This is a genomic window from Mesorhizobium salmacidum (SeqCode) (genome assembly GCF_037179605.1).
GTDB classification, from domain to species: Bacteria; Pseudomonadota; Alphaproteobacteria; order Rhizobiales; family Rhizobiaceae; genus Mesorhizobium; species Mesorhizobium salmacidum.
Map to the genome: position 1 here is coordinate 227,464 of NZ_JAPYKS010000007.1, position 55,793 is coordinate 283,256.

A 55,793-nucleotide genomic window follows, 5' to 3' on the forward strand; every position below is an offset into this window, starting at 1 on the left:
TCGGACAGCGACCCCACCCCGCACTGCTCCGGCAGGCGAGGTTCAGCCTTGCCGCCAGTTGCCAGCAGCCTTTCGGCTCGACAAATCCGGCATTGGTGCGGTCGAGAAGACTCGAACTTCCACGGGTTGCCCCACAGCGACCTCAACGCTGCGCGTCTACCAATTCCGCCACGACCGCACGTGGTAGGAGCCGGAACCGACCGGCTCGCGGCGTGTAGCAAATCGTTTCCGGCGAAACAAGTGCGCGATGAGCAATAATGTCCGGCAATTGGCATAACGTTGCACAGGATTGCATTGAGCATCCGGAACTGGACGTTTGCGCCTGATGTCGCCATATGGAGGCCAAAGGCATGTCGCCCAAAAGTGCAAGGCGGTTTTGGGGCCACGACATGTATAAGTAAAAGCGACACACCATGACAGAACGCAGCCAGATCGCCACGTCGTTCCTCCCCTTGCCCGGTTCGGCGCCGGTAGAATGGCTGGTCGAACCTGGCCTTACCGCCTATCCCGATGCGCTGGCCTTCATGGAGGCGCGCGCCGAGGCGATCCGCAGCGGAGCCGCCGGCGAGATGGTCTGGCTGGTCGAGCATCCGCCGCTCTACACCGCCGGCACCAGCGCCCGCATCGAGGACCTGATCGAGCCTGACCGCTTTCCGGTCTTCGCGGCCGGTCGCGGCGGCGAATACACCTATCACGGGCCCGGCCAGCGGGTTGCCTATGTCATGCTCGACCTGAAGCGCCGGCGCGAGGACGTGCGCGCCTTCGTCGCCGCGCTCGAACAGTGGATCATCGGTACGCTCGCCGCCTTCAACGTGCGCGGCGAGCGCCGCGAGGACCGGGTCGGTGTCTGGGTGGTGCGGCCCGATCGCCCTGCCTTGCCGGATGGCTCACTGGGCGAGGACAAGATCGCGGCAATCGGCATCAGGCTTCGGCGCTGGGTCAGTTTTCACGGCATAGCCATCAATGTCGAGCCGGACCTTTCCCATTTCGGCGGCATCGTGCCCTGCGGCGTGCAGGACCATGGCATCACCAGCCTCGTCGACCTTGGCCTTCCCCTGACGATGGCCGATCTCGACCTGGCGCTGAAATCCGCGTTCGAGGATGTGTTCGGTCCTGCCGAGGCCTTGCCCGCCCAAGTGGCCCGCAAGACCGGCTGACCGCGCTTCAGATCAGTTGCGCCGACGCCCACAGCACGCCGCAGCCATGGATGGCGAACACCGCCAGCAAGGCCCCTGCGATGACGAGACGGTCGACGGTGCCGATCGGCTCAAGTTCGTGACGTGGCTTCACGCCGCTGCCGACGGTGAGCAGGCTGAGGATCGAAAACACCGCACCGGCCGCCAGCAGGAAGCCCGACGAAAAACCAGCCCGCCAGCCGAGCGCCAGAAAGGCCGAAAGCAGCGAGAAGGACGCCAGCGCCAGGACGACCGGCCCCGGGCAGATCTGGCGCAGCACCTGGCCGCCGTCGAATTTCCACACCGGCACCAGATTGGCGATGTTGAACAGGGCCACGCAGCCTGCAAGCGCGGCCAGCAGCGCGGCCGCGGCCTTGTGGCCCTCGCCACCGGCAAGCACGCTGGCGGCAATGACGATCGGCACCAGGAAGGCGGAGAACCCCGCCCCCATCAACGCCACGAAGGCCACTTCGAAACGGCTGTTATAAGGCCGGCCGCCAATGGCGATACCGCCAAGCAGCGGGATGAAGATCATCCGCGCCCTGCGATGGCCCGTCAGCCGAAACGCCGCCATGTGGCCGAGTTCGTGCAGTGCCACCACCGACGTCAGGATCGCGGCCAGCGCCAGCCCGCCAAGATGAAGGCCGAAGAACGGCCACAGCATCAACGCCGACAGCACGGCAAAGCCGACCTGGCTCAGCGGATGCTCGAACCAGCCGCCCTTGCGGTACTGCCCGGTCTTTGCCCAACGCTGCAGCTTGGAGAGCTCGCGGCGCATGGCGAAGTACCGGAACACCAGGAAAGCGACGCCGCGATACCGGTCTGTCCGGCTGAGCGTCACGCGTGTGCCGCCGCCCTCCGAAACCAGTTCGGCGGTCTCGCCATAATCCTTCCAGAACGGGCCATCGAGCGCGGTGTCCTCGATCACCCGCATCGAGAAGCGGCTGCCCTCGACGACATCTTCAAACCGCGCCCTGCGCTCGATCGGCTTGCCGTCGCGGCCTTCCCACGACAGCATGATGCGGGCCACGCCCTCTTCGTCCAGTGGCTGCGCCGACAGGATCTCGCCGGACCAGCCGGCGTCGCTGCCAAGCGGCCACAGCGCCTGCCACAGGCGCTCCCGGTCCATTGCCACGACGCGGCTCGACCGGACCGTGCGCAAACCGAGCGGCACGGTCATCAAGAGAAAGATCAGCCCGAGATTGCTGGCCACGAGAATGGCCGTGACGATGGGCGACACCTGGACGTTGCTCCTGCTTGGAGGCGCACCCTAACGTCGCGGCGGCAAGAAAAGCTTAACGGCGGAGCGGCTTACGGCCATCGGGAAACAACGATGGCGGATGCCGCCAACTCACATGGCTCCGATCCAGATCGCCATGGAAACAAGAAACGCACTCATGCAAACCAGCGAGATGACATCCTGAACCAGATCGGTCATAACTCTCTCCTGTTGTGGATATGTTTCTAAGTTGTTCTAATTTTGTTCCATTGTCAACGAACAGAATCCGACCGCATCCAAAATCTCCGGGCGATCAGATCGACAGGGTTAAGAATAGGTTGACAGCCCGCCGCCTATCAACAGGCAGGGGAAATGGCGGGCGTGGGGCACTCGCGAAACGCGCAGGTGTTGAGTTTCAGGTCAGGCCGGCAACACCTGACGCACAGACTAAAGCGGCACCACCTTGCCGTCGGAGAGCGTGACCCGCCGGTCCATGCGCGATGCCAGTTCGTGATTGTGGGTGGCGATCAGCGCGGCGAGACCCGATTGCCGCACCAGCGCCTCCAGCGCCTCGAAGACGTAGGAGGCGGTGACCGGGTCCAGGTTGCCGGTCGGCTCGTCGGCGAGCAGCACCAGCGGCGCATTGGCGACAGCTCGCGCAATGGCGACACGCTGCTGCTCGCCGCCAGACAGCTCGGATGGCCGGTGCGACGCCCGCTTGCCGATCTGCATGTAGTCGAGCAGTTGTGCGGCGCGCTCGCCCGCTTCCTTGCGCGGCAGCCCCTTGATGAGCTGCGGCATCATGATGTTTTCCAGCGCCGAAAACTCCGGCAGCAAATGATGGAACTGGTAGACGAAGCCGACATCGTTGCGGCGAATCGAGGTACGCTCGTCGTCGGACAACCGGCCGCAGGCGCGGCCGGACAAGATCACGTCGCCGGCGTCGGGACGCTCCAGCAGGCCCGCCGTATGCAGCAGCGTCGACTTGCCGGTGCCCGACGGCGCCACCAGCGCCACCATTTCGCCGCGCCGCAGCGAGAAGTCGGCGCCGTTCAGGATGGTGAGCTTGCGCGGCCCCTGGACGTAGTGCCGCTCGACGCTCTTCAACTCGATAATGACCTCGGCCACTACTCGTACCTCAAGGCTTCGACCGGATCGAGGCGGGCCGCTCGCCATGCTGGAAACAGCGTTGCCAGGAAGGACAGTGCCAGCGCCATGATGATGACATAGGTCGTCTCGCGCGGATCCATCTTGGCCGGCAACTGGCTGAGGAAATACAGCTCCGGATTGAACAGCACCTTGCCGGTCATCCAGGAGAAGAACTGGCGGATCGATTCGATGTTGGTGCAGATCAGGACGCCGAGCAGCACGCCGGCGAGCGTGCCCGTCACGCCGATCGCCGCTCCGGTCATCAGGAAGATTCGCAGGATGGCATTACGCGAGGCGCCCATGGTGCGCAGGATGGCGATGTCATGCCCCTTGTCCTTCACCAGCATGATCAGTCCGGAAATGATGTTGAGCGCCGCCACCAGCACGATCAGCGTCAGGATCATGAACATCACGTTGCGCTCGACCTGAAGGGCGGAAAAGAAGGTCTCATTGCGCTGGCGCCAGTCGACGAGGTCGATGGGGCGTTGCGCCGCCTCTTCCACCTTGGGTTTCAGCGCATCGACATCATCGGGATTGTCGACGTAGATCTCGATCGTCTGCGCCCGGCCGTCCATGTTGAAATAGAGCTGCGCTTCGGAGAACGGCATGTAGACGATGGAGCTGTCATACTCCGACATGCCGACTTCGAAGATCGCGGCGATCTTGTAGCCCTTCATGCGCGGTGTGGTGCCGAGCGGCGTCACATCCCCTTCCGGCGAGATCAAGGTGATGGTATCGCCGAGCGCCAAGCCGAGATTCTCGGCCATGCGCTTGCCGATGGCGACGCCCTCGCCGGTATCGAAATCGGCGAGTGTGCCTTGCTTGATGTTGCTGGCCACGATGGCGATCTTGCCGAGGTCTTCACCCCTGATACCGCGCACCAGCGCGCCAGAGCCGCCGCCGACATTGCCTTGCGCCAGCACCTGGCCATCGATCAGCGGAATAGCGTATTTGACGCCGGACACGCCGTTGATGCGGCTGGCGACCTGGGCATAGTCCTCGAGTGGCGAATCGAGCGGCTGCACGATCAGATGGCCGTTGACGCCGAGTATGCGCGTCAAAAGCTCGGCGCGGAATCCGTTCATCACGGCCATGACCACGATCAGCGTGGCGACGCCCAGCATGATGCCGAGAAAGGAGATCGAGGCAATCACCGAGATCACCGTCTCCTTGCGCCGCGAGCGCAAATAGCGCCACGCAACCGTGCGTTCGAAGATTGAGAACGGGCCGGCGCCCGCCGATCTCGCTGCCGCCGCCTCGCTCATGCGGTGGCACCGAAGCGTTTTGCCGCGTCGGCGATCGGCAGCGTCACGCGCTCGCCGCTCTTGCGATTCTTGATCTCGACCTCGCCGGCAGCCACGCCGCGCGGTCCGACAATCACTTGCCAGGGCAGGCCGATCAGGTCGGCGGTGGCGAATTTGCCGCCCGGCCGCTGGTCGGTATCGTCGTAGAGCACGTCCTTGCCGGCGGCCGTGAAGGCAGCGTTGAGTTCGTCGCAGACGCGGTCGCAGTCGGCGTCGCCCGCCTTCATGTTGATCAGGCCGATATCGAACGGCGCCACCGCTTCCGGCCAGATAATGCCGTTCTCGTCGTGGCTGGCCTCGATGATCGCCGCGACCAGCCGCGACGGGCCGATGCCGTAGGAGCCGCCGGAGGCGAAATGATCCTTGCCGTCGGGCCCGGTCACCTTGGCGCCCATCGGCTTGGAGTATTTCTCGCCGAAGTGGAAGATATGGCCGACCTCGATGCCGCGCGCCGATACGCGGTCACCTGTCGGGACCTTCTCCCAGGCCGCCTCGTCATGCATCTCGTCGGTGGCGGCGTAAGGCGTCGTCCACGTCTTGACGATATCCGATATCTCGCCGTCATTGGCGAAATCGGTGTTCGCGCCGGGCACGGCAAGCGACAGATAATCGCGGTGGCAGAAAACCTGGCTCTCGCCGGTATCGGCCAGGATAATGAACTCATGGCTGAGATCGCCGCCGATCGGCCCGGTGTCGGCCCGCATCGGGATTGCCTGCAGGCCCATGCGTGTGAAGGTCCGGAGATAGGACACGAACATCCTGTTATAGGCGGCCCGCGCGCCCTCGAAGTCGAGATCGAAGGAATAGGCGTCCTTCATCAGGAATTCGCGCGAACGCATCACGCCGAAGCGCGGCCGCACCTCGTCACGGAACTTCCACTGGATGTGGTAGAGGTTGAGCGGCAGGTCCTTGTAGGACTTGACGTAGGCGCGAAAAATCTCGGTGACCATTTCCTCGTTGGTCGGTCCGTAGAGCATGTCGCGGTCCTGACGGTCCTTGATGCGCAGCATCTCCTTGCCGTAGTCGTTGTAACGGCCGCTCTCGCGCCACAGATCGGCCGACTGGATGGTCGGCATCAGGATCTCCAGCGCACCGGCGCGGTTTTGCTCCTCGCGGATGATCTTGCAGACCTTGTCCAGCACCCGCTTGCCCAGCGGCAGCCAGGAAAAACTGCCCTGCCCCTGCTGGCGGATCATGCCGGCGCGCAGCATCAGCCGATGCGAGACGATTTCGGCCTCGCGCGGATTTTCTTTAAGGATAGGCAGGAAATAGCGCGACAAACGCATGGACTGGTCCGTGAATGAGAATGGCCACGCCAGAATCGGCGGGGCGCAGGCTTGCTTGCCCCGGCTTCATAGCGATTTCATGACCGAATGGAAACCCGGCCATCCCACCACATCAGCCCCTTCCGTCCCGGAATCCCGCGCTTCGGATCAGTCCGCGCCGACAATGGAACGCACCGAACCTCTTCGGATTTGCCCACCAATTCTTTGCGCGCGTCAATCGCGAACATGCCGCAAAGGCTCTATCGACCCTGGCTGTCCGTTTCAAAAGCAAAGCCTGCCGCACTATTGTGCAGTGCAGCACGAGAATGCCCGTTTCAAGGCAAAATTCTTCGTGACATTTTCATTTCCGTTAGGCTAATGTGCCCCGATAACCGAGAGGGCAGAAACAAATCTGCCTTCCTACGCGGTCAAAGTCTTGGGAGGATGCGATCTAGGCGCGGTTATTCGCTGCCGCCGGACACCGGAAACAGATCGGACGCGTTTAATTGCAAGGCCTTGTGCCTTGCATTTTTTTTGTGCAATCATCTGGTTAGCGCCGCGAATTGCCAGGCTACATGACCTTGCGTCAGCAGCCCATGGCCGGCAGGCGGGGCGGCATCTCAATATCATCCGCAGCGCTCCGATCTCGTTCGAGCAGCCTTGGTGAGCAGCCTTGCCGGGCTCTTTATTTCGCTGGGGTCTGGCCGAAATCCGGCACGATGTGCGGGATGTCGTTGAGGCTATATCCCAGCCCGTGCGTCAAACCGTAGAAAGTGCCCATCAGGATCGCCGTCGCGACGGTGGTGCGGATCACGGCACGCAACATATGCGGCCCACGCGGCGCGCTCGCAACCGTGCCCAGCGTCACGTCGTGATCGTCATCCTGCGTCTTGACGCTGAACGGCAGAACGGCAAACAGCACCACCCACCAGGTCGCGAAAAACAGGGCGGTGAACGAGACCCAGCTCATGATTGCTCCAGTTCGATCAGCGTGCCGAAGAAATCCTTCGGATGCAGGAACAACACCGGCTTGCCATGCGCACCCAGCTTGGGATTGCCGTCGCCAAGCACGCGGGCGCCGGCAGCCTTGAGCTGGTCGCGCGCGGCCAGGATGTCGTCGACCTCGTAGCAGAGATGATGCATGCCGCCCGATGGGTTCTTCGCCAGGAATGCCACGATCGGCGAGTTCTCGCCGAGCGGCTCCAGCAATTCGATCTTGGTGTTGCCGACATTGACGAACACCACGGTGACGCCATGTTCCGGCAAAGCCTGCGGCTCGGTCACTTCGGCGCCGAGTGTGTTGCGGTAAGCGGCAAGGGCGGCAGTCAAATCCGGCACCGCAAGCGCGACATGGTTCAGCCGTCCGAGCATGGCGAGCTTTTTTCTCCCAGGTCCAAGGTTGGCGTCATACGTCAAATCAACCGAGACCGACAGCCTTTCACGAGGCGCGCACTGTCGCACCTGTTGCAAACGACATCAGCGAAGTACAAACGGCAATGTCCGGAATCAGCCCTGCCCGCGCCCGCGTGTTCACCTTCGATCTCGGATCGTTCAAAGTTGCCGCTTTGCTCGACGCCGTCGATATCAGAGACAAGCTTGCATCGGCTTTCGCGGCCGGACAGCCGCCGGCGGCCGTGCACGAACTCGCGGTCTCGAACTTCATCGACCAGGATCGCTACGAGCATTGCTTCATCCCGACGCTGATCGACACCGGTTCCGAAAAGATCCTGTTCGACACTGGCTGCGGAGATGAAGACAGTTCACTCCTGGACTGTCTGCAAGCCCTTGGGCTCGGCCCCGATGACATCGATGTGGTGGTCATCACGCACGGGCATCCGGACCACATTGGCGGGCTTGTCCGGAACGGCGAACCGGTTTTCAGCAGGGCGCGCTATGTATTCGGCGCGGCGGAATTCGCCTTCTGGATCGAAGGAAATGCGGTGCGCGCGGCCAGGTTGGCCAACCGTGATCTCTTCAGGCGGATTTGCACCGGACTGGCCGATCGCGCGACATTCATTGAACCTGGAGACGAAGTGGTGCCGGGCATCACCGCCATCGACGCGGCCGGTCACTCACCCGGGCTTTTGGCCTTCCTTGTCGAAAGCGGCGGGCAGCAATTGCTGATCTGGTCGGACGCTTTCCTGCACTATGTCGTGTCCATCCAGCGTCCGGAGTGGCATGCCGATTTCGACGACGACAAGGAAAGGGCAATCGAGACCCGCGAGCGGCTGCTGAGGATGGCTTCGGAACGGCGCCTGCTCGTCGCAGGTCATCACATGCCGTTTCCGGGTCTGGGCTATGTCGGGCAGACAGGCGGGTCCTTTCGCTGGATTCCGGTCAGCTATCAGTTGAACGTCTGACCAGCCCCTGCCCCTCTCAACGGGTTACGAAAACAGTCACCAGCGGTTTCTTGCCCCAGGCTTCGTTGGCCGCGCCGCGCACCGCGCGCCGCACCGCCTCCTGCACAAGGTCGAGGTCCTTGCGGCGCTGACGCGGGATCGAATCGACCGCGCCGACGGCCGCATCGATCATCAGGTCCTCGAGCGTCTCGCCACGGGCATCGGCCTCGGCGACGCCGATTGCGACCAGATCGGGATCGCCGGCCAGTTCATACTTATCGTCGAGAACCACATTGACCGCGACATGACCGGCAAAGGACAATTTGCGCCGGTCGCGAATACCCATCGCCTGGTCGGTGCCGATCAGATTGCCGTCCTTGTAGACGCGGCCGAACGGCACCTGGTCGATGATGGTGGCGGGACCTGGCGCCAGCCGCAGCATGTCGCCATCGCGCACCTGCGCCACCTGGCCGATGCCCGACATCGACATCAGCGAACCCTGCGCCACCAGATGCGCGGCCTCGCCGTGTACGGGAACGCCTATCTGCGGGCGCACCCATTCATACATCTTGCGCAGTTCGCTGCGCCGGGGATGGCCGGAGACATGCACCAGCGCATCGCCGTCCTCGATGATCTTGATGCCGAGATCGATCAGGCGGTTCTTGATTTCGAGGATCGCCTTTTCGTTACCGGGAATGGTGCGCGAAGAAAACACCACCGTGTCGCCCGCCGTCAGAGACACCGATTTCATCTCATCGCGCGACAGTTTCGCCAGCGCCGCCAGCGGCTCGCCCTGGCTGCCGGTGCAGATGATGACCAGGTTCTCGCGCGGAATGAAACCGAAATCCTCCTCGGCGATGAACTCCGGCAGACCGTCCATGTAGCCAAGCTCGTCAGCGACATCGATGACGCGCTTCAGCGAGCGGCCGAGCACCAGGCACTGGCGGCCGGCATCGCGCGCCGCCCGGGCGATCGAGACGATACGTCCGACATTGGAGGAAAAAGTGGTGACGGCGACGCGGCCCTTGGCGGCCTGGATGACACCTTTCAGGCCCTCGCCCACGGCCACTTCCGAGGGTGAATCGCCTTCGCGCAGCGCGTTGGTCGAATCGCAGATCAGCGCCAGCACGCCCTTGTCGCCATAGGCGCGGAAGCGCGCCTCATCGGTCTTGGGTCCGATCGTCGGTTCCGGATCGATCTTCCAGTCGCCGGTATGGATGACGGTGCCGGCCGGCGAGGTGATCGCCAGCGACATCGGCTCGGGGATGGAATGCGCCACCGGAATGGCTTCGATCTCGAAGGGACCGACGGTGAACTTTTCGCCGGCCCGGTAGATCGACAGCGGGATCTTCGGTGCGCCCTGCTCGCCCTGCCGCTTGGCTTCCAGCAGCCCGGCGCTGAATGGCGTCATCCAGACCGGCGCCTTCAGCTTCGGCCAGGTGTCGAGCAGCGCACCATAATGGTCCTCATGCGCGTGGGTGATGATGATGCCGCGCAAATTGGCGAGGTTCTCCTCGATAAAGCGCGTGTCGGGCAGTATCAGGTCGACGCCCGGATGCGCCGCATCGGGAAAGGTGACGCCGACATCGATGACGATCCACTCGCGCGCGCTCGGCGGGCCGTAGCCGTAGAGGGCGAAGTTCATGCCGATCTCGCCGACGCCGCCAAGCGGCACGAAGACGAGTTCGGCGTTGTCCGCTTTCGCCATGGTTTTTCCCTTCCTGGCCCTCAGGCCAAGCCGTTAAAGCAATTCCAGCAAAAGTGTCTAACCGTTTTCAGCCCGGAATTGCTCAAAAACAAAACTATACCCGCGCGGACGCGACCGCGCCGAAATGCACATCTCCGGCGGCGACCGTCAAAACGGCTCCCTCATCGTCGCGGATCACGAAACGGCAGTCCTCGTCAATGGTCTCGAACACGCCACGCACCACATTACCGTCAATTCTGACAGCAACCTCGGCGCCAAGGCCCGCGGCGCGGGCCAGCCAACGCTTCCTGATGGCGGCAAGGCCACGCCCTTCATCCCAAAGGCGGGCATTCTCGCTCCAGGCATCCGACAGCGCCAGAAACAGCGTTTCGGCATCGCAAGCCGCGCCCAACGCGTGAAGCGATGTCGCGGGATACGGCAAATCCTGCGGGTGCGCCACCACGTTGACACCGATGCCTACCGCCACCGCGAAACGGCCACCATCAAGCATCGCCGACTCCAAGAGGATGCCGGCGAGCTTGGCCCCGGAGGCGAGCACGTCGTTCGGCCATTTTAGCTCGAAGCGGTTCCGTCCCTGGCTCGCACCGTCGAGGCCTATCGCGATGCGGCTCTTCGGCACCACCGCGTCAAGCGCGTCGGCCAGCGCCAGCCCGGCGACAAAGCCGAGCGTCGCGGCAAGGCGAAGCTCGCCGGCGGTGATGACAAGCAGCGTCGCCGCCAGATTGCCTTCCGGCGTTGCCCAGGCGCGGCCTCGCCGGCCACGCCCGCTCTCCTGCTTCTTGGAAACGACCCAGAGCTTGCCCGGGTCGCCCGCCCGGGCATGGTCCAGCGCCAGCGCGTTGGTGGAGCCGACACTGTCATGCGCTTCGAGCCGGAACCCTTCCGACGCCGAGGTTGGAGCCAGCCGAAATGCCATCCCGTCAGAAAAATGTCTTGGCGGCGGCTTCGGCATAGGTGCCGATCGGCCCGCCGATCAGCACATAGAACAGCACGAACGCGCCACTGACGCCGAGCACGACACGCAATTCGCTGGCCATCGGCACGAAGCCGCCGACCGGCTCATCGAACCACATGATCTTGATGATGCGCAGATAATAGTAGGCGCCCACCACCGAGGCCAGCACGCCGATGATCGCCAGCGCGTAGAGATTGGCGTTGATGGCGGCGAGGAAGACGTACCATTTTCCCCAGAAGCCGGCGAGCGGCGGAATGCCGGCCAGCGAGAACATCAGGATGGTCAGGATCGTCGCCATCGCCGGGTTGGTCGACGACAGGCCGGCGAGATCGCTGATCTGCTCGACATTGCCTTCCTTGCGCCGCATGGCGAGGATGAAGGCGAAGGTGCCGAGCGTCATCACCAGGTAGATCAGCATATAGATGGCGACGCCGCGCACACCGGCCTGGCTGTTGGCGGCGAGGCCGACCAGCGCGTAGCCCATATGGCCGATCGAGGAATAGGCCATCAGCCGCTTGATGTTGGTCTGGCCGATGGCGGCGAAAGCGCCAAGCGCCATCGAGGCGATCGAGATGAAGACGATGATCTGCTGCCAGTCGGAAGCGATCGGCTTGAACGCCCCCATGGTGACGCGCACGATCAGCGCCATCGCCGCCATTTTCGGCGCTGCCGCCAGGAAGGCCGTCACCGGCGTCGGCGCACCTTCATAGACGTCTGGCGTCCACATGTGAAACGGCACCGCCGAGATCTTGAAGGCAAGCCCGGCCAGCACGAAGACGAGGCCGACGACGAGGCCAAGCTGGCGCTCGCCGCCGCCAAGCGCGGTGGCGATCTCCTGGAAACCGGTGTTGCCGGTGTAACCGTAGACCAGGCTGATACCGTAGAGCAGCATGCCCGAGGACAGCGCGCCGAGGACGAAATATTTCAGGCCCGCCTCGGTCGAACGCAGATTGTCGCGGTTGATCGCCGCCAGCACATAGATCGCCAGCGACTGCAGTTCGAGGCCGAGATAGAGCCCGATCATGCCGTTGGCCGAGATCATCAGCATCATGCCGAGCGTGCAAAGCAGGATCAGCACCGGATATTCGAACTTGTCGAAACGCTCCGCCTTGGCAAAGCGCATCGACATGATGAGCGTCACCGCCGAACCGACCAGCGCCAGCACCTTCATGAAGCGGGCGAAGGAATCCTGGATGAAGGCATTGCCATAGGCGGTGCCCTGCCCTGCGTGGAAGATCAGCCAGGCGCCTGCGACCACCAGCACGGCGACGGCAAGGCCGGTCACCGTATTGGCGGTGTTGGAACGCGAATAGGCCCCGACCATCAGCAGCGCGAGCGCGCCGATGGCAAGGATCAGCTCGGGCGTCGAGAGCGACAGGCTGGAGAGAAGGTCCGGCGTCATGGTTCGCAAAACCCCTGGGTCAGTTCGCCGCCGCGGTCTGCGCGGCGCCGATGGATGCGGTGACATTGGTGACGAGCGACTTGACCGACTGGGCCGTCGCGTCGAAGACGGGTGCTGGATAGACGCCGAAGAAGATGACCAGCACGACCAGTGGATAGATGATCGCCTTCTCGCGGGTCGACAGATCGAGCAGTCCTTTCAGGCTGTCCTTGGTCAGTGCGCCGAAGATCACCCGGCGATAGAGCCAAAGCGCGTAGGCGGCCGACAGGATGACGCCGGTGGCGGCGAAGAACGCCACCCAGGTGTTGACGCGGAACACGCCGAGCATGGTCAGGAACTCGCCGACGAAGCCTGACGTGCCAGGCAGGCCGACATTGGCCATGGTGAAGATCATGAACACGGTGGCGTATTTCGGCATGTTGTTGACGAGGCCGCCATAGGCAGCGATCTCGCGGGTATGCATGCGGTCATAGATGACGCCGACGCACAGGAACAGCGCGCCCGAGACCAGGCCGTGGCTGAGCATCTGGAAGATCGCGCCCTGCACGCCTTCCTGGTTCATGGCGAAGATGCCCATGGTGACGAAGCCCATATGGGCGACCGAGGAATAGGCGATCAGCTTCTTCATGTCCTCCTGCATCAGCGCCACCAGCGAGGTGTAGATGATGGCGACGACCGACAGCGTGAACACCAGCGGCGCGAACATCTCGGACGCCAGCGGGAACATCGGCAGGGAGAAGCGCAGGAAGCCGTACCCGCCCATTTTCAGCAGGATGGCGGCCAGGATGACCGAGCCTGCCGTCGGCGCCTCGACATGCGCGTCGGGCAGCCAGGTATGTACCGGCCACATCGGCATCTTCACCGCGAAGGAGGCGAAGAAGGCGAGCCACAACCAGGTCTGCATGTTGGCCGGGAAGCTGTGCGTCAAAAGCGTCGGGATGTCGGTGGTGCCGGACTGGAAGAACATCGCCATGATGGCGAGCAGCATCAGCACCGAGCCGGCCAGCGTATAGAGGAAGAATTTGAACGAGGCGTAGACGCGCCGCTTGCCGCCCCACACGCCGATGATGATGAACATCGGGATCAGGCCGGCTTCGAAGAAGACGTAGAACAGCACGATATCCAACGCGCAGAACACGCCGATCATCAGCGTTTCCAAAAGCAGGAAGGCGATCATGTAGGCCTTGACGCGCTTCTCGATCGCTTCCCACGACGCCAGGATGCAAAGCGGCATCAGGAAGGTCGTCAGGATGACGAACAGCATGGAAATGCCGTCGACGCCTATATGGTAGGAAATGCCGGAGTCCAGCCAGGCGACCTTTTCGACGAACTGGAAGCCGGCCTGCGAATTGTCGAAGCCGGTCCAGATCAACAGCGACACCAGGAAGGTGAATGCCGTGGTTATCAACGCAATGGCGCGGATGTTGCGTCGCGCGTTTTCGCTGTCATCGTTGATGAACAGGATCAGCAGCACACCAACCAGCGGCAGGAAGGTGACCAGCGAGAGGATTGGCCAGGCGGTCATCAGAGCATCATCCAGGTGACGAGTGCGGCAACGCCGATCAGCATGGCGAAGGCATAGTGGTAGAGATAGCCGGTCTGCAGCTTGACGACGCGGTTGGTGACATCGACGACGCGCGCCGAAATGCCGTCCGGCCCGAGCCCATCGATGATGGTCCCGTCACCGGTCTTCCACAGGAAGGAACCGAGGCGCTTGGCCGGCCGCACGAACAGGAAGTCGTAAAGCTCGTCGAAATACCACTTGTTGAGCAGGAAGGCGTAGAGTCCGCGATGCTGGGCAGCGAGATTCCTCGGCATTTCCGGCGACCGGATGTAGAACTGCCAGGCCACCGCGAGCCCTATAAGCATGGCGATGAAGGGCGAGAGCTCGACCCACAGCGGCAATTCGTGGATCTCGTGCAGGATGTGGTTGTCCGCCAGCGTGAACAGCGACGCCTTCCAGAATTCGGCGTAGCCCTCGCCGATGAAGGCGCTGTGGAAGATGATGCCGGCAAACAAAGCGCCGGCCGCCAGGATGAACAGCGGCACCAGCATCACCGGCGGTGATTCATGGACGTGATGCATCACCTCGTGGCTCGCCCGCGGCTCGCCATGGAAGGTCATGAAGATCAGCCGCCAGGAGTAGAAGGAGGTGAAGCCGGCGGCGATGACCAGGGCCACGAAGGCCAGCCCCGCGACCGAATTGTGCCCGGCAAAGGCCGTCTCGATGATGGCGTCCTTGGAGAAGAAGCCGGCGGTGCCGATGACGGTCACCGGAATGCCGACGCCCGTCAGCGCCAGCGTGCCGATCACCATCATCCAGTAGGTGGTCGGGATCAGCGTCCTCAAGCCGCCCATCTTGCGCATGTCCTGCTCGTCGGAGACGGCATGGATGACCGAGCCCGAGCCAAGGAACAGCAGCGCCTTGAAGAAGGCGTGCGTGAACAGATGGAAGATCGCCGCGCCATAGGCGCCGACGCCGAGCGCCACGAACATGTAGCCGAGCTGCGAGCAGGTCGAATAGGCGATGACGCGCTTGATGTCGTTCTGGACCAGGCCGACGGTCGCCGCGAAGAAGGCGGTGAAGGCACCGATGAAGGTCACCACCGTCAGCGCCGAATGCGACAATTCGAACAGCGGCGAAAGCCGCGCCAGCATGAACACGCCGGCGGTTACCATGGTTGCGGCATGGATGAGCGCCGACACCGGGGTCGGGCCTTCCATGGCGTCCGGCAGCCAGGTGTGCAGCGGCACCTGCGCCGACTTGCCCATGGCGCCCATGAACAGCAGCAGGCAGACGACGGTCATCGCCGCCTGCTTGTCCAGCGCATGGCCGAAGAAAGTGAGCACGGCGGCACCCTGCGGCGCGCCTTCAGCAGGAATGAACGTCGCCGCATTGGCGAAGATCGTGCCAAGATTGACCGAGCCGAACAGCACGAACAGGCCGAAAATGCCGAGCGCGAAGCCGAAATCGCCGACGCGGTTGACGACGAAGGCCTTGATGGCGGCGGCATTGGCCGACGGCTTCTTGTACCAGAAACCGATCAGCAGGTAGGACGCGAGGCCCACCCCTTCCCAGCCGAAGAACATCTGCACGAGGTTGTCGGCCGTCACCAGCATCAGCATGGCGAAGGTGAACAGCGACAGATAGGCGAAGAATCGCGGCCGGTTCGGATCGTGGTGCATGTAGCCGATCGAATAGATGTGAACCAGCGCCGACACGGTGTTGACCACCACCAGCATCACCACTGTCAGCGTGTCGATCCGCAGCGCCCAGGAGACGTCAAGGCCGCCGGACTGGATCCAGTGCAGCACCGGCACGGTGAACACCTCGCCATGGCCGAAACCGACGCTGAAGAAGGCGACCCATGACAGCACGGCCGCGATCACCAGGAAGCCGGAGGTGATGTATTCGGATGCCTTGGCACCGAGCGACGTGCCGAACAGGCCGACGATCAGGAAGCCGAGCAGTGGAAGGAAGACGATGGCCTGATACATGGTGGTTCCGTCAACCCTTCATGGCGTTCACGTCTTCGACCGCGATCGAGCCACGGTTGCGGAAGAAGACGACGAGAATGGCAAGTCCGATTGCGGCTTCAGCCGCCGCGACCGTCAACACGAACAGCGCGAACACCTGGCCGACCAGATCGCCGAGCGCTGCCGAAAAGGCGACGAAGTTGATATTGACGGCGAGCAGGATCAATTCGATCGACATCAGGATGACGATGATGTTGCGGCGGTTGAGGAAGATGCCGAACACGCCGAGCGTGAACAGGATCGCCGATACGGCCAGATAATGTGCGATGCCGACGACCATCTCAGACTCCTTCGCCCGACTTGACCTTGCGGATTTCCATGCCGGTCGCCGGCGTGCGGCCGACCTGGGCTGCGATCGACTGCCGCTTGACCCCTTCCTTGTGGCGTAGCGTCAGGACGATGGCGCCGATCATGGCGACCAGCAGGATGAGGCCCGAAATCTGGAAGTAATAGAGGTAGTCGGTATAGAGGATGTCGCCGAGCGCTGCCGTGTTCGAGCGCGCGGCGAGATCCGGAATGGGCTTTGCGACCGTCGAGGCGAGCTTCGGCGCGAAGGTGTAGCCTCCCAGCACGACGATCAGCTCCGCCGCCAGGATCAGCCCGACCATCGCACCGATCGGCGCGTATTGCAGGGCTCCTTCCTTCATCTCGGCGAAGTCGACGTCGAGCATCATGACGACGAACAGGAACAGCACCATGACGGCGCCGACATAGACGACGAGCAGGATCATCGCCAGGAACTCGGCGCCGGTCAGCATGAACAGGCCGGCCGCGTTGAAGAAGGTCAGGATCAGGAACAGCACCGAATGCACGGGGTTGCGCGACGAAATGACCAAGAACGCCGACGCCACCGCGACAAAGGCGAAGAGGTAGAAAAAGGCCGCCTCTAGTCCACTCAGCATTGGGGATCCCCCGGGTTCCTGTCCGGACACGACGCTTGCGCCTATCCGATTTTCTGCCGCCGCCTCCGGCTGGCAAGTTGCTTGTCCTTAGACGAGGCCCCTCGCCCCGTCCATGCGTCAAATGTCAGCGATACGGCGCATCCAGCGAGATGTTGCGCGCCAGCTCGCGCTCCCACCGGTCGCCATTCGCCAGCAGCCTGTCCTTGTCGTAGTAGAGTTCCTCGCGCGTCTCCGTCGCGAATTCGAAATTCGGCCCCTCGACGATGGCGTCGACCGGGCAGGCTTCCTGGCAGAAGCCGCAATAAATGCACTTCACCATGTCGATGTCGTAACGCACCGTGCGGCGCGTGCCGTCATTGCGGCGCGGGCCGGCCTCGATGGTGATCGCCTGCGCCGGGCAGATCGCCTCGCACAGCTTGCAGGCGATGCAGCGTTCCTCGCCATTGGGATAGCGGCGCAGCGCATGCTCGCCGCGGAAGCGCGGGCTGATCGGCCCCTTCTCATGCGGATAGTTGATCGTCTCCTTCGGCGCGAAGAACTGGCGCATCGACAGAAAGAAGGCGCTGACGAAATCCTGCAGCAGCAGCGATTTTGCGGCTTGAGACAAAGCGGACATCACGCAAACCCCGTGATCTTGAGGAAGGCCGCCGTGGCGACGACCATGAACAGCGAGATCGGCAGGAACACTTTCCAGCCCAGCCGCATCAGCTGGTCGTAGCGGTAGCGCGGCACGAAGGCCTTCACCATCGAGATGCCGAAGAAGACGAAGCAGACCTTCAGCACGAACCAGATCACGCCGGGCACCCAGGTGAAAGGCGCGAAGTCGAAGGGCGGCAGCCAGCCGCCGAGGAACAGGATGGTGGCCAGCGCGCACATCAGCACGATGGCGACATATTCACCGAGGAAGAACAGCAGGAACGGCGTCGACGAATATTCGACCATGTGGCCGGCGACCAGCTCCGATTCGGCTTCGACCAGATCGAAGGGCGGACGGTTCGTCTCGGCCAGCGCCGAGATGAAGAAGATGATGAACATCGGGAACAGCGCCAGCCAGTTCCAGTCGAGGAACGTGTTGGGCAGGCCAAGCCGCGTACCGAGCCCACCCTGCTGCGACAGCACGATGTCGCTGAGGTTGAGCGAACCGGCGGTGAGCAGCACGGTGACGATGACGAAGCCGATCGAGACTTCATAGGACACCATCTGCGCGGCCGAGCGCAGCGCACCGAGGAACGGATATTTCGAGTTGGACGCCCAGCCGCCCATGATCACGCCATAGACCTCCAGCGAGGAGATGGCGAAGACATAAAGGATGCCGACATTGACGTTGGCGATCGCCCAACCCTGGCTGACCGGAATGACCGCCCAGGCCGAGATCGCCAGCACGGCGGAGACCAGCGGCGCCAGCAGGAAGACGCCCTTATTGGCGCCGGACGGGATGACCGGTTCCTTGAAGACGAACTTCAACAAATCGGCGAAGGCCTGCAGCGTGCCCCAGGGGCCGACGACGTTCGGGCCACGGCGAAGCTGCACGGCCGCCCAGATCTTGCGGTCGGCGTAGAGGATGTAGGCGACGAAGATCAGCAGCACGACGATCAGCACGACTGACTTCAGAAGGATCAGCAGCGCCGGCAGCACGTAGAAGGAGAAGAAGGTGTCCATGCTTATTCCGCCGCCTGCTTGAAGCCGCTCTTGGCCAGTGCCGAGCATTCCGCCATCACGGCCGATGCCCGCGCGATCGGATTGGTCAGATAGAAGTCCTTGACCGGCGAGGTGAAGGTGCCCTTGTTCAGCCGTCCGCCTAGCTTCGCGAGCCTGGCGATGTCTTCGGCATTACCAGCCGCGACCTGGTCGATGCGGGCGAGATGCGGGTATTCGCCATAAAGCTTGGCACGCAGTTGCGGCAGCGAATCGAACGGCAGTTTCTTGCCCAACACATCGGACAGTGCCCTGAGGATCGCCCAATCCTCGCGCGCATCGCCCGGCGCGAAGCCGGCGCGGTTGGTCTGCTGCACGCGCCCTTCCGTGTTGACATAGGTGGCCGACTTTTCGGTATAGGCCGCCGCCGGCAGGATGACATTGGCGCGGTGCGCGCCGGCGTCGCCATGCGTGCCGACATAGACGACGAAGGCGCCGCCGGTCTTGCTCATGTCGATCTCGTCGGCACCGAGCAGGAACAGCACGTCCGTCTCACCCAGCATGCCGGCAACGGCCTTGCCGCCCTCGCCCGGCACGAAACCGAGGTCGAGGCCGCCGACGCGCGCGGCTGCAGTGTGCAGCACGGCGAAGCCGTTCCAGTCGGCGCGGGCAGCATTCACGGCAGCGGCGAGCCTGGCCGCCTGGCCGAGCACGGCCGCGCCATCGGCGCGCGCCAGGGCGCCCTGACCGACGATGATCAGCGGGTGTGTCGCCTTCTTCAGCGTCTGGAAGAACTTGCCGTTGCCATCCGCCAGATCCTTCAGCGAATCCGGCCCGGCACCCAGCTGTTCGTAGTCATAGCGCGTGTCGCCGACTTCGCCGATGACGCCGACCGGCAGATTGCCGAGACGCCAGCGCTTGCGGATGCGGGCATTGAGCACCGAAGCCTCGAAGCGCGGATTGGCGCCGATGATCAGCACCGCGTCCGCCTGCTCGATGCCTTCGATGGTCGGGTTGAAGATATAGCTGGCGCGTCCGAGCGCCGGATCGAGCGCGGCGCCATCCTGGCGGCAATCGATGTTCTTCGAACCGAGCGAAGCCATCAAAAGCTTCAGCGCAAAGATTTCCTCGACCGCCGCGAGATCGCCCGCGATCGCGCCGAGCTTCTCAGGCGTCGTCTTCGACACCGCGTCCTTGATCGATGCGAACGCTTCGGCCCAGCTCGCCGGAACCAGCTTGCCGTCCTTGCGCACATAGGGGCGGTCGAGGCGCTGCGTGCGCAGGCCGTCCCAAATGAAGCGGGTCTTGTCGGAAATCCATTCCTCGTTCACGGCCTCGTTGACGCGCGGCAGGATGCGCATCACTTCGCGCCCACGGCTATCGACGCGGATCGCCGAGCCGACGGCATCCATGACGTCGATGGATTCGGTCTTGGTCAGCTCCCACGGCCGCGCCTGGAAGGCGAAAGGCTTCGAGGTCAGCGCGCCGACCGGGCAGAGATCGATGACATTGCCCTGCAGTTCCGAGGTCATTGCCTGCTCGAGATAGGTAGTGATCTCGGCATCCTCGCCACGGCCGATCAGGCCAAGTTCGGAAATGCCGGCTACCTCGGTGGTGAAGCGGACGCAACGCGTGCAATGGATGCAGCGGTTCATCACCGTCTTGACCAGCGGGCCGATATACTTGTCTTCCACCGCGCGCTTGTTCTCGTGGTAGCGCGAGGAATCGACGCCGAAGGCCATCGCCTGGTCCTGCAGGTCGCACTCGCCGCCCTGGTCGCAGATCGGGCAATCCAGCGGGTGGTTGATCAGCAGGAATTCCATCACGCCTTCCCGGGCCTTCTTGACCATGGGCGTGTTGGTGAAGATTTCCGGCGGCTCGCCGTTCGGACCGGGGCGCAGGTCGCGCACGCCCATGGCGCAGGAGGCCTGCGGCTTGGGCGGCCCGCCCTTCACCTCGATCAGGCACATGCGGCAATTGCCGGCGATCGACAGCCGCTCGTGGAAGCAGAAGCGCGGCACTTCCGCGCCCGCGTCCTCGGCCGCCTGCAGCAGCGTGTAATGGTCGGGTACAGTGATTTCTTTCCCGTCGACCTTGAGCTTTGCCATTTGTCTCAAACCCCTGCGGATTTCCCGCAATCTCATTTCCCGGGCGCGACAGAAGCAGCGCCCGATATTCCGTTTACTTCTTGGCGGCCAGCGCCGCGGCCTGGGCAGTCCAGCCGTCGCGGCCGATACGGCCGTTGAACGACAGATAATCGTCGACCCAGGCGATCTCTTGCGGCGACCATGCCGCGATCTGGGCGAACGTCCAGATACCGAGACCGTTCAGCACTTTTTCCAGCTTCGGACCGATGCCGGATATCGCCTTGAGGTCGGACGGCTTCGCCGGCTTCGCCATGGCCTTGGGCTGACGGAAATCCTCGGGCAGCAGCACATCGGCGGCCTCGCTTGTTGCCGGAGCGGCGCTTGCGGTCGGCGCGATGATGGCGGTTTCCCTGGCTGCGATATCGGTGACTTCCTGGGCGAACGACTGCGCCTCGGCAATCATGGTCTTCGCCGTCGCCCGCGCCCTGGTGGACGACGAGTTCGCGTCCTCGAATTGCTCGACGCGTGCTTCGAAATCCTCGATCAGCGGCTGCATGAGGCGCTGTGACGCCTCGGCGGCTCCCGAAAGCGCGCCCATCCAGACGCCGAACGCATGATTGGCGAGCCCCATGCCAAGCGCCGACATCGCCACCGCACCCGCCACAGGGTGCGCGAAAAGGTTGACGGCGCTGGCCATCTCCTTCGGCAGCATCCTGGTCAGGTCTTGGTTCATCTTCTCGATCTGGTCCAAATTGGGCATCAATGGGTAGGGTGTCGAATACGGCGCCATAGAGTTCTCCTGGTCGATTCTTCGTTCGTCCCGCCCCGTTTTCTTCCCGAGTTCAAAAGTTTCTTTTTATTCCGCCGCCACCATCACCGGTTCGGCCCGGTGCGCGTTGCGCGAAAATTCGTCGATGCGCCGCTCCACCTCGCCGCGGAAATGCCGCATCAGGCCCTGGATCGGCCATGCCGCCGCATCGCCCAGCGCGCAGATCGTGTGGCCCTCGACCTGCTTGGTGACGTCGAGCAGCATGTCGATCTCGCGCTTCTGCGCCTCGCCGCGCACCAGCCGCTCCATCACCCGCCACATCCAGCCGGTACCCTCGCGGCACGGCGTGCACTGGCCGCAGCTTTCGTGCTTGTAGAAGTAGGAAAGCCGCGCGATCGCCTTCACGACATCGGTCGACTTGTCCATGACGATGACGGCCGCCGTGCCGAGGCCGGATTTGAGGTCGCGCAACGCGTCGAAATCCATCGGCGTGTCGATGATCTGCTCCGCCGGCACCAGCGGCACCGAGGCGCCGCCCGGAATGACCGCGAGCAGATTGTCCCAGCCGCCGCGGATGCCGCCGCAATGCGTCTCGATCAGTTCGCGGAACGGGATCGACATCGCTTCTTCGACGGTGCACGGATTGTTGACATGGCCGGAGACGCAGAACAGCTTGGTGCCGACATTGTTGGGCCGGCCGAAGGACGAGAACCACGCAGCCCCGCGGCGCAGGATGGTCGGCGCCACCGCGATCGATTCGACATTGTTGACCGTCGTCGGGCAGCCATAAAGGCCGACATTGGCCGGGAATGGCGGCTTCAGCCGGGGCTGGCCCTTCTTGCCTTCGAGGCTTTCCAGCAGCGCCGTTTCCTCGCCGCAGATATAGGCGCCGGCGCCGTGATGCATATAGATTTCGAAATCATAGCCCGACGTATTGTTCTTGCCGATCAGCTTGGCCTCGTAGGCCTCCTCGATCGCCCGCTGCAGCGCCTCGCGCTCGCGGATGAATTCGCCGCGTACATAGATGTAGGCGGCAATCGCGCCCATGGCGAAGCCAGCCAGGAACGCGCCTTCGACCAGCGTGTGCGGGTCGTTGCGCAGGATATCGCGGTCCTTGCAGGTGCCGGGCTCGGATTCGTCGGCATTGATGACGAGATAGCTCGGCCGGCCGTCGCTCTGCTTGGGCATGAACGACCATTTCAGCCCGGTCGGAAAGCCGGCCCCGCCGCGTCCGCGCAGGCCCGACGCCTTCATCTCGTTGACGATCCACTCACGCCCCTTGGCGACGATGCCGGGCGTGTTGTCCCAGGCGCCGCGCGCCATGGCACCGGCCAGCGACTTGTCGAAGAGGCCGTAGATATTGGTGAAGATGCGGTCTTTGTCCTGAAGCATTTTTGTCCCTCAGACCGGCTTCTTGCCGAAGACGCGGATGTATTCGGCGACGCCGCCCTTGGCGAGCGCCTTGGCTTGGCGGACCCAGTCGTCGCGGTCGATGCGGCCCTGGAAGGAGAGATAGCCGTCGACCCACTCTCGTTCGGCCTTCTTCCACGACGCGACCTGCGCGAAGGTGAAGATGCCCAGCGTGTGCAGGATACCCTCGATCTTCGGACCGACCCCGGAGATCAGCTTGAGATCGTCGACCGCGGCCGGCCTGTCGATACCGGCCGGACGGTTCTTGTCCTCCAGCGATGGTTTTGCCGGCTTTGCGGCTGGCACCTTGGCTTCCGGCGCCTTGAAGGCCGATGCCGGTTCGGCCCTGACCGTCGGTCCACTGCGCTGCTTGGAGACCTTCTCCACTTCCGGCGCCGCTTTGTTGGCATTGGCGGCCGAATGCAGCGGCGCAGAAACGCTCGCCGCCTTCTCCGTCGCCGGCGCCACCTTGGCCTTTGAAGGCGTCTTCAACGCCGGGCTGGTCTCAGGCGCGTCGGTCTTCGGCTTGCTGGCATTGGACGGCGCGACAGGGGCGGCAGGAGCACCAGCCGCCGGTGGCGGTACCGGCGCCGCGATGATCGCGCCGGGTGCTGCCTTGGCGGCCTTGGCTGCTTCCCGGGCCTCCCGGTCGCGGGTCGACTTGAGGATCGCCTTTTCACTCTTCAGCGTCGTCAAACCGGAGGCCGGCTCCGAGCCTGTACGGCCATTCTGCGGTCCGGGCACCACCGAGGCCCCCTTGCCGGCATCATAGAGATCGATGATTTCGGCCAGGCGCTCGGGTGTCAGATCCTCGAACGTGTCCTTGAACACCATGACCATCGGCGCGTTGACGCAGGCGCCGAGGCACTCCACCTCCTCCCACGACAAGGTGCCCTTGTCATTGGTGTGGAACTGGTCGTGGTGGATTTTCGAGCGGCACACATCCATCAGCGCTTCCGAGCCGCGCAGCATGCACGGCGTGGTGCCGCAAACCTGGATGTGCGCGCGGGTACCAACGGGATTCAATTGATACTGCGTGTAGAAGGTCGCGACCTCGAGCCCGCGGATGCGGGGCATGTCGAGCATGTCGGAGATGGTCTCGATCGCCGCTTTGGTGACCCAGCCTTCCTGCTCCTGCGCAAGCATCAAAAGCGGAATGATCGCCGACTGCTCGCGGCCCTTGGGATACTTCTTGATCCATTGCTTGGCAGCCGCCGCGTTCGCCCGGTTGAAGGCGAAGGAGGCTGGCTGGACGCTGGCTTCTGCGAGACGGCGGACTGACATTTAGCGATCGACCTCACCAAACACGATGTCGAGGGAGCCAAGAACGGCGGTGACGTCGGCCAGCAGGTGGCCGCGGCAGAGGAAATCCATGGCTTGCAGATGCGCGAAACCAGGTGCGCGCAGCTTGCAGCGGTAGGGCTTGTTGGTGCCGTCGGAGACCAGATAGACGCCGAACTCGCCCTTCGGCGCCTCGACCGCCGCATAGACCTCGCCGGCCGGCACGCGATAGCCTTCGGTGTAGAGTTTGAAGTGATGGATCAGCGCTTCCATCGAGCGCTTCATCGCGGCGCGCTTGGGCGGCACCACCTTGCCGTCGAGGTTCGACACCGGACCGGTGCTCTCCTTGCCGAGCAGCAGGTCGACGCATTGGCGCATGATCCGCGCCGACTGGCGCATTTCTTCCATGCGCAAGAGATAACGGTCGAAGCAGTCGCCGTTCTTGCCGATCGGGATGTCGAAATCCATTTCCGAATAGCATTCATAGGGCTGCGACTTGCGCAGGTCCCAAGGCGAACCCGAGCCGCGCACCATGACGCCCGAAAAGCCCCAGGCCCAGGCGTCGGCCAGCGAAACGATGCCGATATCGACATTGCGCTGCTTGAAGATGCGGTTGCCGGTGAGCAGCTTGTCGAGGTCATCGAGCGATTTCAGGAACGGGTCGATCCATTTGCCGATGTCCTCGACCAGCTGGCACGGCAGGTCCTGGTGGACGCCGCCGGGACGGAAATAAGCCGCATGCATGCGCGAGCCGGACGCACGCTCATAAAACACCATCAGCTTTTCGCGCTCGACGAAACCCCACAGCGGCGGTGTCAGCGCGCCGACGTCCATCGCCTGCGTCGTCACATTGAGGATGTGCGACATGATGCGGCCGATTTCGCAATAGAGCACGCGGATTAGCTGGCCGCGCCTCGGCACGTCGATGCCGAGCAGGCGCTCGGCGGCGAGCGCGAAGGCATGCTCCTGGTTCATCGGGGCGCAATAGTCGAGCCGGTCGAGATAAGGCACCGCCTGCAGATAGGTCTTGGCCTCGATCAGCTTTTCCGTACCACGATGCAGCAGGCCGATATGCGGATCGACGCGGTCGACGACTTCGCCGTCGAGCTCCAACACGAGGCGCAAAACGCCATGCGCGGCAGGATGCTGCGGACCGAAATTGATATTGAAGTTGCGGACGGAGGTTTCAGCCATTTACTGCTTTGCCTTCTCATCCCCGGGCAGCACGTAATCCGTGCCTTCCCAAGGGGAAAGAAAATCGAAATTGCGGAATTCCTGCTTCAATTCCACAGGCTCGTAGATGACGCGCTTGGCCTCGTCGTCGTAGCGCACTTCGACGAAACCGGTCAGCGGGAAATCCTTGCGCAGCGGATGGCCTTCGAACCCGTAATCGGTCAGCAGGCGGCGCAGGTCGGGATGGCCCGAGAACAGCACGCCATAGAGATCGTAGGTCTCGCGCTCGAACCAGTCGGCGCCGGGATAAACGCCGGTGATCGACGGCACCATCGTCTCTTCGTCGGCCTGCACCTTGACCCGGATGCGGACATTCTGTTTCGGCGACAGCAGATGGTAGACGACGTCGAAGCGCTTGGCCCGCGACGGATAGTCGGCGCCGCAGACATCGATGATCGAGATGAACTGGCAGCGCGCATCGTCGCGCAGGAAAGTCATCACTTCGACCAGGTCGCGCGGCTCGACATTGATGGAGAGCTCGCCATAGGCGAGCACCGCGTCATTGACGCGGCCGATCAGCTTCTCGCCGAGATAGGTCGACAGTTCGCTAAGGGATGCGGCCATGGATTTACCGTTCGATCGTGCCGGTGCGGCGGATCTTCTTCTGCAGCAGAAGGATGCCGTAGAGCAGGGCTTCGGCGCTCGGCGGGCAGCCGGGCACATAGATGTCGACCGGCACGACCCGGTCGCAGCCGCGCACCACCGAATAGGAATAGTGGTAGTAGCCGCCGCCATTGGCGCAGGAGCCCATCGAGATGACGTAGCGCGGCTCCGGCATCTGGTCGTAGACCTTGCGCAACGCCGGCGCCATCTTGTTGGTCAGCGTGCCGGCCACGATCATGATGTCGGACTGGCGCGGAGACGCGCGCGGCGCGACACCGAAGCGCTCCGAATCGTAGCGCGGCATCGAGGTGTGGATCATCTCGACCGCGCAGCACGCCAGGCCGAAGGTCATGAACATCAGCGAACCGCTGCGCGCCCAGGTGATCAGCGCCTCGGTCGAGGTGACCAGAAAACCCTTGTCGGCAAGCTCGTTGTTGATTTCGAGGAAGAAGGGATCGTCCTCCCCCACCGGCTTGCCGGTGTTGGGATCAATGATACCCTTGGGCTTCGGCGCGACGAGGGTGCCTGAACTGTCGTTCAATCCCATTCCAGCGCTCCTTTTTTCCATTCATAGGCAAAGCCGATGGTCAGCACTGCCAAAAACACCATCATTGACCAGAAACCGAGCATGCCAATCTTCGAAAAGGACACCGCCCAGGGGAAGAGGAAGGCTACTTCCAAGTCGAAGATGATGAACAGGATCGACACCAGGTAGAAGCGGATGTCGAATTTCATGCGGGCGTCGTCGAACGAGTTGAAACCGCATTCATAGGCGGACAGCTTCTCGGGATCCGGGTTGCGGTAGGCTACCAGGAAGGGCGCGGCCAGCAGCGCCAGACCGACCACCAGCGCCACGCCGATAAACAGGACGATGGGCAGGTACGAACTGAGGAGTGCGTTCATGCAGCGGCTTTCCGTTGGCGCCAATCCACGTTGATTACAGCACCGGACCTTAATGCGGAAGCGTGACAGTTTAACCGCTGAACCGTTTTAAGGAGCCTATGCTGCAACGCGGCGAGGGTTAGCGCAGCACTTCCAGCGAAGCAAGTCAAACCTTGTTCAAAACACCGAGCTGGACGGCAATCCGGGAGAAACTGGTCCCATACGCTCCTGTTTGATTTCCTTCGCCTTTTACTCCACTTTTCTCTCCTGACAGAGTTGCCGCCAAAACCCTGCTAGCATGGGCTGGAATCACGCCTCGCAACGACGCCAGACAGGTCCATCAGGGACGCATCCGCATGAAGGAAAAGATCTCGCTTGCCGCCGCCCGGCGCATCGCGCTTGCCGCTCAAGGGTTTCTCGATCCCCGCCCAGCCGGCACGCCCGACCGCCGCCATTTCGCCCGCGTTTTGTCCCGCACCGGCCTGCTGCAGATCGATTCCGTCAGTGCGGTGGTTCGCGCCCATTACATGCCGCTCTATTCGCGTCTTGGCCCCTATCCCCTCGCTTTGCTCGACAACGCCGCCGTGACCCGCAAGCGCACGGTCTTCGAATACTGGGCGCATGAGGCCTCGTTCCTGCCGGTCGAGACCTATCCGCTGATGCGCTGGCGCATGCGGCGCGCCGAGCAAGGCGATGAAATGTATCTGGGGCTGGCCAAATGGGGCCGCGAGCACGCCGCCTATATAGAAGAGATCTACCGCGAGGTCGTCGCACGCGGACCGGTCGCCGCTTCCGCGCTGGAGGGCCAGAAAGGCTCCGGCGGCTGGTGGGGCTGGAGCCACGCCAAGCATGCCTTCGAATGGCTGTTCTGGGCCGGGCGCATCACCACGGCGCACCGGCGCGGCTTCGAGCGCTTCTACGACCTGCCAGAGCGCGTGCTGCCGCGGGCGATTCTCGACCTGCCAGTACCGGGCGCCGAGGATGCACATCGTGAATTGCTGCGCATCTCCGCCCGCGCCCACGGCATCGCGACATCAGGCGACCTGCGCGACTATTTTCGACTCTCCCCCGCCGATATGAAAGGCCGGCTGGAGGAACTGGTCGAACTCGGCGAGTTGCTGCCGGTTCGCGTCGAGGGCTGGGACAAGCCGGCTTACCTCTATAGGGACGCGCGTTTGCCACGCAAGATCGAGGCTCGCGCCCTGCTGGCGCCGTTCGATCCGGTCGTTTTCGAGCGCTCGCGCTCAGAGCGGCTGTTCAATTTTCACTACCGGATCGAGATCTACACCCCGGCCGACAAGCGCCAATACGGCTATTACGTCCTGCCTTTCCTGCTCGGCGACAGGATCGTGGCGCGCGTCGACCTCAAGGCAGACCGGCCGGCAAGTGTCCTGCGTGTCCATGCTGCTTACGCCGAGCCCGGCGCACCGCCCGGAACCGCCGCTCAGCTCTTCGAGGAATTGAAGCAGATGCAGGGCTGGCTTGGCCTCGAACGCATCGAAGTGACGCCTGCCGGCGACCTGGGCCCGGCGCTGTCCGACATCGCGGTGTCGTAAGCTCGCGTTGACACCGCTGCCCGCAAGAGCCTAAATCGGATCCAGACGGTCTCCTCTCAGCAAAGGGAGGAGCCAAGAGGGAATGCGGTGCGGGATTGAAAAATCCCAAATCCGCGGCTGTCCCCGCAACTGTGAGCGAAGAGCCAAGGCCGAAAGCCACTGGGATTGTCCCGGGAAGGCGGCTACCCAAGGCGATGACCCGCGAGCCAGGAGACCTGCCGTCTGGAATGCAAGTATCCGATCGCCCGGCGGGTTTTCCGGGCAAGGAGCCTGATTTGGATCGCGACAGCAGTTTTTCGGCTGAAACAACGGACATTTCGTCCGGCGAGGATGATTCCCTGGCCGGCATCACTGTCATTGTCTGCGCCTCCTGTCGCGACGAGACCGGCTCCGACGCCCATCCCCGGGCCGGCGAACTTTTGGCCGAAGATATGCGCCAAGCCGCCTCGGGCGACAACATCCGCATCCACACCGTCGAATGCCTCGGCAATTGCAAACGCCGACTGAGCGCCGCGATCCTGCGTGACGGCTGCTGGAGCTATGTCTTCGGCGATCTGACCACGACCAGCGGCGCCGATCTCGTCACCGGCGCGAAACTCTTCGCCACCTCCAGCGACGGCCTCATTCCCTGGCGGGGTCGGCCCGACAGCCTCAAGCGCGGCCTCGTGGCCCGCATCCCTCCCCTCGACATGCTGAAAGACTTGATATGACCGCATCCGTTTCCCGCGTTCCCTGCACCGTCGTCACCGGCTTCCTCGGCGCCGGCAAGACGACCCTGGTCCGCCATCTCCTGGAAAACGCCGGCGGCAAGCGTATCGCGATCATTGTCAACGAGTTTGGCGACATCGGCATCGACGGCGAGATCCTCAAGGGCTGCGGCATCAACACCTGCCCCGAGGAAAACATCGTCGAGCTGGCCAATGGCTGCATCTGCTGCACCGTCGCCGACGATTTCGTGCCGGCGCTCGACCGGATCCTGTCGCTGACACCGAAGGTCGACCATATCCTGATCGAAACCTCGGGCCTCGCTCTGCCCAAGCCGCTGGTCCAAGCCTTCCAGTGGCCGACAGTGAAGAGCCGGGTGACCGTCGACGGCGTCATCGCCGTGGTCGATGGTCCCGCACTTGCCGAAGGTCGCGTCGCCAACGACATGGACGCCCTGCAGGCGCAGCGCGCCGGCGATGAAAGCCTCGACCATGATGATCCGGTCGAGGAGGTGTTCGAGGACCAGATCGCCTGCGCCGACCTGATCATCCTGTCGAAGAGCGACCTGATGGACGCCGAGGGCTCAGCCCGCGCCCATGCCATCATTGGCGAACACTCCGCCCGCGCCGTGAAGATCGTGCCGACGTCTCACGGCAAGGTCGATCCCACGGTGCTGCTCGGGCTTGGTCTCGCCGTCGAGGACGACATCGAGAACCGCAAATCCCATCACGACGGCGCGTTCGACCACGAACATGACGACTTCGACACGTTCATCGTCGACATCCCCTCGATCGCCAATCCCGACGAACTGGCAAGACGCGTCGCCGCCGCCGCCGAACAGGAAAACGTGTTGCGAGTGAAAGGCTTCGTCGAGGTCGGTGGCAAGCCGATGCGGCTCCTGCTGCAGGCCGTCGGCCCGCGCGTCAATCACTACTATGACCGCGCCTGGACCGCCGGGGACGACCGCCGTTCGCGCCTCGTCGTCATCGGCCTCAAGGGGCTGAACCGTCCGGCGATCGAACGTATCCTCGCCGGCTGATTTTCAGGCACGGGCAGCGATGCACATCCTCACCACGACCTCCGCGTCGCTCGACGACCTCGCCGAGCCTGTCGATCTCCGGCAGGCGCCGGCGGATATCGTGGCCCTGTCCTTCACCGACAGCGATCTCGCCGGGCTGGCGGCGGCATGGAAGGCCGACGCCGATCGCTTGCCGTCGATGCGGCTCGCCGCACTGCGCGACCTGCGCCATCCCATGTCCGTCGATCTCTGGATCGACAGCGTCGCCCGCCATGCCAAGGTCATCATGGTGCGTATCCTCGGCGGCTACGACTGGTGGCGCTATGGCTGCGACCAGCTCGCGGCAATCGCCCGCGAGCGCGGCATAAGACTGGCGCTGCTTCCGGGTGAAAGCCATGATGAGGATCTCAGACTGATCCAAGCCTCGACGCTGCCGCGCGCCGAACTCGACGGCCTGCTCGGCTATTTCCGCGAGGGCGGCCCGGCCAATATGAGCGCCCTGGTGCACAGGCTGGCAGGCCTGGCTGGACAGGATATGCCCGTCGCCAGTCCGGTCAGCGTGCCGAAGGCTGGTTACCATCAATCTGGATTGGGGGTCGCAGAACAGCCGGACCTTTCAAATGCCAGCGCTCCCATCATCCCGATTCTCTTCTACCGATCGATGCTGCTTGCAGCCGATGTCGCCCCGATCGATGCGCTGGCCGAGGCTTTGCACTCCCAGGGACTGGCACCGGTCCCGATCTTCGTTTCCAGTCTCAAGGATCCGGTGTCCCTGGCGTTCGTCGAAAATGCCATTGCATCGCTGAAACCCGCCGCCATCATCACCGCGACCGCTTTCGCTTCTGGCGCCGAGCCCGGCGTGGAAACCCTGTTCGACCGCGCCGGCGTGCCTGTCTTCCAGGTCATCGTCGCCACCACGCGCCGCGACGTGTGGGAAAACAATCAGCGCGGACTGGCGCCCGCCGACCTTGCCATGCATGTCGTGCTGCCCGAACTCGATGGCCGCATCCTTGCCGGCGCCATCTCTTTCAAGGGCGAGAGCGATGTCGACCCGGCGCTGGGCCACCGCGCCTTGGCCAACCGGCCGGAACGGGATCGTGTTGAGCAAGTGGCTAGGCGCGTCGCGGCCTTCATCCGTTTGCAGCAGACCCCGCGCGCCGAACGCAAGCTGGCGATCCTCATTCCCGATTATCCCAGTGCTCCCGGCCGCACCGGCTATGCGGTCGGGCTGGATGTGCCGTCCAGCGTGCTGGCCATGCTGCGGGACTTGAGCGAACAGGGCTATGCCGTTGACGCGATACCGCAAACGCCGCGTGAATTGCTGGATTTGCTGGAAAAAAGTGATCACCGACTTGGCTTGGCGGACTATTTGGACCTCTCGAAAGAGCTGCCAGCAGATGCAATCGCCTCAGTAGATGCTGCGTGGGGCCGAGCAGATCGGGAGACAGGTCTTCGCGAAGCACCCCCCTCTGTCCTGCCGGACATCTCCCCCGCAAGGGGGGAGATTGCGCTGTCGTCACGGCTTTCGCCAACTGCCAACATTGCAGAAGGAGCGCCGGCCCCGGAACTGCCGATCTCCCCCCTTGCGGGGGAGATGTCCGGCAGGACAGAGGGGGGTGTTCAAGCGCCGACCGCCGCCAACTTCCCCTTCCGCGCCGCGCATTTCGGCAACATCATCGTCGCACTCGCCCCTGACCGTGGCCGTTCCGCGGACCGCCGCGCCGACTACCACGATCCGACGCTGCCTCCGCGCCACGCTTTGATCGCGTTCGGCCTGTGGCTGCGCGAATCACTCGGCGTCCACGCTCTCATCCATGTCGGCGCCCACGGCACGCTGGAATGGCTGCCCGGCAAGACCGTCGCGCTTTCGCAAGCCTGCTTCCCCGAGATCGTCACCGGCTCCCTGCCCGTCATCTATCCCTTCATCGTCTCCAACCCCGGCGAAGCGGCACAGGCCAAACGGCGCATTGCCGCGGTCACCCTTGGTCATCTGCCGCCGCCGCTGAGAGGCGCCGGACTGGACGAGGACCAGCACAAGCTCGAACGGCTGGTCGATGAATACGCCCAGGCCGACGGCCTCGACCGCCGTCGTCGTGACCGGCTGGCGAAACTGATTGTCGAAACCGCGCAAAAGACCGGCCTCGCCTCCGAAGCCGGCGTCGCCGAGACCGACGCGCCAGACGAAGCACTGCGCCGCATCGATGCCTGGCTCTGCGATCTCAAGGATTTTGCCATCAAGGACGGGCTGCATATCTATGGTCGCGCCCCAGACGACGAGCGCGATCCCATGCGCCGGCAAAGCGCGGAAGCCGAGAAGGCCGCGCTGCTCGCCGCGCTCGATGGCCGTCACGTCAAGGCGGGCCCGGCCGGAGCGCCCGCGCGCGGGCGCTCCGATGTCTTGCCAACCGGCCGCAACCTGTTCACCTCGGACCCGCGCACCATGCCGACTCCGACCGCCTATGATCTTGGCAAGGTGGCTGCCGAGGAAGTGGTGCGCGCCTACATGCAATCGCATGGCGACTGGCCGCGCTCCCTGGTGACAGACCTCTGGGGCTCGGCCTCCCTGCGCACCGGCGGCGAGGAGATTGCGCAGGGCCTGGCGCTGATGGGCTGCCGGCCGCAATGGGATGCCGCGACCGGCCGCATCACCGGCATCGAGGTGCTGCCGCCGGCAACGCTCGGCCGCCCGCGCGTCGACGTCACCTGGCGCATATCAGGCCTGTTCCGCGACATGTTCCCGACCCAGATCGCACTGATCGACGCCGCCGCCAACGCCGTTGCAGCGCGCGGCGAGGACGATTCAGAAAACCCGCTCGCCGCCAGGAGCCGCGCCGACGGCAAGGTCAGCCCGCGCATCTTCGGCACGTCGCCCGGCACTTACGGCGCCGGCGTCGAAGAGATTTTGTCCAGCGGCGACTGGGCGGCGCGCGAAGAAATCGGCCGCGCCTATCTCGACGCCACCTCGCATGCCTATGGCGGCGCCGGCGGCGAAGGGGTCTCGGCACCCGGAGTGTTTGAAGGCCGCATTGCCGAAGCCGATCTTCTGGTCCACACCGGCGACGACCCCGGCCGCGACATTCTCGAAGGTTCCGCCGACGTCGCCTTCATCGGCGGCTTTTCGGCCGCCTTGGCCACACTCGGCAGGAACGCCGACGTCATCGTGCTCGACACCACGGACCCGCAGAGGCCGAAACCGCGATCGGTTGGCGAAGCGGTGTCGCGCGTGGTGCGTGCCCGTGCCGTCAACGCCCGCTTCATATCTGGGCAGATGCGCCACGGTCCGCGCGGCGCCTCCGAATTCGCCGAAACCGTCGACCGGCTGGTCGGCTTCGCCGAGACCACCCATGCCATTTCAGGCGCGCTGATCGAGGCCGTGCATGATGCCTATCTCGGTGACGCCGAGGTTCGTGCCTTCATCCTGCGCGAAAATCCCGCCGCCGCCAAAGTCATCGCCGAGCGCTTCCTGTCGGCGCGCCGGCGCGGCCTCTGGCATCCCTTGCGCAATTCCATCGACGACGATCTCGCCGCGCTGATTGCCGAGGCCAACGCGCTCGGGGTCGCGGCATGAACGCCTTTTCGCGCCGTGGCGCCTGCCCTGCTTTGTCGGCGCCGATGCAGACAGGCGACGGCCTGCTGGTGCGGCTCAACCCGGTCTCCGGAGGCCTATCGCCGAGGCTCTTGATCGCGTTGGCCGAATCCGCTGTGCGGCACGGCAACGGCATCATGGAAGTAACGGCGCGCGGCAGCCTGCAGATACGCGGCCTGACAATGGAAAGCGCTGGGTTGCTGGCAGCGGAGGTCGATGCGCTGGGCATCGCGGTGCGCACCGGCGTCCCGGTCGAGACCGGCCCGCTGGCCGGCATTGACCCGCGGGAGATCGCCGATCCGAGGCCGATGGCTGAGCGGATCAGGGTGGCCGTTGAGGAAGCCGGGCTGGCAACAAGGCTGGGGCCGAAGGTTGCGGTGATCGTCGATGGCGGCGGGCAACTGACGCTGGATGCGGTGACGGCGGATGTGCGGCTCGCTGCAACGCGGACCGATGTGGGGATCCAGTGGCGGGTGTCAGTTGCTGGTGATGGGCGGACCGCGAGGCCGCTCGCCACGGTGGAAGACGATGCCGCGCGCGACATCGCTGTCGCGGTGCTGAGGATGATTGCGGAAAAAGGCCGCGAGGCTCATGCACGCGATTTGTCGGATAGGCAGTTAGTATCTCTCGCAGGCTTGCATTCCTTCACACCCCCCTCTGTCCTGCCGGACATCTCCCCCGCAAGGGGGGAGATTGGCAACTTCCATGGCAGTGCCTCGTCTCAAGCCGTTGGAGATTGGCGAAAGCCGACACGACATCCGATCTCCCCCCTTGCGGGGGAGATGGCCGGCAGGCCAGAGGGGGGTGTGACGGAGCGCCTTCCCATCGGTTTATTCTCATTGAACAGTTTCCACGCCCTCGGCATCGGCCTCCCCTACGGCAGCATGCCAGCTGAAAAAATCATCGGCCTCGCGCAAAGCGCCCTCGCCCTCGGCGCAACCGAAATCCGACTCGTCCCAGGCCGCGCCCTGCTGTTCCTCGGCCAGCCAGCGGACGCCAAACAATCCCTTCATGACACCGCCGCCACCCTCGGCTTCGTCACCTCCCCCGCCGACCCGCGCACGCGCATCGCGGCCTGCCCAGGCACGCCGGCCTGCGCGTCCGGCCGGATCGCGACCCGCGACATCGCCGAGGCGATCGCCGCCGAGAACACGGACATCCTCGACTTTACCCTGCACGTTTCCGGCTGCGCCAAGGGCTGCGCGCATCCCGGTCCGGCGGCGCTGACTTTGGTCGGCGGTGAAAATGGAGCCGGACTTGTCGTGAACGCGACGGCAAAGGCTCTTCCTGCCGGCTACAGGCCGGGCTATGACGCCGCGCGCGGCATCAGCCGCGTCGCGGCGATGATCCGCAGCGCACGATTTCAAGGCGAAACCGCCGCCGCTTGCCTGACAAGGCTTGGGACTGCAGGCCTCGTCCAAACTTACCTACAGGAATGAGCATGGCCGCCTATGACTATATCCACGACGGCACAGCGATCTACGAGCGCTCCTTCGCCATCATTCGCGCCGAGGCTGATCTGTCGCGCTTTTCCGAAGCCGAGGCCGATGTCGCCATCCGCATGATCCATGCCTGCGGCCAAGTCGAGGCAGCAAGTCGTTTCGTTTTCTCCCCCGATTTTGTCACCGCCGCCCGCACCGCTCTGGCGGCCGGCGCGCCGATCTTCTGCGACGCGGAAATGGTCTCGCATGGCGTCACCCGTGCCCGGCTGCCGGCCGGCAATGAGGTGATCTGCACCTTGCGCGACCAGCGCACGCACGACATCGCCAGGGAGATCGGCAATACCCGCTCGGCCGCCGCGATCGACCTTTGGGGCGAGCGCATGGCCGGTTCGGTCGTCGCCATCGGCAATGCGCCGACCGCACTCTTCTATCTGCTGGAAAAGCTGCGCGATGGCGTGCCTAAGCCAGCCGCCATCATCGGCATGCCGGTCGGTTTTGTCGGTGCTGCCGAATCCAAGGATGCGCTGGCCGAAAATTCCTATGGCGTGCCCTACGCCATCGTGCGCGGCAGGCTTGGCGGCAGCGCCATGACCGCCGCAGCGCTCAATTCACTGGCGAGGCCGGGCCTGTGAACGCGCTCCCCAAAGGCCGTCTCGTCGGCGTCGGCACCGGTCCCGGCGACCCCGAATTGCTGACGCTGAAGGCCGCACGGACCTTGGCCGAGGCCGATGTCGTGGCTTATTTCGCCAAACGCGGCAACAACAGCAATGCGCGCGCCATCGTCGAGGCGCGCTTCCGGCCCGACATGCTGGAACTGCCGCTGCTCTATCCCGTGACCACCGAGATCGACAAGGACCACGACGATTACCGCTCGCAGATATCAGGTTTCTATGAGGAGTCGGCCGACAGGGTCGCCGAGCACCTCGACGCCGGCAAGATGGTTGCCGTGCTCTCCGAAGGCGACCCGCTGTTCTACGGCTCCTACATGCACCTGCATGTGCGCCTTGCCCATCGCTACCCGACCGAGGTCATTCCCGGCATCACCGCCATGTCCGGCTGCTGGTCGCAGACCGGCGTGCCGATCGTCCAGGGCGACGACGTGCTGACCGTGCTGCCTGGCACGATGAGTGAATTCGACCTGACGCGCCGCCTTGCCGACACCGATGCTGCCGTCATCATGAAGGTCGGGCGCAACCTGCCCAAGATCAAGCGCGCGCTGGAGGCGACCGGCAAGCTGACGCGTGCCGTCTACGTCGAGCGCGGCACCATGGCCGGCAGCGTCTCGATGAAGCTTGCCGACAAACCGGACGACAAGGCGCCCTATTTCGCCATCGTGCTGGTTGCCGGCTGGTCCGGTCGACCCGGCGTGGCTGGAGTGCAGGCATGAGCGGCCGTCTCACCGTCATCGGCCTCGGGCCCGGCAATGCCGACCAGGTCACCCCGCAAGCCAGTCGCGCTATCGCGGAGGCAAAATTCTTCTATGGCTACAAGCCCTATCTCGACCGGCTCGACCTGCGCCCGGACCAGACCCGCGTCGCTTCCGACAACCGTGAGGAACTCGCCCGCTCCAAGGAGGCCCTGACCAAGGCCGCCGAGGGCCACGACGTCGCCGTGGTATCCGGTGGCGATCCCGGCGTGTTCGCCATGGCCGCGGCGGTCTGTGAGGCGATCGAGGCCGGTCCGGCCGAATGGCGTGCGGTTGATGTCATCATCGTGCCTGGCGTCACCGCCATGCTGGCGGTCGCCGCCCGCATCGGCGCGCCGCTCGGCCACGATTTTTGTGCCATCTCGCTATCCGACAATCTGAAGCCTTGGGATTTGATCGAGTTGCGCCTGCTGGCGGCGGCCGGCGCCGGCTTCGTCATCGCTCTCTACAACCCGATCAGCAAGGCGCGTCCCTGGCAACTTGGCCGCGCCTTCGAATGCCTGACCGCTATCCTGCCCGGCACGACGCCGGTGATCTTCGGCCGCGCCGCCGGCCGTCCGGACGAGCGCATCGAGGTCTATCTGCTGGCCGATGTCGACGCAGAAAAGGCCGACATGGCGACCTGCATCATCATCGGCTCGCCGGAGACCCGGATCATCAAGCGCAGCGACAAGCCGGCGCTGGTCTACACGCCGCGCTCGGCATCGGGCTCCACAAAATGACGCACCATCGCGGCCAGCGCTTCGACGGTTTCAGCCGAAGGCACGTCCGGCAGGGCGGGCCTGCGCACCATGATCACCTCGAGGCCAAGCGCCCTCGCGGCGGCGACCTTGCCGTAGGTGGCCGCGCCGCCGCTGTTCTTCGACACCACGACATCGATGCGATGTTTTTCGAGCAGAGCGTGCTCGTCGGTCTCGCCAAACGGTCCGCGCGCCAACAGGTACGCGGCATCGGCAACCGCCAGCTTCGGCTCGACCGGATCGACGCTGCGGATCAGATAGTGGTGCTGGGGCGCTGCCTCGAAGGCGGCGACCTCCTGGCGGCCCAGCGCCAGAAACACACGGCGCGGCACTTCGCCAAGCGCCCGCGCGGCCTCGGCAACGCTGTCGACCTTAAGCCAGCGGTCGCCTTGGCCGGCCACCCACCCCGGGCGCCGCAGGGCAAGGATCGGCACGCCGGTCTTGCGCGCGGCCATCGCCGCATTGGCGGAGATTCGCGCCGCGTAGGGATGCGTGGCGTCGATCAGCAGACCAGTGCCTGTCTCGCTGAGATAAGCAGCCAGACCATCGACGCCGCCGAATCCTCCGCTTCGCACGGGCACACCCTGCGCGACCGGGCTTTGCGTGCGGCCGGCCAGGGAAAGCGTGACCGAGCAATCGGCGCGCGCCGCCAGTTCTCCGGCCAGTTGCCCGGCTTCGGTGGTACCGCCAAGGATCAGAATGCGGTGGGTCATCATGCCTGCTGAGGGTCCGCGCGGCGCCAAGCTCAACTCAAGATGGCTCACCATCGTCGGCATTGGCGAGGACGGTTTAGCGGGTCTCGGCGACGAGGCCAAGCGGCGGATCGCCGAGGCGGAGTTCATCTTCGGTGGCAAGCGGCACCTGGCGCTCGTCGCTTCCTTTGCCAGGGGCAAGCAGCGACCCTGGCCGGTTCCGTTCGATACCGGAATGGCCGAGGTCTTGGCGCTTGCCGGCAGAAACGTCTGCGTGCTCGCCTCCGGCGACCCGTTCTTCCACGGGGTCGGCGCCACCCTCGCCCGCAAGGTCAACCCGCGCGAGATGTATGTCATCCCAGCGCCGTCAGCCATTTCGCTGGCAGCCGCCCGTCTTGGCTGGGCGCTGCAGGACATCGAGATCATCTCACTGCACAGCCACCCGATCGACCTGATTCGCCCGCTGCTGCAGCCCAACGCACGCATCCTGGCGCTGACATCGGATGGCGATGCACCTGCTGCAATTGGGCGCCTGCTCACCGAACTAGACTTTGGCACTTCGCGGTTGACCGTCCTGGAAGCGTTAGGCGGGCCGAAGGAGACATTGCGTTCGGTTCGTGCCGACGCCTTCAACCTCGAAAACATCAATCCACTCAACGTGCTGGCCATCGAAATTGATTCGAACCCGCAAGCGCGCGTGCTGCCGCTCACATCAGGCCTTGCCGATCATCTGTTCGAGCATGACGGCCAGATCACCAAACGTGAAATCCGCGCCGTAACCCTCTCGGCGCTGGCGCCGAGGCGCGGCGAATTGCTGTGGGATGTCGGCGCCGGCTCGGGTTCGATTGGCATCGAATGGATGCTTGCTCACCGCTCGATGCGCGCCATCGCCATCGAGGCCGATCCGGTCCGCGCCGCTCGCATCGGCCACAATGCCGTTACCTGCGGCGTTCCCGGCCTCGTCATTGTGGAAGGCAGCGCGCCCAAGGCACTGGCCAGGCTGGAGACGCCCGATGCCGTCTTCATCGGTGGCGGCGGCAGCGACGCCGGCGTCTTGACCGCCGCCACCAAGGCCTTGCGCGCCGGCGGCCGTCTCGTCGCCAACGCGGTGACGCTGGAAATGGAAGCCCTGCTTCTCGCCCAGCACACAAAGCGCGGCGGCGACCTCACCCGCATCGCCATCTCCCGCGCTTCGCCCGTCGGCTCCATGCAGGCATGGCGGCCGGCAATGCCTGTCACGCAATGGAGCTGGGTGAAGCCATGATGGTCGCGGGCATCGGCAGCAGCAAAGGCGTAACCGTCGAAGACGTGCTCGCGGCGATAGAAACCGCGCTCGAAGCGCATGGCCTGGCGATGTCGGCTCTTTCGGCACTGGCTACCGCGGCGCTCAAGAAGGACGAAGACGCGATCGCTGCCGCTGGTCGCAAGCTGAACCTTCCGGTCATCATCGTCGATGACGCAGCTCTTCAGGCCGCCTCGCCGCGGACGCTCAGCAGTTCCAGCCTCTCGCAGGACCTGGCCGGCACCCCATCGGTCTCGGAAGCCTCCGCCCTTGCCGTCGCCGGCAAAGGCGCCAGCCTGCTTGGTCCACGCACCGTGCTCGGCGCGGTCACCTGCGCCATCGCCATCAGCGGAGACGCGCCATGACCGTCCATTTCATCGGCGCCGGTCCGGGTGCGGCCGACCTCATCACGCTGCGTGGCGCAAGGCTCCTGGCGAGTTGCCCGGTCTGCCTCCATGCCGGGTCGATCGTCGCGCCGGAATTGCTGCAGCATTGCGCGCCGGGAACAAAATTGATCGACACCGCGCCGATGTCGCTGGATGAGATCGAGGCTGAATATGTGGCGGCCCACAAGGCCGGCCATGATGTTGCCCGCCTGCACTCCGGCGACCTGTCGGTGTGGAGCGCTGTCGCCGAGCAGATCCGCCGGCTGGAAAAGCATGGCATCCCCTACACGATGACCCCGGGCGTCCCGTCCTTCGCCGCCGCCGCCGCAGCACTTCGCCGCGAGCTGACCATTCCCGAAGTCGCGCAAAGCCTGGTGCTGACCCGCGTTTCCGGGCGTGCGTCGAAAATGCCGCCCGGCGAAACGCTGGCCGGCTTCGGCCGCACCGGCGCCACGCTGGCCATTCATCTTGCCATCCACGCCATCGACCGCGTGGTCGCCGAACTGACGCCGCACTATGGCGGCGATTGCCCGGTCGCGATCGTCTTCCGCGCCTCCTGGCCGGATGAGCGGGTGCTGACCGGCACGTTGGAGACCATCGAGGCGCTGCTGGCCGCCGATCCGATGGAGCGTACGGCGCTCATCTTCGTCGGCCGCTCGCTGGCGGCGGAAGGGTTTGGCGAGAGTTCATTATACGACGCCCATTATCAGCGGCGTTTTCGCGGACGGGACGGATTGTGAGCGGCAGCACCAGAAACAAAGGCGAAAACGCCACGCTCGAACAGGCGCTCGCGCGGCTGAACTTCAAGCCGCGCGAGCTTGAGCCGGGCCATGTCTGGCTGGCCGGCGCCGGCCCCGGTGACCCTGGCTGCCTGACCCTGGAAGTGCTGGCGGCGCTGGCCGAAGCGGATGCGCTGGTCTACGACGCGCTGGTTTCGCCTGATGTCGTCGCGGTTGCCGGTAACGCCGAGCTTTTCTTTGCCGGCAAGCGCGGCGGCCAGCCCTCGATGAAGCAGGATGACATCACCGCTTTGCTGGTGCGGCTGGCGCGTGAAGGCCGCCGCGTCGTCAGGCTGAAGGGCGGCGATCCCTATATTTTCGGCCGTGGCGGCGAAGAGGCGCTGGCGCTGGCGCGCGAAAACATCCCGTTCCGTGTGCTGCCGGGCCTGACATCTGGCCTCAGCGCGCTGGCCGCCACCGGCATCCCGGCCACCATGCGCGGCATCAACAAGGCTATCATTCTGGCGACGGGGCATGCCGCCGGCACCGATGACGACATTGACTGGGCGGCGATCGCCCGCACCGGCCAGCCTGTGGTCGTCTATATGGGCATGGCCAATCTGCCGCTGATAGCAGCCGCCCTGCTCGACGGCGGACTGGCGCCATCGACGCCGGCGGCCGTGATTGTCGCCGCGACGACACAGCAGGAGCGAACCGTCGTCGCCACGCTCGCCACCATTGCCGAGGAAGCGGCGGCTGCCGGGCTCGCCTCACCGGCACTGATCGTCGTCGGCGGCATCGTCGCGATGCGCGCGGCACTGGCAGGGCAGGCATGACGGCGCGCGCGATCATCATCGGCGCGCCGCGCTCCGGCTCGGGCAAGACCAGCGTCACCATCGGCATTCTGCGCGCGCTCACCCGGCGCGGCCTGAAGGTGCGCGGCGCCAAATCCGGCCCGGACTATATCGACCCCGGCTTCCACACCGCCGCCACCGGCCTGACCGGTGTCAATCTCGACAGCTGGGCGATGTCGCCGTCGCTGCTCAATGCGCTGGCCGCACAGGCAGCCGACGATACCGACTTCGTCATCCTCGAAAGCGCCATGGGCCTGTTCGACGGTATTCCGGCCTCGCCGGGGCGCACCGGTTCGGCCGCCGATCTTGCCCGGCTTTACGGTCTGCCGGTGCTGCTGGTGCTCGACGTGTCGGGCCAGTCGACCACGGCGGCGGCCGTCGCCAAGGGTTTTGCCATTTACGATCCGGATGTGCGCATGGCGGGTGTCGTGCTCAACCGGCTGGGCAGCGAGCGTCACCGGCGGCTGTCCGGCGACGCCATCGAGGCGATCGGCCTGCCCGTCGTCGGCGCCATTTTGCGCGATCCCACGTTGAACCTGCCCGAACGCCATCTCGGCCTCGTGCAGGCCGGCGAATATGACGATCTGATGGCGCATCTCGATCGGCTTGCCGACATGGCGGAGAAGTCGCTCGACCTGGACGCGATCATAGCGCTGGCAACACCCCTCGCCCCGGCAGTTGGCGACATCACCGACGCGCTGCGGCCGCCCGGCCAGCGCATCGCACTGGCCGAGGATGCCGCCTTCAGCTTCCTCTACCCGCATGTCGCCGCCTGTTGGCGCAAGGCAGGCGCGGAAATTGTCCCGTTCTCGCCGCTCGCCGACGAAGCGCCGGACGAGGATTGCGATGTCTGCTGGCTGCCCGGCGGCTATCCAGAGCTTCACGCCGGCAAGCTGGCCGCCGCCACGAATTTCCATGTGGGAATGGCGCGTTTCGCCGAGAAGAAGCCGATCCATGGTGAGTGCGGTGGCTTCATGGTGCTTGGTGAAGCGCTGGAGGATGCCGGCGGCGAAACGCATCGCATGCTCGGCCTGCTCGGCCATTCCACCAGCTTCGCCAGGCGCAAGATGAATCTCGGCTACCGTGAAGCACGGCTGCGCGCCGACTGTCCGCTGGGGCCGCAAGGCGCACTGATCCGAGGTCACGAATTCCACTATGCGCAGATGATGGCCACCGGCAATGATGAGCCGCTGGCCGACCTCGCCGACGGCCAGGGCAATCCGCTCGGCGCTTCCGGCTACCGGCGTGGCCATGTCAGTGGCACCTTCTTCCACGCCATTGCACGGGCCTAGACCATGAAGCGCCCAAGAATCGCCCTGTCGCCTCGGCAAGTCCTCGATGACATCGCCCTTTGCCTGGTCTTCTTCACCCGCCTGCCGCTGCCCGTCTTCGATTTTCGTGGCCGCAGCCTCGCCGCCGCGATCTGGGCCGCCCCCATTGCCGGCCTTGTCGTCGGCTTGATCGGCGCCATCGTCTTTGCCACGGCGGAACGGTTTGGCCTTGCCATAGGACCGTCGGCCGCCCTCGCCCTCGTTGCAACCGTGCTCACCACAGGCTGCCTGCATGAGGATGGGCTGTCCGACGTCGCCGATGGCTTCGGTGGCGGCAAGTCGCGCGGACGCAAGCTCGAGATCATGCGCGACAGCCGCATCGGCGCCTATGGTGCCATGGCGCTGGCGCTATCGCTGCTGATCCGCTGGAGCACGCTTTCGGAACTCACCGATCCCACGCAAGCCCTCTTTGCTCTGGTGGCTGCGCATGCCGCTTCGCGTGGCGTGCTCGGCGCCTTTATGCATCTTTTGCCGCCTGCGCGATCCGACGGCCTCTCGGCAGACGCCGGCGCCGTCTCACTCGAAATGGCGATAGCCGGCGCCGTGCTTGGCGCGATTCCGCTGCTCCTGCTTGGCGCCGGCGGCGCCATCGCCGCGCTCATCCTGCTCGGCCTGCTGTTTGCTGCCTTTCACGCCCTTTGCCTCAACCAGATCAATGGCCAGACCGGCGACACGGTTGGCGCCTTGCAGCAATTGAGCGAGATCGCGGTGCTTCTCGTCGCTTCCGTCGCTCTTTCCTGATCCCTTTTGCCTGATTCCCTCCCGGAGACCTTGCCCCCATGCCCTTCAAATCCCTCGATGAACTGCGCGCCGCCTGTCTCGACCTGCCCGCCGGCAGCGAGGCGGCAGCCAATGCCGTTGCCAGCCGCCAGGACACGCTGACCAAACCGCAAGGCAGTCTCGGCCGGCTGGAAACGATCGCCGCCTGGCTGGCGCGCTGGCAGGGCCGTGACATGCCCAGGCTTGACCGCGTGAAAGTCTTCGTCTTCGCAGGCAATCACGGCGTCACCGCGCAAGGCGTGTCGGCCTATCCTTCGGAAGTCACCGTGCAAATGGTGGCGAATTTCGCTGGCGGGGGTGCTGCCATCAACCAGCTCGCCCGTATCGCCGGCGCCGAGCTCGACGTCATCCCGCTCGACCTCGATCATCCAACCGGCGATTTCACCCAAGTGCCCGCAATGGATGAGAAAACCTTCCTCGCCGCCGTCTCGGCCGGTTACGACGCGGTGACGAAAGATCTGGACCTCGTCTGCTTTGGCGAAATGGGCATCGGCAACACCACGCCGGCCGCCGCCATTTCGGCCGCCTTGTTCGGCGGTGGTGCCGAAAAATGGACCGGGCGCGGCACCGGCGTCGACGATGCCGGACTGAAGCGCAAGGTGGTCGCCATCGAAGCCGGCCTGAAGCGCCACGCCGCCGCCCTTGCCGATCCGCTGGGGGTCGCAGCCAGCCTCGGCGGGCGCGAACTCGCCGCCATCTTCGGCGCCACGCTCGCCGCACGGCATCTGGGCATACCCGTGCTGCTAGACGGCTTCGTCTGCACCGCCGCCGCCGCGCCGCTGGCAAAGCTGCACCCAACCGGCCTTGCTCATACGACCGCCGCACATGTCTCCGCCGAATCGGGCCATCGCGGCCTGCTCGAAGCGCTCGCCCTGCCGCCGCTACTCGATCTCGGCATGCGGCTCGGCGAAGGCTCCGGCGCGTGCCTGGCCGTCAACATCGTGCGCTCGGCGCTGGAGTGCCATGCGAGAATGGCGAGTTTTGCCGAGGCTGGCGTGTCGGAGAAGTAATGCGCGGATCGCCTTGATGTACAAACCCTCATGAATTTTCGGAGCCCCAAAACAGGGGGTTCGCGATGTCCTTGCTCGGACTGAGTGAAATTTCGACCGCAAGAAGCGGCCCCGGGCGCCGCTCGGCCTTTCTGCAGGCTCAACGAAGGAGGAATATTAGCAAGAAAGAATATATTAACGACTGTGATGCAGCCTTCCATACGGGGACGGGAAACGCCTCCTCATCGGACGTTCCAAACGCGCGCCCTCAAGCGCCGGGACGCTCGACCAATGCGGAGCAAACGCATGAGTGTGGGAGCAGCTCTCGAACTATTGCTGCGGTTGATTCATAGCCGAGCCATGAAGTTGGCGGCGTTGCCGGAGGATGAAAGGGATATACATTACGATCTCATCCGCCGCTCATGTTGCGAAGCCGCCGAGCACATCGGGCAAAACCCCGACAAGGCAGCCATCACGGCAAACGACATGGTTGAGTTTGTTCGCGCACTGGTGGGAATCATCGAAGTGGGCTGTGGATCAGGCCAAGGGCGGCCAAACACCGATCGGCCGCCGCCAGCGCGACATTTTGGCAGCCGGGAGAATGGCATGACACGCGTCTAGAGCATGATGCGGAAAAGTGTGGGTGCTGGCCCAAATATTTGGACATAGTGCGGACACAGACTTCCGCCTACATCCATCAGGGTCCCTCACCTCGTCCAACAAATTGATTTTGTTAGATTTTGGTGGGTGCGCACAGGATTGAACTGTGGACCCGCTGATTAAGAGTCAGCTGCTCTACCAACTGAGCTACGCACCCACTCGGCCGGCAAAAACCGGCGTTGGCGGGCATATAGCCGCCGACACCGGTCCTGTCCAGCCCTGCTGGAATCATTTCCCGACAAATCGCAACAAGCCTTGTCGTGCCGGGAAGGAATGCGGAGGCGATCAGACGAAAAGCTTGCCTTCCGCCACCTTGATCGCGTTGCCGCCAATGCGCGCCGAGGCGAGTTTTCCGCCCTGTACGGTCAGTTCGAGGCGGATGCGCGATGGCCGCCCCATCTCCAGTCCCTGCTCGATCCACAATTGCGAAACCCCGTCTGTCGGGCCGTCGAAATGCATGATGGCGCCGGCGAAGGCCGCCGCCGCCGAACCGGTCGCCGGGTCCTCGTAGGACGGCGTGCCGGGCACGATCATGCGCACATGGAACGCGCTTTCGTGATTCACCGTTTCACGGCAATAGACGTACGGGCTGGCGAAGGCCCATTCGCTCTTGCGCGGCGCCAGTTCCGACCACGCCTGGTTGTCCAGCCGGATCCGGCCCGCCGCCTCGAGGTTGGCGACCGGGATGGTCACATAGGCCACGCCCGCCGACCAGAAGGCGACGCGGTGATTCTCGAAGCCGATCTCGTGCGGTGTCAAGCCGAGTGCCGCGCCGATCGCCTCCGGATCGGCGTCGAGCTTCAGCGGCTCCGGCAGCTTGGCGAGGTCGAATTCGGCGAAGGTGGCGCCATCGTGCTTGCTCACGGCGCAACGCACCGGACCAATGTTTTCTTCCAGGACGAAAATGCCGGCGTCGCCCTCACCGGCCAGTTCCGCCAGCGCGATTGCCGAGCCCACCGTCGGGTGGCCGGCGAACGGCATTTCATAATCGGGGGTAAAGATGCGGATGCGGTTTCGGTGCTTGGGATTGTCCGGCGGCAGCACGAAGACCGATTCGGACAGGTTGAACTCGCGCGCGATGGCTTGCATCGCGGCGGTGTCCAGACCTTTGCAATCCAACACCACCGCCAGCGGGTTGCCGGCCAGTCGCTCGGTCGTAAACACATCGTAAAGCAAGTAATTCCGGGTTTGCATTCCTGCCTCAATCCCAACATGGGCGAAATTTAATTTGATATTCGAACCGATAAGCCTGATCTGTGCACAGACAGGGACATTACGCATAATAGGGGTCCGACGTGGACCAGATTGTCAATCTGCCAAAGGCGGAATCGGATTCCGCCATTGAGACGGCGCTAGGGCTCGACCAGATCGGCCGGCGCAGGACGCGCCGCCGCGGCTGGCTCTACGCGCTGCTGGCGCTGATCGTCCTCGTCGCGGCTTTTGCCGGTTACCAATGGTATGCCGGCACGCCGACCAAGATCGACTATACGACAGTGCCGGCCGCCAAGGCCGACCTCACCGTCCAGGTTTCGGCGACTGGCACGCTGCAACCCCTCACCCAGGTCGACATATCAAGCCAGCTCTCCGGCATCATACGCTCGGTCACGGTCAACGAGAACCAGCAGGTGAAGAAGGGCGACGTGCTGGCTGCACTCGACACCGCCAAGCTGCAGGTCCAGATCGAACGGGCCGAAGCGTCCGCAAAAGGGGCGGCTGCCAATGTCGAGGACGCCCGGGTGACGCTCTCCGAGAACGAGAGCGCGCTTGTCCGCGCGGCGGCCCTGACCAAGCGCGGCATGGCCACCGACCAGTCGCTCGAGGCCGCGACCGCGACCCGCGACCGCTCCAAGGCTGCACTCGACAGCGCCGAGGCCAATCTCGCCATCGCCAATGCAGACTTGAAATCGCAGCAGACCGATCTCGCCAACAGCACCATCTACGCGCCGATCGACGGCATCGTGTTGACCCGTTCGGTCGACCCCGGCCAGACGGTCGCCTCTTCGCTGCAGGCGCCCGTGCTGTTCATCATCGCCGCGGATTTGAGGAACATGGAGCTGGTGGCGGCGGTCGACGAAGCCGACATCGGCGCGGTCAAATCAGGCCAGCATGCCCGCTTCACCGTCGACGCCTTCCCCGACCGGCCGTTCGATGCCGAGATCCGCGACATTTCCTATGCCTCGGTCACGACGGATGGGGTCGTCACCTACAATGCGCGGCTTGAGGTCGACAACAGCGAACTTCTGCTGCGCCCGGGCATGACCGCTACCGTTTCGGTCGTTACCCGGCAGGCCAAGGATGTGCTCACCGTGCCGGCCAGCGCCTTCCGCTACCGACCGGCGCAGCAGGCCCCGCGTGGCTGGAGTCTCAGCGACCTGTTCACCGGCCGCATGGGTCGCCCCGACCGCCAACGCCAGGCGGCGAAGGCCCCGACCGATGGTTCTCGCACGCTCTATGTGCTGGAGAACGGCCGGCCGCATCCGGTCAACGTCAAGATCGGCTCCACCGATGGCGAACTGACGGAGATCACCTCCGGCCTGGAGGAAGGAGTGCAGATCATCACCGCCTCGCAGTCGCGGAGCTGAGGCTATGGCCGCGGGCGCGCCCCTCATCACCTTCGACACGGTCTGGAAGAGCTACGGCCAAGGCGAAGCCAAGGTGCATGCGCTGGCCGGCGTAGACCTTGCCATCCGGCGCGGCGAATTCGTCGCCATCATGGGTCCATCGGGCTCCGGCAAGTCAACGGCAATGAACATCATCGGTTGCCTCGACACGCCGACGGCCGGAACCTACTCCTTCATGGGCGTCGATGCCGGCCGGCTCGACCGCAACCGCCGCGCCATGCTGCGCAACCTTTATGTCGGCTTCGTCTTCCAGGGTTACAATCTCTTGGCCCGCACCACCGCGGCGGAGAACGTCGAACTGCCGCTGATCTATCGCGGCGTCGCCGCCCGCGAGCGCCGCGACCTTGCCATGCAGGCGCTGGCTGAGGTCGGCCTTGTCGGCCGCGAGCATCACACGCCGGCCGAGCTCTCCGGCGGCCAGCAGCAGCGCGTGGCGATCGCACGCGCCATCGTCACCAGGCCGACGCTGCTCGTCGCCGACGAGCCGACCGGCAATCTCGACACGGCTCGCACCCACGAAATCATGGAACTGCTGACGCGGCTGAACAAGGAGCTTGGCCTGACCGTCGCCATGGTCACGCACGAGGCCGATGTCGCCGAATATGCCGAGCGCACCATCCGCTTCCTCGACGGCCATGTCGCCTCCGACACAATGAACATGGAGACGGCATAACCATGATCTGGGAAACCATCCGCCTCTCGCTGCGCTCGATCCGCCGCAACGTGCTGCGTTCGTTCCTGACCTTGCTCGGCATCGTCATCGGGGTCGCCGCCGTCATTGCCATGCTGACCATCGGCTCCGGCACCACGCAAAAGGTCAAGGCCGACATCTCCAAACTCGGCAGCAATCTGCTGGTCGTCCGGGCCGGGCGCCCGGCCGGTCCCGGAGGTCCGGGCGGGCTCGACCAGGCGGTGCGGCCGCTGGCGGAAAAGGACCTGGCGGCGCTGGTTGCGCATCTCTCCGGCGCGCGCGCCATCTCGCCGGCATCGCAGAAGCAGGTCCGCGTCATCTTCGGCACCGAAAGCCTGACCTCAGGCGTCACCGGCACCGACAGCGCCTATCTCGACGCGCGCGACTGGAAACTGGTGTCCGGCCGCCCGTTCAGCGATTCCGAAACCCGTTCGGGCACTGGCGTGTGCCTGATCGGCGAGACGGTGCGCCAGCAATTCTTCGGCGCCGGCGATCCCGAGGGTGAGATCATCCGCGTCAACCGCACCTCCTGCAAGATCGTCGGCCTTCTCGAGCCGAAGGGCTATACCGGCTTCGGCCAGGACCAGGACAATGTCGTGCTGATGCCGCTCGCCGCCTATCAGCGCCGCATCGCCGGCAACCGCGATATCGACAACATCTACATCGCCGCCGACGACCGCACGCCGACCGCCGAATTGCAGCCGCGCGTCGAGGATATTTTGCGCGATGCGCGCCGTATAACCCCGGACCGCGAAAGCGATTTCGCCATCCGCGACATGACCCAGATCGCCGACGCCATGGCCAGCGCAACCACGACGATGACCGGCATGCTGGGCGCGGTCGCCGGCGTCAGCCTGCTGGTCGGCGGCATCGGCATCATGAATATCATGCTGGTGTCGGTCACCGAGCGAACCCGCGAGATCGGCATCAGGCTCGCCATCGGCGCGCATGAAAAGCACATCCTCATCCAGTTCCTGGTCGAGGCGACGGTGCTGTCGCTGCTCGGCGGCATCATCGGCATCGTGATTGGCCTGGCGCTGGCCGGCCTCGCCTCGATGACCTTGATCATACCCTTCGCGCCAAGCCCGGCGGTCATCCTGCTCGCCGTCGGCTTCTCCGCGCTGATCGGCATGGTGTTCGGCTTCTTCCCGGCCCTTCGCGGCGCCAGGCTCGATCCGATCGACGCGCTAAGGCATGAGTAACGAGCAAGCTGCAAAGGCGCCCGGCACTCCGAGCCGGTTTTACACAACCTTCGACGTTTCCGCCCCGCCCAACCCTGTCGTCGCTGTGTTGGCGATGTTGTGCCAAGGCATTTCTGGTCGAGGAGCAGCTGATGAGCAAGAAGGCGCGCGTGGTCCTGACAATGGTGGTTATCGAAGCTGTCCTGGCAGGCATCTGGTGGTATCTCGCCGATTACGGGATGGCCAATCCCGATCGCGTCAAACCGGATTTCCAGGCGGTCGTCGGCCAGACCATGGGTATGGCGATGGGCGGCTTGCTGGGCATCGGCTTCATCCTGTTCTTCGTCGCCGCGCGCAACGACCGCAAGGCACTCAAAAGCAAGGCTCATAGGCCCCTGCCTCTCCACGAGATCAGCCGTGGCGCCGACGGGTGGCGTCTGCGATCATGACATCGGCACGAAACTTTAATTTCCGTTCGCGAAATGCCACTCGATCAGGGGCTTCATGTGCGGCGAAAGACCGTTCGGCAGGTCGTCGGCATGGCGGATGATCACCGGCCCCTCGATCTCCGGATCGGCTTCGGTGGCGACGAAGGCCAAGATTCGGCGCGCTATCTCATCGGCAGGCTCGTCGACGTGATAGCGGCGGAAGATGACGGTGCCGCTTGCCGTCGACAGGGCGTGCCAGCGCACCCCGCGCCTGGCGTTCGACAGGTCGAGGCCGGTTTCCTCGCGCACCTCGCGGATCATGTTGAAATCGACATCGACCAGCCCATCGCGGAAATCGGTTGGCTCGAACGAACCGGCGGCGAAATAGACCCGGCCGGCATTGACGGTTCGCGGTCCCATGCGGATCGCCACCAGCGCATTGTCGCCGGCCACCAGCACGGCATGGGCATAGGCGTGTTCGGCGCCGGAATTCTCGCGCCGCTTCCGCCACAGCATGAAGGTCGAGTAGTTGACCGCATGGCAGAGGCCAATGAGACTGCGGTCGCGATAGGCAAGTTCCGAAAGCAGAACCACGGTGCCGTCGAAGAGCGCCGGATTGGTCTCGATCTCGCTCTGCCAGTTCTTGGCGATCGCCCCGGCATTATCCACCGCGAAGGGATGCGGGCCGGCATCGAGGCGCACATCGATGGCGTCGACCGGCAGGATGACATTGCGTGGAAGATCAAAGCTCATGTCGGCTCAGGCCCGATCCTGCCCATCAGGCCCCATACTCCCCATCGGGCCCGTACTCCCCATCATGCCCATACTCCCCATCAGGCCATGTCCAGCGTGATCGCCACCGGGCAGTGGTCCGAAGCCTTGGGCCGATCCCAGCCGGCGCGCGGGAAGCGCTCGACTTCCTGGCCCGCGGGAAAGATCGTGCGCCAGGGCTGACCGTTGCGGATGATGTCGGGAACCGCGGTGGCGTTCTTCGCCGCCAGTCCCCTGGAAAGCAGGATATAGTCGAGCTGGCACAGATGCCGCTCTTCGGGTCCGCGTGTGTGATAGAAGGTCCAGCGGTTCATTTCCGGCCGCCGCTCGACCACGTTTTCGCAGAAGCCGCCCGCTGTCAGCACATTGATGCAGGACAGGTTCTCGTCAACCACCTCGAAACGGTAGCCGTCCACCTCATCGCCGGCGATCTTCACCCGCTGGCGGTAATCGTTCATGTCGCCGCAGATCGCCCAGCGCTTGTCGGCAGCATGATCCACACCGAAACGCTCCTCGATGATGCGCCGCACGGCCTGCGCTTCCGCGACGCGCACCGGCATTGTCGCTTCGCGTCCGTCAAGCCCGTTTCGGGGCGAGCCCATCGACTTGAAGTGCACGAGATAAAGCGTCATCGGTGCGCCGCCCACCTTGATGTCGACCTCCAGGCAGTCGCGCCGGAAGATACGTTCATTGGGCTGGTTGCCGAGGGCCGCCAGCTCCGGCGTGTGCAACCCGAACTGCTCGTAGGTGACATAAGCGTGGCTGGTCATGCGAACGAATTCGATCGGCTGTCCCTGCGCGGTTTCGTTGCGCATCATCACGGCGACATCGATGCCGCGCGAATCATTGCCCGACGTGGTGTATTTCTGGCGGTAACCATGCCCCACCATCTTGAACAGATAGCCGTACTCGAACGCCTTCAGCGCTTCGATGTTGTCGACCTCCTGCATGCCGATGATGTCGGCACGGGTGGCGGCGATGGCCAGTGCCGTCAGCTGGCGCGTGTCGTCGGATTGCGCGATGGCGCGCGCCTGCTCCAGTATCTTGTATTCGGCCTCGCTCTGGATATCGAACATCGCCAGGGTGCGATCCTCGTTGAGCTGGTTGCGATAGCCGGAAAAATCGAACCTGTTCATCAGGTTCTCGACATTGAAGGTGGCAAGGCGCAGCGACATGCCCTGACCTTTGCCTGCAAGAGCGGCGGAAAACAAGATCGCGGGACTACAAGCAGGGACCCTTTGGTCCTGGTGGCCTTCGCCCTATGGTTGACGGAACCTTTCCGTTCATCCGCCGTTCAGACGCAAAGGCCCACAGTAGGCCCATTCCCAGGGTAGGCGTGGGGCCTGTATCTCGTGGAGAGTGCTATGAATTCGCTCTTTTCTTCCACTGTCAAATCCGGGCTGATTGCCCTCGGTACTGTCTCCGGCATCACGGCGCCATCCGCCGCCGGTCCGATCCTGCAGCCCGATGTGTCGATTCCGGCCAGCACCGCCGCGCCAATGGTCACCCCGGTCCGCGAAGACTGGGCCGGCGGCAACAACAATGGCGGCGATTGGAGATGGCGCCGCAACTGGAACGGCGGCCACTGGAATGGTGGTGGCAACTGGAGCGGCCGCCACTGGCATGGCGGAGGCAACTGGAGCGGCCGCCACTGGAATGGTGGCGGCAACTGGAGCCGCGGCGATGACTGGCGCTGGCGCCATGGCCGCCGCCACTATCACGGCGGCTACTACGATGATGGGGCCGCCGCAATCCTCGGTCTTGGCCTGGGGCTCGGCCTTGGCAGCATGTACAACAGCTATAACAACTACGATTACTATGCGCCGGCGCCACGCCGCTACTACCGCGCCGGCCGGCTTTCCAGCGCCCATGTCCGGTGGTGCTATAACCGCTACCGTTCATATCGCGCCTACGACAACACATTCCAGCCCTATAACGGCCCGCGCCAGCAGTGCTGGTCGCCCTATAGCTGAACCGGCTGCGGCTGACACCAGAAATGAAAACGGCGCCACCTGGCGCCGTTTTTGGTTTTGACCGTTCGAAATTAGAGGGCTTCGAGCCTGTCGATTTCGCTCAGTTCTTGGCCTTGTCGACCAGCTTGTTCTTGGAAATCCACGGCATCATCGCGCGCAGCTTGGCGCCGACTTCCTCGATCTGGTGGCTGTCATTGTTGCGGCGGATGCCCTTGAAGCGCGACATGCCGGCGCGGTATTCCTGCATCCACTCCGAGGTGAATTTTCCCGTCTGGATGTCCTTCAGCACGCGCTTCATCTCGGCCTTGGTCTCGGCGGTGATGATGCGCGGACCCGAGACGTATTCGCCCCATTCGGCGGTGTTGGAGATCGAGTAGTTCATGTTGGCGATACCGCCTTCATAGATCAGGTCGACGATCAGCTTGACCTCGTGCAGACACTCGAAATAGGCCATTTCCGGCGCGTAACCGGCTTCCACCAGCGTCTCGAAGCCGGCGCGGATCAGTTCGACCAGGCCGCCGCACAGCACGACCTGCTCGCCGAACAGGTCGGTCTCGCATTCCTCGCGGAAATTGGTCTCGATGATGCCCGAACGGCCGCCGCCGACGCCGCAGGCGTAGGAGAGAGCGAGGTCGAGCGCGTTGCCCGAGGCGTCCTGGTTGACGGCGACCAGGCACGGCACGCCGCCGCCCTTCTGGTATTCGCCGCGCACCGTGTGGCCCGGGCCCTTCGGCGCGATCATGACGACGTCGACGGTCGACTTCGGCTCGATGAGGCCGAAATGCACGTTGAGGCCGTGCGCGAAGGCGATCGCGGCGCCGTCGCGGATGTTCGGCGCGATCTCGTTCTTGTAGATGTCGGCCTGCAATTCATCGGGCGTCGCCATCATCATCAGGTCGGCCCATTTGGCGGCATCGGCGACGCTCATTACCTTGAGCCCGTCGGCCTCGACCTTCTTGGCGGTCGCCGAGCCGGCCTTGAGGCCGATGGCGATCTCCTTGGCGCCGGAATCCTTGAGGTTGAGCGCATGCGCCCTGCCCTGGCTGCCATAGCCGATGATGGCGACCTTCTTGCCCTTGATCAGGTTGAGATCGGCATCACGATCGTAATAGACACGCATTTTACTTCCTTCCCGTTTTGAAGATCAAAGGCCCTGAGGCCCGGTTTTTGCTCCGAAAAGAGCGAGAAACTGTTGCGTCGCGCGGATGGCATCGCCGCCGATCGCCGCCTCAGTCAATTCCAGCCGGTCACCGAGCAGCAGACGGATCTGCACATCCCGGCCAACCAGCCCGAAAAAGGTACGGAATGCCGTCTCGGCATCCGCAAATTCAAGGAGCCCTGCCTGCCGGCCGGCTTCAAGCACCGGCTTCAGTCGCTTGGCCAGGGCAAAGCGCCCATTCTCCAGCACGACGGCGCCGAGATTGTCCTTACCCGACCCCGCATGACCAACCGCCACCCTATTGAGCGCGATCGAGGTATCGCTCGAAATGACCATGAGCCAGTCGCCGGCAAAGCGCTCGAGGCTCGCCGTCAGCGAGGCAAGGTCGAGCCCCTTCCCGTCAACCTGCGCCACCCGCACCTTCGACGCCTGCCACTGCACGGTCGCCGTCAGCAGCCCGTCGCGGTCGCCGAACCATTTGTAGAGCGTTTCCTTGGAACAGCTCGCACGCCGCGCCACGGCGGTCATGGTCAGGTCGTCGCCTTCCTCGACCAGCAGCCGCAGCGCCGCATCCAGGACGGCCTGCTGCCGCTCCGTTAGCGTCTCGCTGTTGTCGATGTCGGGCACGATGTGCAACACGCTCTTTCCTCGCGGACGACCAAGCCAGTCATTTTCGGCAAGCCGTACCGTACGTTACGGTTCGGCCTTTCTATGGCCTATTGCACCGAACCTGGCAAGCCCTATTTCTCTCCGGTCGGCTTCGCTGCCGCCGTCCTAAAGGGGGAAACATGTTGGCCGGTTTGCTGGCCTTGGCCATAGCCGCTGTGTTCACCGGTGCGGCGATCTATGTCAGCGTGGCCGAGCAGCCGGCGCGGTTGCGGCTGGATGACAGGTCCCTGCTCCAGGAATGGCAGCCTTCCTACAAACGCGGTGCGGCCATGCAGGCATCGATCGCCATCGTCTCCTGCGTTCTCGGCCTTGTCGCCTGGTGGCAGACCGGCGGGCTTGCCTTTCTCGGCGGCGCGGTGGCGATCATCCTGCCCTGGCCGTGGACCCTTGTTGTGATGATGCCGACCAATCGAGTGCTGGAGGCAATGGACCCGGAAGCGGCCAATCCGCAGGCCAGGGCGCTGATCGTCAGATGGGGCAATCTGCACCTGGTTCGCGCGGCGCTCGGTGTGCTGGCGACGCTGTCTTTTCTGTGGGGCAGCCATCTGCCTTGACCCGCCAGGCCGGGCTCGTCTCCGCGGAATCAGTCCGCGGCAGGCGGATGGCGCAGCCGGCCGAGCAGTGCCGAGACCGTGCTCAACTCATCCAGCGAGAGCTTGGCACCCACCAGTTCGGCGATCGAGCGCCCGTAGACCGCCCACATCCGGCGGCGCGTCTCACGTCCCCTGGCCGTGATGCGGATGGTTTGCCCACGGCCGTCATCGGCCACCGGCAGTTTCTTGACCAGCCCGTCGGCCTCGAGCCGGGCCAACAGCCGCGAGATGTTGTATTGCGCAAACAAAGTGCGCTCGATCAGTTGAAATGGCCGCAAGCCGCCCTCGCCAGCCTCGGCAAGCTCGTGCAGCACGTCGTACCATGCAAGCGGCGGCAGGCCGCCCTCCTTCAGCGCGTCCTCGGCACGTTCCATCAGTTGGCGCGAAACCCGCATCAGGCGGGCCCAGACCTTGATGGCATCAGGCGAAGGCATGGCTGTCTCTGTCATGGCCGTATCCTAAGAGATAGATGCAGATGCATCAAGCTTGACGATCAATGCATACGCATCTACATAAATGCAGTTGCATCGATATCGAAAGGCACATTCCATGAAACCCGCCGACACCCTCATTCTCGTCAGCCATCCCCTCTGCCCCTATGTCCAGCGTGCGGCGATCTCGCTGGCCGAGAAAGGCGTCCCGTTCGAGCGGATCGACATCGACCTCGCCGACAAGCCGGACTGGTT

55 protein-coding genes, 2 tRNA genes and 1 riboswitch (1 of these 58 running past the window's edge) are annotated in these 55,793 nt (G+C 64.2%); of the genes, 25 read left to right on the forward strand and 32 right to left on the reverse strand.

Translation table 11 applies throughout. From position 1 onward, the window contains the following. Positions 1–93 precede the first annotated feature (93 nt). A tRNA-Leu gene (locus tag O7A60_RS12225) sits at positions 94–178 on the reverse strand. 235 nt (positions 179–413) lie between these two features. Between O7A60_RS12225 and lipB the strand changes: the two genes are divergently transcribed. Then, a complete protein-coding gene (gene lipB, locus O7A60_RS12230) occupies positions 414–1,157 on the forward strand; it encodes a lipoyl(octanoyl) transferase LipB (protein WP_337106478.1) in 744 nt (247 codons plus the stop codon). A gap of 7 nt (positions 1,158–1,164) precedes the next feature. Here lipB and O7A60_RS12235 read toward each other — a convergent pair whose 3' ends face one another. The 6 genes from O7A60_RS12235 to mce all read right to left on the reverse strand — a co-directional run bounded on the left by O7A60_RS12235 (position 1,165) and on the right by mce (position 7,483). Then, positions 1,165–2,415 carry a site-2 protease family protein gene (locus O7A60_RS12235; protein WP_337106479.1) on the reverse strand — a complete coding sequence of 417 codons (1,251 nt, stop codon included), beginning with the start codon at positions 2,413–2,415 and terminating at the stop codon, positions 1,165–1,167. Positions 2,416–2,841: 426 nt separating this feature from the next. Next, complete coding sequence (locus O7A60_RS12240; protein WP_337106480.1) at positions 2,842–3,570, reverse strand: ABC transporter ATP-binding protein; 729 nt, start codon at positions 3,568–3,570, stop codon at positions 2,842–2,844. Beyond that, entirely contained in the window at positions 3,522–4,808 is a 1,287-nt protein-coding gene (locus O7A60_RS12245) for a lipoprotein-releasing ABC transporter permease subunit (protein WP_337106481.1), read from the reverse strand. The genes O7A60_RS12240 and O7A60_RS12245 overlap by 49 nt, the downstream gene beginning before the upstream one ends. Then, the gene (proS, locus tag O7A60_RS12250; protein WP_027145279.1) at positions 4,805–6,133 is read right to left on the reverse strand and encodes a proline--tRNA ligase; all 1,329 of its coding nucleotides are present in this window, start codon (positions 6,131–6,133) and stop codon (positions 4,805–4,807) included. Before proS ends, O7A60_RS12245 begins: the two co-directional genes overlap by 4 nt. 664 nt (positions 6,134–6,797) lie before the next feature. After that, positions 6,798–7,082 carry a DUF1467 family protein gene (locus tag O7A60_RS12255; RefSeq protein WP_027145280.1) on the reverse strand — a complete coding sequence of 95 codons (285 nt, stop codon included), beginning with the start codon at positions 7,080–7,082 and terminating at the stop codon, positions 6,798–6,800. Continuing rightward, entirely contained in the window at positions 7,079–7,483 is a 405-nt protein-coding gene (gene mce / locus O7A60_RS12260; RefSeq protein ID WP_337106482.1) for a methylmalonyl-CoA epimerase, read from the reverse strand. The genes O7A60_RS12255 and mce overlap by 4 nt, the downstream gene beginning before the upstream one ends. Before the next feature lie 125 nt (positions 7,484–7,608). Here mce and O7A60_RS12265 point away from each other — a divergent pair, with 125 nt between their 5' ends. Beyond that, a complete protein-coding gene (locus O7A60_RS12265; RefSeq protein WP_337106483.1) occupies positions 7,609–8,472 on the forward strand; it encodes an MBL fold metallo-hydrolase in 864 nt (287 codons plus the stop codon). 16 nt (positions 8,473–8,488) lie between these two features. Here the strand turns inward: O7A60_RS12265 and O7A60_RS12270 are convergent, their stop codons facing one another. The 17 genes from O7A60_RS12270 to O7A60_RS12350 form a co-directional block, all read right to left on the reverse strand. Next, positions 8,489–10,159: a ribonuclease J gene (locus O7A60_RS12270; protein WP_027145283.1), complete on the reverse strand. Its 1,671-nt coding sequence runs from the start codon at positions 10,157–10,159 to the stop codon at positions 8,489–8,491. 94 nt (positions 10,160–10,253) lie between these two features. Further along, on the reverse strand, positions 10,254–11,075 hold the full coding sequence (locus O7A60_RS12275) for a biotin--[acetyl-CoA-carboxylase] ligase (protein WP_337106484.1): 822 nt from the start codon (positions 11,073–11,075) through the stop codon (positions 10,254–10,256). A gap of 4 nt (positions 11,076–11,079) precedes the next feature. Next, complete coding sequence (gene nuoN, locus O7A60_RS12280; RefSeq protein WP_337106485.1) at positions 11,080–12,516, reverse strand: NADH-quinone oxidoreductase subunit NuoN; 1,437 nt, start codon at positions 12,514–12,516, stop codon at positions 11,080–11,082. 19 nt (positions 12,517–12,535) lie between these two features. Beyond that, positions 12,536–14,041: an NADH-quinone oxidoreductase subunit M gene (locus tag O7A60_RS12285; RefSeq protein WP_337106486.1), complete on the reverse strand. Its 1,506-nt coding sequence runs from the start codon at positions 14,039–14,041 to the stop codon at positions 12,536–12,538. Further along, the gene (nuoL, locus tag O7A60_RS12290; RefSeq protein WP_337106487.1) at positions 14,041–16,014 is read right to left on the reverse strand and encodes an NADH-quinone oxidoreductase subunit L; all 1,974 of its coding nucleotides are present in this window, start codon (positions 16,012–16,014) and stop codon (positions 14,041–14,043) included. The genes O7A60_RS12285 and nuoL overlap by 1 nt, the downstream gene beginning before the upstream one ends. A 10-nt stretch (positions 16,015–16,024) precedes the next feature. Continuing rightward, positions 16,025–16,333, reverse strand: a complete 309-nt coding sequence (gene nuoK / locus O7A60_RS12295) for an NADH-quinone oxidoreductase subunit NuoK (protein ID WP_027145288.1) — start codon at positions 16,331–16,333, stop codon at positions 16,025–16,027. A gap of 1 nt (position 16,334) precedes the next feature. Continuing rightward, positions 16,335–16,955, reverse strand: a complete 621-nt coding sequence (locus O7A60_RS12300; RefSeq protein WP_337106488.1) for an NADH-quinone oxidoreductase subunit J — start codon at positions 16,953–16,955, stop codon at positions 16,335–16,337. 124 nt (positions 16,956–17,079) lie between these two features. Beyond that, on the reverse strand, positions 17,080–17,571 hold the full coding sequence (nuoI, locus tag O7A60_RS12305) for an NADH-quinone oxidoreductase subunit NuoI (protein ID WP_027025978.1): 492 nt from the start codon (positions 17,569–17,571) through the stop codon (positions 17,080–17,082). Further along, the gene (nuoH, locus tag O7A60_RS12310) at positions 17,571–18,614 is read right to left on the reverse strand and encodes an NADH-quinone oxidoreductase subunit NuoH (RefSeq protein ID WP_023763315.1); all 1,044 of its coding nucleotides are present in this window, start codon (positions 18,612–18,614) and stop codon (positions 17,571–17,573) included. Before nuoH ends, nuoI begins: the two co-directional genes overlap by 1 nt. A gap of 2 nt (positions 18,615–18,616) precedes the next feature. Next, entirely contained in the window at positions 18,617–20,698 is a 2,082-nt protein-coding gene (nuoG, locus tag O7A60_RS12315; RefSeq protein WP_337106489.1) for an NADH-quinone oxidoreductase subunit NuoG, read from the reverse strand. Between the two features lie 73 nt (positions 20,699–20,771). Continuing rightward, the gene (locus O7A60_RS12320; protein ID WP_337106491.1) at positions 20,772–21,467 is read right to left on the reverse strand and encodes an NADH-ubiquinone dehydrogenase; all 696 of its coding nucleotides are present in this window, start codon (positions 21,465–21,467) and stop codon (positions 20,772–20,774) included. A 66-nt stretch (positions 21,468–21,533) separates the two neighbouring features. Next, entirely contained in the window at positions 21,534–22,838 is a 1,305-nt protein-coding gene (gene nuoF / locus O7A60_RS12325; protein ID WP_015317342.1) for an NADH-quinone oxidoreductase subunit NuoF, read from the reverse strand. 9 nt (positions 22,839–22,847) lie between these two features. Then, on the reverse strand, positions 22,848–24,140 hold the full coding sequence (locus O7A60_RS12330) for an NADH-quinone oxidoreductase subunit E (protein ID WP_337106492.1): 1,293 nt from the start codon (positions 24,138–24,140) through the stop codon (positions 22,848–22,850). Then, entirely contained in the window at positions 24,141–25,331 is a 1,191-nt protein-coding gene (locus O7A60_RS12335) for an NADH-quinone oxidoreductase subunit D (RefSeq protein ID WP_337106493.1), read from the reverse strand. After that, positions 25,332–25,934: an NADH-quinone oxidoreductase subunit C gene (locus O7A60_RS12340; protein WP_027145295.1), complete on the reverse strand. Its 603-nt coding sequence runs from the start codon at positions 25,932–25,934 to the stop codon at positions 25,332–25,334. Positions 25,935–25,938: 4 nt separating this feature from the next. Continuing rightward, entirely contained in the window at positions 25,939–26,520 is a 582-nt protein-coding gene (locus O7A60_RS12345; protein WP_027145296.1) for a NuoB/complex I 20 kDa subunit family protein, read from the reverse strand. Next, positions 26,511–26,876, reverse strand: a complete 366-nt coding sequence (locus O7A60_RS12350) for an NADH-quinone oxidoreductase subunit A (RefSeq protein WP_010910112.1) — start codon at positions 26,874–26,876, stop codon at positions 26,511–26,513. Before O7A60_RS12350 ends, O7A60_RS12345 begins: the two co-directional genes overlap by 10 nt. Before the next feature lie 335 nt (positions 26,877–27,211). Here O7A60_RS12350 and O7A60_RS12355 point away from each other — a divergent pair, with 335 nt between their 5' ends. The 8 genes from O7A60_RS12355 (at position 27,212) to O7A60_RS12390 (ending at position 37,310) form a co-directional block, all read left to right on the forward strand. Continuing rightward, positions 27,212–28,411 (forward strand): winged helix-turn-helix domain-containing protein, encoded by a 1,200-nt coding sequence (locus tag O7A60_RS12355; RefSeq protein WP_337106498.1) that lies wholly within the window; start codon positions 27,212–27,214, stop codon positions 28,409–28,411. 29 nt (positions 28,412–28,440) lie between these two features. Next, a riboswitch (cobalamin riboswitch) is annotated at positions 28,441–28,648 on the forward strand. A gap of 38 nt (positions 28,649–28,686) precedes the next feature. After that, positions 28,687–29,121 carry a DUF1636 family protein gene (locus O7A60_RS12360; RefSeq protein ID WP_337106499.1) on the forward strand — a complete coding sequence of 145 codons (435 nt, stop codon included), beginning with the start codon at positions 28,687–28,689 and terminating at the stop codon, positions 29,119–29,121. Beyond that, entirely contained in the window at positions 29,118–30,155 is a 1,038-nt protein-coding gene (cobW, locus tag O7A60_RS12365) for a cobalamin biosynthesis protein CobW (protein WP_337106500.1), read from the forward strand. The genes O7A60_RS12360 and cobW overlap by 4 nt, the downstream gene beginning before the upstream one ends. Before the next feature lie 19 nt (positions 30,156–30,174). Next, positions 30,175–33,702, forward strand: coding sequence for a cobaltochelatase subunit CobN (locus O7A60_RS12370; protein WP_337106501.1), 3,528 nt, complete (start codon positions 30,175–30,177; stop codon positions 33,700–33,702). Further along, positions 33,699–35,159, forward strand: a complete 1,461-nt coding sequence (gene cobG, locus O7A60_RS12375; RefSeq protein ID WP_337106503.1) for a precorrin-3B synthase — start codon at positions 33,699–33,701, stop codon at positions 35,157–35,159. The genes O7A60_RS12370 and cobG overlap by 4 nt, the downstream gene beginning before the upstream one ends. 2 nt (positions 35,160–35,161) lie before the next feature. Beyond that, entirely contained in the window at positions 35,162–35,794 is a 633-nt protein-coding gene (locus tag O7A60_RS12380; protein ID WP_337106504.1) for a precorrin-8X methylmutase, read from the forward strand. After that, positions 35,791–36,549, forward strand: a complete 759-nt coding sequence (locus O7A60_RS12385) for a precorrin-2 C(20)-methyltransferase (RefSeq protein WP_337106505.1) — start codon at positions 35,791–35,793, stop codon at positions 36,547–36,549. The genes O7A60_RS12380 and O7A60_RS12385 overlap by 4 nt, the downstream gene beginning before the upstream one ends. Then, positions 36,546–37,310 carry a precorrin-3B C(17)-methyltransferase gene (locus O7A60_RS12390; protein ID WP_337106506.1) on the forward strand — a complete coding sequence of 255 codons (765 nt, stop codon included), beginning with the start codon at positions 36,546–36,548 and terminating at the stop codon, positions 37,308–37,310. The genes O7A60_RS12385 and O7A60_RS12390 overlap by 4 nt, the downstream gene beginning before the upstream one ends. Here the strand turns inward: O7A60_RS12390 and O7A60_RS12395 are convergent. After that, the gene (locus tag O7A60_RS12395; protein ID WP_337106508.1) at positions 37,274–38,041 is read right to left on the reverse strand and encodes a cobalt-precorrin-6A reductase; all 768 of its coding nucleotides are present in this window, start codon (positions 38,039–38,041) and stop codon (positions 37,274–37,276) included. The genes O7A60_RS12390 and O7A60_RS12395 overlap by 37 nt on opposite strands. A 1-nt stretch (position 38,042) precedes the next feature. On the opposite strand from O7A60_RS12395, the gene cbiE reads away from it, so the two are divergent. The 8 genes from cbiE to O7A60_RS12435 all read left to right on the forward strand — a co-directional run bounded on the left by cbiE (position 38,043) and on the right by O7A60_RS12435 (position 44,982). Continuing rightward, entirely contained in the window at positions 38,043–39,284 is a 1,242-nt protein-coding gene (gene cbiE, locus O7A60_RS12400; RefSeq protein WP_337106509.1) for a precorrin-6y C5,15-methyltransferase (decarboxylating) subunit CbiE, read from the forward strand. Then, positions 39,281–39,667, forward strand: a complete 387-nt coding sequence (locus tag O7A60_RS12405) for a cobalamin biosynthesis protein (RefSeq protein ID WP_337106549.1) — start codon at positions 39,281–39,283, stop codon at positions 39,665–39,667. Before cbiE ends, O7A60_RS12405 begins: the two co-directional genes overlap by 4 nt. After that, complete coding sequence (cobM, locus tag O7A60_RS12410) at positions 39,664–40,428, forward strand: precorrin-4 C(11)-methyltransferase (protein WP_140747278.1); 765 nt, start codon at positions 39,664–39,666, stop codon at positions 40,426–40,428. The genes O7A60_RS12405 and cobM overlap by 4 nt, the downstream gene beginning before the upstream one ends. Next, positions 40,425–41,243 (forward strand): uroporphyrinogen-III C-methyltransferase, encoded by an 819-nt coding sequence (gene cobA / locus O7A60_RS12415; RefSeq protein ID WP_337106510.1) that lies wholly within the window; start codon positions 40,425–40,427, stop codon positions 41,241–41,243. The genes cobM and cobA overlap by 4 nt, the downstream gene beginning before the upstream one ends. After that, the gene (locus tag O7A60_RS12420) at positions 41,240–42,553 is read left to right on the forward strand and encodes a cobyrinate a,c-diamide synthase (protein WP_337106511.1); all 1,314 of its coding nucleotides are present in this window, start codon (positions 41,240–41,242) and stop codon (positions 42,551–42,553) included. The genes cobA and O7A60_RS12420 overlap by 4 nt, the downstream gene beginning before the upstream one ends. Before the next feature lie 3 nt (positions 42,554–42,556). Then, positions 42,557–43,333: an adenosylcobinamide-GDP ribazoletransferase gene (gene cobS, locus O7A60_RS12425; RefSeq protein WP_337106512.1), complete on the forward strand. Its 777-nt coding sequence runs from the start codon at positions 42,557–42,559 to the stop codon at positions 43,331–43,333. A 38-nt stretch (positions 43,334–43,371) separates the two neighbouring features. Beyond that, positions 43,372–44,382: a nicotinate-nucleotide--dimethylbenzimidazole phosphoribosyltransferase gene (gene cobT / locus O7A60_RS12430; protein WP_337106513.1), complete on the forward strand. Its 1,011-nt coding sequence runs from the start codon at positions 43,372–43,374 to the stop codon at positions 44,380–44,382. A gap of 285 nt (positions 44,383–44,667) precedes the next feature. Then, positions 44,668–44,982 (forward strand): hypothetical protein, encoded by a 315-nt coding sequence (locus O7A60_RS12435; protein WP_337106514.1) that lies wholly within the window; start codon positions 44,668–44,670, stop codon positions 44,980–44,982. 120 nt (positions 44,983–45,102) lie between these two features. Here the strand turns inward: O7A60_RS12435 and O7A60_RS12440 are convergent. Beyond that, a tRNA-Lys gene (locus O7A60_RS12440) sits at positions 45,103–45,178 on the reverse strand. A gap of 128 nt (positions 45,179–45,306) precedes the next feature. Further along, positions 45,307–46,215: a PhzF family phenazine biosynthesis protein gene (locus O7A60_RS12445; protein WP_337106515.1), complete on the reverse strand. Its 909-nt coding sequence runs from the start codon at positions 46,213–46,215 to the stop codon at positions 45,307–45,309. A 101-nt stretch (positions 46,216–46,316) separates the two neighbouring features. Here O7A60_RS12445 and O7A60_RS12450 point away from each other — a divergent pair, with 101 nt between their 5' ends. From O7A60_RS12450 to O7A60_RS12465, 4 genes are all read left to right on the forward strand, one after another. Beyond that, positions 46,317–47,603 carry an efflux RND transporter periplasmic adaptor subunit gene (locus tag O7A60_RS12450; RefSeq protein ID WP_337106516.1) on the forward strand — a complete coding sequence of 429 codons (1,287 nt, stop codon included), beginning with the start codon at positions 46,317–46,319 and terminating at the stop codon, positions 47,601–47,603. A 4-nt stretch (positions 47,604–47,607) separates the two neighbouring features. Continuing rightward, positions 47,608–48,315 (forward strand): ABC transporter ATP-binding protein, encoded by a 708-nt coding sequence (locus O7A60_RS12455; RefSeq protein ID WP_027145316.1) that lies wholly within the window; start codon positions 47,608–47,610, stop codon positions 48,313–48,315. A 2-nt stretch (positions 48,316–48,317) separates the two neighbouring features. Beyond that, positions 48,318–49,535, forward strand: coding sequence for an ABC transporter permease (locus O7A60_RS12460; RefSeq protein WP_337106517.1), 1,218 nt, complete (start codon positions 48,318–48,320; stop codon positions 49,533–49,535). A gap of 131 nt (positions 49,536–49,666) precedes the next feature. Further along, positions 49,667–49,963, forward strand: coding sequence for a hypothetical protein (locus O7A60_RS12465; RefSeq protein WP_337106518.1), 297 nt, complete (start codon positions 49,667–49,669; stop codon positions 49,961–49,963). A 15-nt stretch (positions 49,964–49,978) separates the two neighbouring features. Here the strand turns inward: O7A60_RS12465 and O7A60_RS12470 are convergent, their stop codons facing one another. Both O7A60_RS12470 and O7A60_RS12475 read right to left on the reverse strand, forming a co-directional pair. Next, the gene (locus O7A60_RS12470; RefSeq protein WP_337106519.1) at positions 49,979–50,695 is read right to left on the reverse strand and encodes a hypothetical protein; all 717 of its coding nucleotides are present in this window, start codon (positions 50,693–50,695) and stop codon (positions 49,979–49,981) included. Positions 50,696–50,775: 80 nt separating this feature from the next. After that, complete coding sequence (locus tag O7A60_RS12475) at positions 50,776–51,888, reverse strand: endonuclease/exonuclease/phosphatase family protein (protein ID WP_337106520.1); 1,113 nt, start codon at positions 51,886–51,888, stop codon at positions 50,776–50,778. 189 nt (positions 51,889–52,077) lie between these two features. On the opposite strand from O7A60_RS12475, the gene O7A60_RS12480 reads away from it, so the two are divergent. Then, positions 52,078–52,686, forward strand: coding sequence for a BA14K family protein (locus O7A60_RS12480; RefSeq protein ID WP_337106522.1), 609 nt, complete (start codon positions 52,078–52,080; stop codon positions 52,684–52,686). Between the two features lie 100 nt (positions 52,687–52,786). Here O7A60_RS12480 and ilvC read toward each other — a convergent pair whose 3' ends face one another. Then, a complete protein-coding gene (gene ilvC, locus O7A60_RS12485) occupies positions 52,787–53,806 on the reverse strand; it encodes a ketol-acid reductoisomerase (protein ID WP_013531065.1) in 1,020 nt (339 codons plus the stop codon). A 24-nt stretch (positions 53,807–53,830) separates the two neighbouring features. Further along, the gene (locus tag O7A60_RS12490) at positions 53,831–54,484 is read right to left on the reverse strand and encodes a TetR/AcrR family transcriptional regulator (RefSeq protein WP_337106529.1); all 654 of its coding nucleotides are present in this window, start codon (positions 54,482–54,484) and stop codon (positions 53,831–53,833) included. 152 nt (positions 54,485–54,636) lie between these two features. Here O7A60_RS12490 and O7A60_RS12495 point away from each other — a divergent pair, with 152 nt between their 5' ends. Then, entirely contained in the window at positions 54,637–55,068 is a 432-nt protein-coding gene (locus O7A60_RS12495; protein WP_337106551.1) for an anthrone oxygenase family protein, read from the forward strand. A 29-nt stretch (positions 55,069–55,097) separates the two neighbouring features. Here O7A60_RS12495 and O7A60_RS12500 read toward each other — a convergent pair whose 3' ends face one another. Next, positions 55,098–55,556, reverse strand: a complete 459-nt coding sequence (locus O7A60_RS12500) for a MarR family winged helix-turn-helix transcriptional regulator (RefSeq protein ID WP_337106530.1) — start codon at positions 55,554–55,556, stop codon at positions 55,098–55,100. A gap of 100 nt (positions 55,557–55,656) precedes the next feature. On the opposite strand from O7A60_RS12500, the gene O7A60_RS12505 reads away from it, so the two are divergent. Beyond that, on the forward strand, positions 55,657–55,793 hold the 5' end (the start) of the coding sequence (locus O7A60_RS12505; protein WP_337106531.1) for a glutathione S-transferase family protein. 601 nt of this gene lie beyond the right edge of the window; the window shows 137 of its 738 coding nt (coding positions 1–137); the start codon lies at positions 55,657–55,659; its stop codon lies beyond the right edge, outside the window.

Bases quoted from the DNA above. Each gene is read 5' to 3' on its own strand.
- O7A60_RS12275 (WP_337106484.1), bottom strand. From the start codon at position 11,075: ATGGCATTTCGGCTGGCTCCAACCTCGGCGTCGGAAGGGTTCCGGCTC.
- O7A60_RS12480 (WP_337106522.1), top strand. From the start codon at position 52,078: ATGAATTCGCTCTTTTCTTCCACTGTCAAATCCGGGCTGATTGCCCTC.
- nuoI (WP_027025978.1), bottom strand. From the start codon at position 17,571: ATGTCCGCTTTGTCTCAAGCCGCAAAATCGCTGCTGCTGCAGGATTTC.
- O7A60_RS12395 (WP_337106508.1), bottom strand. From the start codon at position 38,041: ATGACCCACCGCATTCTGATCCTTGGCGGTACCACCGAAGCCGGGCAA.
- O7A60_RS12240 (WP_337106480.1), bottom strand. From the start codon at position 3,570: ATGGCGAGCGGCCCGCCTCGATCCGGTCGAAGCCTTGAGGTACGAGTA.
- O7A60_RS12420 (WP_337106511.1), top strand. From the start codon at position 41,240: ATGACGGCGCGCGCGATCATCATCGGCGCGCCGCGCTCCGGCTCGGGC.
- O7A60_RS12470 (WP_337106519.1), bottom strand. From the start codon at position 50,695: ATGAGCTTTGATCTTCCACGCAATGTCATCCTGCCGGTCGACGCCATC.
- cbiE (WP_337106509.1), top strand. From the start codon at position 38,043: ATGCCTGCTGAGGGTCCGCGCGGCGCCAAGCTCAACTCAAGATGGCTC.
- O7A60_RS12300 (WP_337106488.1), bottom strand. From the start codon at position 16,955: ATGCTGAGTGGACTAGAGGCGGCCTTTTTCTACCTCTTCGCCTTTGTC.
- lipB (WP_337106478.1), top strand. From the start codon at position 414: ATGACAGAACGCAGCCAGATCGCCACGTCGTTCCTCCCCTTGCCCGGT.
- O7A60_RS12460 (WP_337106517.1), top strand. From the start codon at position 48,318: ATGATCTGGGAAACCATCCGCCTCTCGCTGCGCTCGATCCGCCGCAAC.
- O7A60_RS12405 (WP_337106549.1), top strand. From the start codon at position 39,281: ATGATGGTCGCGGGCATCGGCAGCAGCAAAGGCGTAACCGTCGAAGAC.
- O7A60_RS12245 (WP_337106481.1), bottom strand. From the start codon at position 4,808: ATGAGCGAGGCGGCGGCAGCGAGATCGGCGGGCGCCGGCCCGTTCTCA.
- O7A60_RS12320 (WP_337106491.1), bottom strand. From the start codon at position 21,467: ATGGCGCCGTATTCGACACCCTACCCATTGATGCCCAATTTGGACCAG.
- O7A60_RS12370 (WP_337106501.1), top strand. From the start codon at position 30,175: ATGCACATCCTCACCACGACCTCCGCGTCGCTCGACGACCTCGCCGAG.
- O7A60_RS12435 (WP_337106514.1), top strand. From the start codon at position 44,668: ATGAGTGTGGGAGCAGCTCTCGAACTATTGCTGCGGTTGATTCATAGC.
- nuoG (WP_337106489.1), bottom strand. From the start codon at position 20,698: ATGGCAAAGCTCAAGGTCGACGGGAAAGAAATCACTGTACCCGACCAT.
- O7A60_RS12465 (WP_337106518.1), top strand. From the start codon at position 49,667: ATGAGCAAGAAGGCGCGCGTGGTCCTGACAATGGTGGTTATCGAAGCT.
- O7A60_RS12390 (WP_337106506.1), top strand. From the start codon at position 36,546: ATGAGCGGCCGTCTCACCGTCATCGGCCTCGGGCCCGGCAATGCCGAC.
- O7A60_RS12500 (WP_337106530.1), bottom strand. From the start codon at position 55,556: ATGACAGAGACAGCCATGCCTTCGCCTGATGCCATCAAGGTCTGGGCC.
- O7A60_RS12355 (WP_337106498.1), top strand. From the start codon at position 27,212: ATGAAGGAAAAGATCTCGCTTGCCGCCGCCCGGCGCATCGCGCTTGCC.
- O7A60_RS12270 (WP_027145283.1), bottom strand. From the start codon at position 10,159: ATGGCGAAAGCGGACAACGCCGAACTCGTCTTCGTGCCGCTTGGCGGC.
- O7A60_RS12340 (WP_027145295.1), bottom strand. From the start codon at position 25,934: ATGGCCGCATCCCTTAGCGAACTGTCGACCTATCTCGGCGAGAAGCTG.
- O7A60_RS12330 (WP_337106492.1), bottom strand. From the start codon at position 24,140: ATGTCAGTCCGCCGTCTCGCAGAAGCCAGCGTCCAGCCAGCCTCCTTC.
- O7A60_RS12350 (WP_010910112.1), bottom strand. From the start codon at position 26,876: ATGAACGCACTCCTCAGTTCGTACCTGCCCATCGTCCTGTTTATCGGC.
- O7A60_RS12285 (WP_337106486.1), bottom strand. From the start codon at position 14,041: ATGACCGCCTGGCCAATCCTCTCGCTGGTCACCTTCCTGCCGCTGGTT.
- O7A60_RS12455 (WP_027145316.1), top strand. From the start codon at position 47,608: ATGGCCGCGGGCGCGCCCCTCATCACCTTCGACACGGTCTGGAAGAGC.
- nuoK (WP_027145288.1), bottom strand. From the start codon at position 16,333: ATGGTCGTCGGCATCGCACATTATCTGGCCGTATCGGCGATCCTGTTC.
- nuoL (WP_337106487.1), bottom strand. From the start codon at position 16,014: ATGTATCAGGCCATCGTCTTCCTTCCACTGCTCGGCTTCCTGATCGTC.
- O7A60_RS12265 (WP_337106483.1), top strand. From the start codon at position 7,609: ATGTCCGGAATCAGCCCTGCCCGCGCCCGCGTGTTCACCTTCGATCTC.
- nuoN (WP_337106485.1), bottom strand. From the start codon at position 12,516: ATGACGCCGGACCTTCTCTCCAGCCTGTCGCTCTCGACGCCCGAGCTG.
- ilvC (WP_013531065.1), bottom strand. From the start codon at position 53,806: ATGCGTGTCTATTACGATCGTGATGCCGATCTCAACCTGATCAAGGGC.
- nuoF (WP_015317342.1), bottom strand. From the start codon at position 22,838: ATGCTTCAGGACAAAGACCGCATCTTCACCAATATCTACGGCCTCTTC.
- cobS (WP_337106512.1), top strand. From the start codon at position 42,557: ATGAAGCGCCCAAGAATCGCCCTGTCGCCTCGGCAAGTCCTCGATGAC.
- O7A60_RS12445 (WP_337106515.1), bottom strand. From the start codon at position 46,215: ATGCAAACCCGGAATTACTTGCTTTACGATGTGTTTACGACCGAGCGA.
- mce (WP_337106482.1), bottom strand. From the start codon at position 7,483: ATGCTCGGACGGCTGAACCATGTCGCGCTTGCGGTGCCGGATTTGACT.
- O7A60_RS12475 (WP_337106520.1), bottom strand. From the start codon at position 51,888: ATGTCGCTGCGCCTTGCCACCTTCAATGTCGAGAACCTGATGAACAGG.
- cobM (WP_140747278.1), top strand. From the start codon at position 39,664: ATGACCGTCCATTTCATCGGCGCCGGTCCGGGTGCGGCCGACCTCATC.
- O7A60_RS12255 (WP_027145280.1), bottom strand. From the start codon at position 7,082: ATGAGCTGGGTCTCGTTCACCGCCCTGTTTTTCGCGACCTGGTGGGTG.
- O7A60_RS12335 (WP_337106493.1), bottom strand. From the start codon at position 25,331: ATGGCTGAAACCTCCGTCCGCAACTTCAATATCAATTTCGGTCCGCAG.
- cobG (WP_337106503.1), top strand. From the start codon at position 33,699: ATGAACGCCTTTTCGCGCCGTGGCGCCTGCCCTGCTTTGTCGGCGCCG.
- O7A60_RS12345 (WP_027145296.1), bottom strand. From the start codon at position 26,520: ATGGGATTGAACGACAGTTCAGGCACCCTCGTCGCGCCGAAGCCCAAG.
- nuoH (WP_023763315.1), bottom strand. From the start codon at position 18,614: ATGGACACCTTCTTCTCCTTCTACGTGCTGCCGGCGCTGCTGATCCTT.
- proS (WP_027145279.1), bottom strand. From the start codon at position 6,133: ATGCGTTTGTCGCGCTATTTCCTGCCTATCCTTAAAGAAAATCCGCGC.
- cobW (WP_337106500.1), top strand. From the start codon at position 29,118: ATGACCGCATCCGTTTCCCGCGTTCCCTGCACCGTCGTCACCGGCTTC.
- O7A60_RS12380 (WP_337106504.1), top strand. From the start codon at position 35,162: ATGGCCGCCTATGACTATATCCACGACGGCACAGCGATCTACGAGCGC.
- cobT (WP_337106513.1), top strand. From the start codon at position 43,372: ATGCCCTTCAAATCCCTCGATGAACTGCGCGCCGCCTGTCTCGACCTG.